The organism is Streptomyces sp. NPDC030165 (assembly GCF_055573595.1).
In genome coordinates, this window is the sequence record NZ_JBVIBD010000003.1 from 326500 (window position 1) to 383074 (window position 56575).

The window sequence follows — 56575 nt, forward strand, 5'->3', positions numbered from 1 at the left end:
CGCGTCCGGCACGGTCTCCAGCGCCAGTACGTCGGGACCGGCCGCGGCCAGCACCTCGAGACGCGGCCGGTGGAAGCGCTCCAGTTCGGCCACCGACAGCCCGTAGGCGCCCCGGTATTCGGAGCCGTCCGCCAGCATCGCGCCGTACGGGCCGGCCGACGCGGCGACGTACAGCGGCCCCGCCGTACCGGCCGCCGTCGCCTGCCGCGCCGCCTCGCGCGCCAGCTCCACACTCCGCCGCAGCAGCCCGGCGGCCTCCGCCGCTCCGACGCCCCGCTCGGCGAACCCCTCGAAGGTCGCCTGGTAGCTGGACGTGATCGCCACCCGCGCGCCCGCCTCGTAGTACGCGCGGTGCGCCGCGACCACGGCATCCGGGTCCTCGGCGAGCAGCCGCGCCGACCACAGCGCGTCGCTGAGATCGTGCCCGGCGGACTCCAGCTGGTTGGACAGCCCGCCGTCCAGGACGAGCGGGCCCGCGGCGAGCGCGGCGGTGAACGAGGGGGCGGCAGCGGTGCTCATGGCGCCCAGCCTCTCACCCGGACCCGCCTGCTCGCCTGTCCGTGACCGACCTCTCGCCGGGCCCGTTCCGCGCCTGTCCCACGCCTGCCCCCGTGCCCGGCCGTCCGGTTCACTGCGCCTGGACGGCCTGGATGTCCAGCTCGATGCGGATGGTGGCGCCGATGGCCGCGATGCCCCGCGCGAGCATCTTGCGCCAGTCCAGGGTGAAGTCCTCCCGGTGCAGCTCGGTCACCGCGGCGCACGCCGTACGCGTCTCCCCGCCCATGCCCGTGCCGAGGCCCAGGTAGCGGGTGTCCAGCTGCACGGACCGGCTGACGCCGTGCAGGTGCAGCACTCCCTGCACGGCCCAGCGGGCCCCGCCCTTGTGCACGAACCGCTCCCCGGTGAACTGCAGGTACGGGTAGCGCGCCACGTCCAGGAACTCCGCCGAGCGCAGATGGTCGTCGCGCATCTTCACGCCCGAGTCGATGCTCGCCGCGTCGATCGTCACCTCCACCCGGGAGTCCCGCATGTCCGGCGCGATCCACAGGCCGCCCTCGAAGTGGTTGAACCGGCCGTGGATCTCGGCCAGCCCGATGTGCCGGGCGGTGAAGCGGATGGACGAGTGGTCGGGGTCCAGCCGCCACTGCCCCGGCGTGGGCAGCTGCGGCGCCGGGGCCGGTTCCAGTTCCAGCGTCCGCGGCGCGGTCCGCTGCCCCTCGGTCACCAGACTGTCGAACCGCTCCGGGCGGAAGCCGTCGCAGGTGACCACCACGTGGTACGCGGCGGGTGCCAGCGTCGCGGTGAACATGCCGTTGGGGTCCGTCTGGCCGCGCGTGATCTCGGTGCCCTCGGCGTTGCGCACCGATATCCCGGCCCGTGCCATCGGCAGCCCGACGGGGTCCTGGACGCTGAGGTCCAGGGCCCCGGCACCGCGCGGGATCGGGGCCGGGGCGGGGGCACTGCGGGCGGAGCGGTCACGAAGGCGGGTGAGGATGGCGAGCGCCATGGCAGGACGGGGCCTCTCGGTCAGTTGTGTCGAAAAAGGTGCATCTCCATCCTGTCATTGGTTTAGACCGCCGAGGACGACAGCTGTCAATACCCGTCGAAACGTGAAATTCATCGCACCGGACACAAGGTGATGGCGAACCGGGTGGGAGTCACCGTCAGCTCGTGCTGCGGCAGCACCCCGGGGCCGCAGGAAGCGCTGCCGATGCCGTGCTGGGCGTGGTCGAGGTGGAGCCAGGTCCAGTCGCCCGGGGTGAGGTCGGTGGTGTGCCGGGCGGCGTCCAACTGCTCGCTCGTCCAGCGGCGCGCGCTGAACCAGAAGAACGGCTCGCCCTCGGCGCGCAGGCCCGAGCCGCCGCTGCGGGACAGCTCCACCCACCGCACGTCCGCGCGCGCCCCGTTCTCCTGCGGACGCACGTACGGCGTCTGCAGCGCGTCCACCGACATGCGCCACAGCCCTGTCCGCGCCGCCGCCTTGGTGTCCGGATACGCCTCGCCCGGGCCGCCGCCGTACCACCGCGCCGTCGAGAGGCTGCCGCACACGCCCAGCCGCACGCCGAGCCGGGGCAGTGGGCAGGGCCAGTCGCCGTACGGGCGGACCGTCACCTCCAGCCGCAGCCGCTCACCGGCGGCGGTCCAGCGGTAGTCCGTGCCGAGGGCGAGGTCCGTGCCGGCCGGCGCGACCCGGGTGCGCACCACCACCGCGTCGCGGTCGTGCTCCACGGACGCCACCCGGTGCCGCATACGGTGCAGACCGATGCGGCGCCACTGCTCGGCGCGGTGCGGGCCCGGCTGCCAGGGCGCACCCTCGTCGTTGTCGGTCGGCGCCCGCCACACGTCCAGCCGGGGGCCCGACAGATGGCAGCCGTCGAAATACCGGAGCACCCCGGTGGTGGCGTCGAAGGCGCCCGGGCCGAGGAGGATGAGGTTGCCCTCGCCGCGCCGGGGAGAGCCCTTCGGGGCGGCCGGGCGGGGCTCGGGGCGCGGCGGTGCGGCGGGCAGCTGTCCCCAGGCGACCTCGTGGCCCGCCGCGGCCCAGGAGGTGTCCTCGGCGAGTAACGCCCGCACCGTCCACAGGGCTTCGCGGCCGCGCCGCCCGGCGGGCTCCGGGGGCAGCGCCACCTCGGCGGACTCACCAGGGGCGAGCGGCGGTACGGCCAGCGGCCCCTCGGCGAGCACTTGGCCCTCGGCCTCGTAGGACCAGCGGAACGCCAGGTGGGCCAAGTCGCTGAAGTCGTGCAGGTTGCCGATCCGGACCGCGCGCGGGCCCTCGCCCTCCTCGTGGTCCTCCGCGCCCGTACCGCCGATCCGTACCGGTTCGACGACCTTCTTGAACTCCACCAGCCCCGGCGACGGCACCCGGTCGGGGAAGACCAGCCCGTCGCAGACGAAGTTGCCGTCGTGCAGCTCCTCGCCGAAGTCGCCCCCGTACGCGTGGAACACCTGGCCGTACGGGGTACGCTGCCGCAGCCCGTGATCGATCCACTCCCACACGAAGCCGCCCTGGCAGCGCTCGTACGTCTCGAAGAGCCGCTGGTACTCGCTCAGCCCGCCGGGCCCGTTGCCCATCGCGTGCGCGTACTCGCACAGGAGGAAGGGCAGGGCGCGGCGCCGGGCGTCCGCCGCCGGATCGGCCAGCGGCTCCTCCTCCCGCCGGCCGATCCGTTCGACCTCGGCGTGGTCCGCGTACATCCGGGAGTAGACGTCGGTGTCGGCGCAGGACGGGTCGCCCTCGTAGTGCAGCGGGCGGGACGGGTCGCGGTCGCGGGCCCAGGCGGCCATCGCGGACAGGCCGCGGCCGGTGCCGCACTCGTTGCCCAGCGACCACATGATCACGCTGGGATGGTTCTTGTCCCGCTCGACGGTCCGGCGCATGCGGTCCAGCAGCGCCGGGGTCCACGCGTCGTCGTCCGCCGGGTTGTCCCGCCAGTCCTGCTGCCCGAAGCCGTGCGTCTCCAGGTCGCACTCCTCGACGACCCACAGGCCCAGCTCGTCGCAGAGGTCGAGGAAGGCGGGGTGCGGCGGGTAGTGGCTCGTACGGACCGCGTTGACGTTGTGCTGCTTCATCAGCAGCAGGTCGCGGCGCATCGCCTCGGGGCCCAGCGAACGGCCGTGACGCGGGTCGAATTCATGCCGGTTGACGCCGCGGAACAGGACGCGGCGGCCGTTGACCTTCAGCAGGCCGTCCTCGACGCGTACGGTACGGAAGCCGATGCGCAGGGGGACGCGCTCGCCGGGTGTGCGCAGTTCACCGTCGTACAGCTGCGGGGTCTCGGCCGTCCACGGCGTGACCGGCACGGTCGCGCTCTCTCCCGTCGCCAGGTCCAGCCCGAGCGCCGGAACGGTGATCCGGCCCGCCGGTGCGCAGTCCACGCGGAGCGTGCCGTGGCCGGTGCGGTGGTCGTACGAAGCGTGCACGAAGTGGTCCAGGACGGCGCCCGCGGGCCGGTGGTGCAGCGTGACATCACGGAAGACGCCGGGCAGCCACCACTGGTCCTGGTCCTCCAGATAGCTGCCCGAGGACCACTGGTGCACGCGGACGGCGAGCACGTTGCGGCGCGCCCGCAGCAGATGTCCCACCTCGAACTCGTGCGGCAGCCGACTGCCTTTGAAATGCCCCAGCTCCCTTCCGTTGAGCCACACCCGTGCACAGGACTCCACACCTTCGAAACGCAGCAGGGCCGGTCCGGGTTCCCACTGTGCCGGGAGGTCGAAGGTGTGCCGGTGGTCGCCCGTCGGGTTCTCGTCGGGCAGCCGCGGCGGATCGACGGGGAACGGGTAGCGGGTGTTGGTGTACGCGGGCGCGCCGTGGCCCATGAGCACCCAGTGGCCCGGTACGCGCAGGCCGGTCCAGTCCGTGTCGTCGAAGTCCGGCCGGGCGAAGGAGGTGTCAGCGGACCGGGCGGTCGGCAGGAGCCGGAAACGCCACGTCCCGTGCAGCGGCATCCGCCGCGCGTCAGAACGGGCGAACCAGGCACGCGGCGGGCGGCACCCCCGGCCGGGCGACACGTCCTCGTAGTACGGGAGGTGCTGTGGGGGGCGGGGGACGGGCGGGGCGGCACCGGGGCGCGGTGCCGGGACGGGGGATGACGCGGGGGTGGTGCGCTTCTCGGGGGCGTGCCCCTCGCGGGCGGCTGTCACGTCTTCGGTGTGCTCGGCGTCGGGTGCGGTACGGGGGCCGACGTGCTCGGCGTCGGGCAGGGGCAAGGGTCCTCCTCGCTGCGGGGACACGGCTGGGGCGTGGGGGATCACGCCAGCGAACCACGCGTGGCGGCGCGCCGCGACCGGATACGAATGATTGACCGCTGAAGCATTCGCTCCGCGTCGTACATGTCCGTGAGCGCCCGCATACGTGCCGGGTCCCGAGGCGGCCCACCTGGCCCCTCGCTCCTCGGAGGCGCGTTTCGGGTCCCCCGGTGAGAATCGGCCGTCCCCGGGCACTCAGGCAGCATGAACGATTCACCGAAGAACCCGGACCCGGTACCGGAGCGCACCGCCGGCCTGGAGCCGGGCGGCGGAGTGCCGCCGGGCGAGACACCGCCCGCCGAAGGCAGCACCCCGGACGCCGGGCCCCAGGAGACCCACAACCCCACCCGCGGTTGGTCCAAAGGACCGGTGCTGGCGCTCGCCGTCGTGGTCGTCCTCGTCGCCGCCTTCTTCATCGCGCGCATCTGGGGCGTGTAGCCCGGCGACAGGCACGCGGGCGGCGCACGGCAGCGGTCAGGAAGGCTTGCGCAACGGTCCCGTGTAGTCACGGAACAGCAGAATCCTGCCGTCCCGGATGCGGAACACCTGCACCGAGCGGCCTTCGAACGCGTCCCCGCGCCCCACACCCTTGGTGAGCGTCTCCGCGACGACGACCTCCGGGTCCTCGGTGCGGTGCACGGCGAGCGTTTGGAGCGTGTCGATGCGCATGGCGGCCATCGCCGCCCGCGCGAACGTACGGATCGTCTCCCGGCCCTCGATACGGTCGGGCACGTCCGGGCCCGCGAAGGGCAGCTCGATCACACCGTCCGGCGCGAACAGGTCCGCGAAGGCGTCCGCGTCCTGCCCCGTGATCGCGGCGCACCGTTGTTCGAGGACGTCCAGGGGGCTCACAGCAGGCACGTTCCCTCCCGATCGGCCGCACGCCGGGCCGGCGGTCCGCGCGTCGGCCTCTGACGCCGAGCAGAGTAGCGCCGCGCCGTACGGGCAGTCAGCACGCGCGGCACGAGAGGCGGCCCGCCGGCCACCGCCCTCCTGTCCGGGAGACGCCTTCCTCCCGGCATGAGGGCCCCGGCCGCCCACCGCCGCCCCGCCCGGCCCCGGCCCTCACCGGTTACCCGTCTGCTTCCCCGCCCCCGCGCACCGCCGCGAGGGCCGCCGCGGGATTCTCGGCCGCCGGTCCCGCGGGTGCCCACTGCCCGCGCTCCTTCAGGTACGGCCACCACCGGCCGTCACGCCCGTACCTGAGCTGGGTGCCGCCGCCGACCACGGTCCAGCGGTTGCGGTCGTGGCGCAGCCGTGGTTGCGCATCGTCGTCTTCCCAGGCGGTGGCGAGCTGGGCCGTGGCCCGGGCGAGCGCTGCCGGCTCCGGTGTCCAGTCCTCCTCCAGGGCCGCGAGGGCCGGTGCGCCGCCGTACTCCCACGCCCGTACGGCCAGGGCCAGCGCCTTGGCCGTACGTCCGGAACCGGACGCCAGCCGCGCCGCGATCCGCGGGTCCGGCCCGGCCGCTGCCAGCCGTACGGCGTCCTGTGCGCAGGTCAACGCCGGCTGTGGCGGCGCGTCGGCACGGCCGGGGGCCAGCGCGTCGGCCAGCAGCCGCTGGGCGCGCGCTGCCGTGTCGCCCACCAGGAACTCCAGCGCCGGCACGTCCACTCCGGGCGCCGGAGCCGTCCCTCCTCCGAGGACCGGCGGGGCACCCGGCTCGTCCACGGCCGGCGGGGGCGCGGGCAGCGGCGGCAGGATGTCGCGCGCCGCGTACGCCTCCGCCGCTGGTATGCCTGCGGCTGCGGCTGGTCCCATCGCGGACTGACTGGACGCGAGTTGCTCAGCGGCTTCCCGCGCGCGCATGGCGGTGCGGGCCTGGAGGTCGTCCAGCAGCTCCTGTTCGCCCCGCCCCCGCATCAGCAGCAGCACGAACGGGTCCTCGTCCAGCAGGCGCGCCGTCTGGTGGCAGAGTGCGGCAGTGTGGGAGCAGTGGTCCCAGGCCCCGCAACCGCACTCCGCCTCCAAATCACCTATACCGGGGAGCAGTTCGATGCCGGCGGCGGCCGCGTCCTCCACCAGGTGCGGCGGCATGTCGTGGTCCAGCAGCGCCGCGATGTGCCCGGCCCGGTCCGCGACCAGGTCCAGGAAGCGGTCCCAGTCCGCCGCACCGAGCTCCTGGAGCAGCACGTCACAGCGGTACGGCGTACCGTCGCGGTCCTGGACGACCGCGGTGATCCGCCCCGGCCGCACGGAGACCGCGCCCACCGCACCCGCCCGCGCGTGCCGGCGGCCCTGCTTGACCTGCTGGCCGTCCAGTGCGCTGTCCGCCAGCGCCTTCAGCCAGGCCAGGCCCCACCAGGACCGCGCGAAACCGTGTCCGCGCGCCGGCGGGAGAGGGGCGAAAGTACGCTCCCGGACCCGATCCGGTGGATACGCGTCCTTCTGGTGCGCCGCACGCGTGTGGTCATGGGTACCGTTCATCGCTCGCTCCCTCGCAGCGCCACCAGGTCCGCCAGCTCGGCGTCGCTCAGTTCGGTCAGCGCGGCCTCACCGGAGCCGAGCACCGCGTCCGCCAGCCGCTGTTTGCGCGCGAGCATGGCGGCGATCCGGTCCTCGACCGTGCCCTCGGTGACCATCCGGTGGACCTGCACCGGCCGGGTCTGGCCGATGCGGTATGCGCGGTCGGTGGCCTGCGCCTCGACCGCCGGGTTCCACCAGCGGTCGAAGTGCACGACGTGGGCGGCCCTGGTCAGATTCAGCCCCGTACCCGCCGCCTTCAGGGACAGCAGGAACACCGGCACCGCGCCCTCCTGGAAGCGGCGCACCATCTCCTCGCGCCGCGCGACCGGCGTGCCGCCGTGCAGCAGCTGCGTGGGCACACCGCGCCCCGCCAGGTGCGTTTCGAGCAGTCGCGCCATCCGCACGTACTGCGTGAACACCAGCACGCCCGCGTCGTCCTCGGCGAGGATCGTCTCCAGCAGCTCGTCCAGCAGCTCCAGTTTCCCGGACCGGCCCGCGATCAGCGGCCGCTCCTCCTTGAGGAACTGCGCCGGGTGGTTGCAGATCTGCTTGAGCGAGGTCAGCAGCTTGACGACCAGGCCGCGGCGCGCGAGGCCGTCCGCCTCCGCGATCTCGCCGAGCCCCTCGCGCACCACCGCCTCGTAGAGCCCGGCCTGCTCATCGGTCAGCGCCACCGCCCGGTCGGTCTCCGTCTTCGGCGGCAGTTCGGGCGCGATGCCCGGGTCGGACTTGCGGCGGCGCAGCAGGAAGGGGCGGACGAGCCGGGCCAGCCGGTCGGCGGCGGCCGGATCCGTACCGCCCTCGACGGCCGTGGCGTAGCGCTCGCGGAAGCGGCCCAGGGGGCCGAGCAGGCCCGGGGTGGTCCAGTCGAGAACGGCCCACAGTTCGGACAGGTTGTTCTCGACCGGCGTGCCGGTGAGTGCCACCCGGGCGCCCGCGGGAAGGGTGCGCAGCGCCTTGGCCGTCGCCGAGAACGGGTTCTTGACGTGCTGCGCCTCGTCCGCGACGACCAGCCCCCAGCGGGTCGCCGCGAGCTTCGCCGCGTCCAGCCGCATCGTGCCGTACGTGGTCAGCACGAACGCGCCGTCCGCCAGACCGGCGAGACTGCGCCGGTCCGCGTGGAAACGGCGCACCGGAGTGCCGGGCGCGAACTTCTCGATCTCGCGCTGCCAGTTGCCCATCAGGGAGGCCGGGCAGACGACGAGCGTGGGCCCGGCGGAGGCGGGGTCGGTCTGCCGGTGCAGGTGCAGGGCGATCAGGGTGATGGTCTTGCCCAGGCCCATGTCGTCGGCGAGACAGCCGCCGAGGCCGAGCGAGGTCATGCGGTGCAGCCAGCCGAGACCGCGCAGCTGGTAGTCGCGGAGGGTGGCGGCGAGGGCCGGTGGCTGGGCTACGGGCGGTTCGGGGGCCGCGGCCGGAGCGTCGGCACCCGGACCGTCGGATGCCGATCCGGACGTACCTGCTACGGACGCGCCCGGTACGGCGGTGTCCGGTGCGGTGAGCCGGTCGCGGAGGCGGGCCAGCCAGCCGGACGCCTGCACCTCCACCCGCTCGCCGTCCTCGGACTCGGCGGTCCCGGTGAGCGCCGCGCCGAGCGCGTCGATGGGCGTCACCTTGCGGTCCTGACGGTCACGGGCCGCCCGTAGAGCCTCCGGATCGACGAGCACCCACTGCTCACGCAGCCGTACGAGCGGACGCCCCGCCTCGGCCAGCCGGTCCAGCTCCGCCCTGCTGATCTCCTGGCCGCCGACGGCGAAACGCCAGCTGAACGAGAGCAGCGCGTCGGCCGAGAGGAAGGACGGCAGGCCGGACGCCGCGCGGTCCTGCTGGGGAGCGTCGTCGTCCCGGTCCTGCTGCGCGTCCCGCGGCGCGCCGTCCCGGCCGGGCGGCCCTACCACGGCCCGGGTGCTGAGCCCGCGTACCAGGTCCCGGGGCCAGTGCACCTGCACGCCGGCGGCGGCCAGCGCGCGAGAGGCCGGACCGAGCAGCTCTGCGATCTCCTCGTCCGCGAGGTCCACCGCGTCCGGTACGGCGGCGGACAGCAGGGGTGTGAGCGGCGCCCAGGCAGCGGCGGCGCGGCGCAGCGTGAGCAGGGTGTCCATCCGGGCCCGCGGGCCGAACGCCTGCCCGGTGGAGGAGGCGCCCGCCCACACCTCGGACGCGTCGGCGACCAGAGCGGGATCCGTGAGGTCGTGCAGCTGGAGAACGGCGGTGAACCGGGCGCGGCCGGCGACGGCGGCCCCGGCCGGGCCGGTCTCCGATCCGGTGTCCGAACCGGGCAGCCCGGCGACCTCGACACGCAGGGAGATCCGTACGCCCGCGTCGTGCCCGGCCGCCACGTCGGCCGCCCAGTCGCGCTGTTCGGGGATGTGCTGCGGTTCGGCCGCGGCGAACGCCGGCCCGCCGGTGGCCAGGGCGGCGGCGGGGGAGCGGGGCAGCCCGTCCGCCACCGCGTCCAGGAAGTCCCGCACCAGGCGCTCCGGTTCCGGCAGCAGTACGGGGCCGGGGCGTGCGGGAGCGGGGCCTACGGGACCGGGGCCGGTGGCGTCGGCGAGCGGGACGGCGTGCGCCTGCGGCGGCAGCGCCGCGGCCAGTTCGCGCAGTCGCTCGACATCGGCGGGGTCGAGCGGCCCCACGCGCCACGCGTCATGACCGGAACGGCTCACTCCGGGCAGCAGCCGCCCACGGGCGACGAGTTGCAGCGCCAGTACGGCGGCGGTGCCCCAGAAGGCCGCGGCCGGGTCGGCGGTACGGGACGTACGGGCGCGGGTGAGGACGGGAAGGGCGTCAGCGACGGGCAGCACGACGGCCGGTACGTCGACGAGTTCGATGCCGTCTCCGTCACCGCTGTCGCTGTCGCTGTCGCTGTCGCTGTCGCCGGGGCCGGGGCCGGGGCCGGGGCCGGGGCCGGGGGCCGGGACGGCGACGGTCAGCGACTGTGTCGGCCACCCTGAGCCGGTTCCGCCGCCTTCGCCGTCCACCGTGCCGTCCGGATGCCGGCCATCCGGACGCCAGAACGCGACCCGTCCCGTACGGGACGGGTCGGCGGGCAGGAAGACCGCGGCGCAGCGCGCGAGCGTGGACGGTGGTGCGGAGGGTGCGGGTGGTGCCGAGGGAAGTGCCACGTGCGGCTAGCTCCTCAAGTTTGACTACTGGCGACCGGAGCGCCCGAGGGTACAGCACAACGGGAGCAAGCGCCGACCGTCGCCGTGGCGACCGGGCAGCCGGTCGTCACGTATGGAACCCATGGGGCCGAAAAGGCGTTCAATGGGGTACAGAGAGCGCGGCAACCGCCGCGGAAGGGACGTGAAGGATGTCCACGAACGCAAAGGTCGCCATCGGCGGCGTGGCACTGGGAGTGATCCTGCTGTGGCTGCTGCCGTTCTGGGCGGCGGTGCTGGTCATGGTCGGTGTGCCGGCCGTGGCGTATCTGACGCTGGACCCCTCGCAGCGGCGCAGGCTGCGCCGCGTGACCCGCAAGGAGGTAGGGCGCTGACCAGGTGGCCGGTGCCCGGGCGTCCGGCGGTGTGAGCCGGGCGGCCGGGCCGCGACGACGTCCCCTCAGCGGACCCGTGGGTGAACGGCTCACGGGTGGGGCGCCGCCACGGCTCCGGGCCGGGCCGTCAGGTCGACCGGGCTGCCACGCCGACCGGATGGTCACGCCGACCGGATCGTCATGTCCGCCGGACTTTCACGCCGGCCGGACCGCCAGCGCATCAAGTGCCTGCAGCAGTCCCGGCAGTTCGGGCCCGCGTCCCACCGGCAGCACTTCCCCCGGCTGCTCGTCCAGGAGGACGAACGCGATGTCGTCGGTACGGGCCACCATGCTCCACCCGGGCCCGTCCACGCGGAGCGTACGGGCCTCACCGGCGGCGAAGGCCGAGCGGACCCGCCCCGGCGGGGGAGGCTCCGCCACGTAACCGCGTGCCCCGGCCAGCGCGCGCCGCACCCCGGCGTGCGGCTGGGCCCCCGGAGCGACGAACGTGACGTCGTCGTCGACCTGTTCGCGCCAGGCCGCCCACTGCAACGCGATCTCGTCCGCGCCGAGCCTGCGCTGTGCCGGTCCCCACTGCGCGGCGTCCGGCGGCCTGAGCACGGCCGGACCGCCCTCCTCCGGTTCGGGGTCGTGCGGCGCCGGCACTCCCGGAGCCGCGACGGCGAGCGCGAGCGGCCAGCCGGGCAGCGCTTCGACCACGCTGTTCTCGTCCGGCGAGAGGTCGTACTCCATCCCGCAGTCCCAGGCCGCGACGGCGCACGCGACGAGCGAGACGTCGTCCGTCACCACCGTCCAGCGCGCGCCCAGCCCGTCCTGGCCGAGGACCAGGCCGTACCCCTGCTCGTACGGTTCGAGGCCGAGCCCGGCGCACACCTCCGGATAGTCGTCGCCGAGCACGCCCGGGAACTGCGCGGGCGTCAGCAGCACCGCCGTCAGCACGAGCAACTGGTCGTCGTCGCCGCTCTCGGGCGTGGCCCCGCCGGCGTTCCCGGCCGTGGACGTACCGGCGCTCTCGGTCGACACCTGGGCCTCCCCATCCGATGCGCTTCGACCCGCCCGGCCCCGGTCCGCCGCAATCGGCCCCGGGGCCGCCCGCGCCGAGCCGAGCCGGCCCGATCGTTCCGATCAGTCGTCTCAGTCGTCGGCGCACCCTAGTTGGCCGGACAGCAGGTTGTCACCAGCCGCACACCGCGGCCCCGGCCGTTTCCGCCGTGTTCCCGGCCACCCGGCGCCCTGACACCGGGCGGTGCCCCACCCTTTCCCACCTGCTCCGCGGCCCTCAGGCCGCCGGCAGGTTCAGCAGGTCACGAGCCACCGTCTGCGGCGACTCCCCGCGCTCCCGGGCGAGCGCGATCACCGCCCGGCAGGCCAGTTCGTTGATGCCGAAGGCGAGCGCTTCGGGGGAGACCCATTCCGCCGCCTCGGCGCTGCGCTCGTCGTCCTCCTCGGCGCACGCCGCCACATGGGCCGCAGCGGCCTCGAAGATGTTGTGCGGCCGCTGTACCCCGGGTGCCCGGGGTTCCTCGTTGCCCGGCCTCTGCGCCACGGTGCGGACGAGGGTGAAGAAGTTCCGAAGGCCGCGGAACAATCCGGAGATCTCGCGTATGAATCCGGTCATCGTGTCCCCCATTCCCGGTACCCGTTCCGGTCGTTCCAGTGTGCCCGGGGCGCTTACGATGGGAACTTCGACGACGAAAGGGTGGGGACGCGGTGCGGCGATATGACTGGCTCAAGGAGATCCAGCGGCTCGACCCGGAGCGGGACTTCCTGCGTATCCACCGCATCGTCACGACGTACGAATTCCCCTGGGACGTCGCACGAGCCCTGGAGCTGGCGCTCTACCGCACCTACGCCGTTCCCAGCATCGGCCGCCTGCTGGCCGAGACCGCCGAGCTGACGGACCGTACGCAAAAGCGCTACGACGACACCGCGCTCCTCCTGGACGCGGTGACCGAGCACGGCTTCGACACCGAGGACGGCCGGACCGCGATCCGCCGCATCAATCAGATGCACCGCAGTTACGACATCACCAACGAAGACATGCGGTATGTCCTGTGCACCTTCGTGGTGGTCCCCAAACGCTGGCTCGACCAGTACGGGTGGCGGCGGCTGAGCGAGCACGAGAAGCACGCCTCGGCCGTCTATTACCGCACCCTCGGGCGCCACATGGGCATCACCGGCATCCCGCGGGACTTCCAGGAGTTCGAACGCTGTCTGGACGACTACGAGCACGCGCACTTCGGCTGGGACGAGGGCGGGCGACGGGTCTCCGACGCCACGCTCGGCCTGATGGCGGGCTGGTACGGCCCGCTGGCCCCGGTGGTGCGCGGCGCGAGCATGGCGCTGCTGGACGACGCCCTGCTGGACGCCTTCCGCTACGAGCGCCCCAAGCCGGCGGTCCGTGCGGCGGTGCGCGGCGCGCTGCGGCTGCGCGCCAAGTCCGTCCGCCTGCTCCCGCCGCGCCGGCGCCCGCACTACGCCCGCCAGAACCCGGAGATCAAGGGCTACCCGAACGGCTACACCATCGCCGGCCTCGGCACCTTCCCCCAGGGCCGTCCCACGGGCGGCTGCCCCGTACCGCACTGAGACACCGGGCGACCGGAACTGTCCTAATCATGATCGTCCCTGACCTTTCCGGCCTCATGCTTTAGCGGTGGCAGACGACGACAGGGATTACGCCCGCCAGTGGCTGGTCGAGCACGGCATCACCCGGACCGGGGAGGTGTGGCGTGACCACCGGTCACCGGGTGAGGCGCTGACACCGAACGAGGTGGCGCACACATGGGCTGACGAGGCGCTGTCCGACAGCGCCCTGGACGCCTCCGCCCGCCTGCGGCTCGCCTTCGGCCTCCTGGACCTGCTGGGCGAGTACTGGGTGACGAGCGAGCTCCGCTTCGCCGTACGCGACGGACAGCATCCGGTCCAGGCCGCCGAGTTCTGGGCCGCCTGCCGCCGGCGCCTGGAAGCGCCTGAGGAGCCCGAAGCGCTCGTCTACTCACTCTGGGTGGACTGGTTCGAGGACCGGGCCACCACGGAGGAGGCGTTCGCCGAGGTGCTCGGCAACGACGTGGCCGGCCTGAACGCCCTGGACCACGCCCCCGGACGGACGCCGGAGCTCATCGCTTCGGGCGGTACGGCACGGGACGCGCTGCTCCGTCGTGCCGCCCGCGTCCTCGGCGTCTCGGGCCCCGTGCCCTGGCCGGTCAAGCACCCCACGTACCGGACCGCCGCGACCGTCCCCGCCCTCCACACCGCCCTGTTCCGCGGCATCCTCAGCAGCTACCACGACCTGTACGGCGACCTCGAACCCCGCGCCGCTCTCACCCTCCTGGACCGGCTGGACCTGCCGGCCGCCACCGAGCACCTGGCTCCGCTGCGCGCGGTCCTCACAGCAGGCCACAAGAACCACTACCGCGACCCGGACGCCTGGTCCCGGGCGCTGGACACGACTCAGGCGCCCTGACGCACAGCCATCGCCAGGTAGCGGGCGTCCTCGTCCACGTAACGCACCAGGTCCCATCCGGAACGCGCCAGCAGCGGCCGCAGATTGGGCTCGGCCCGTACGTCGTCCGGAGTGAGTCGGCGCCCCTTCCGCTCCGCCAGCGCGGCGCGCCCGACCGGGTGGAACAGCGCCAGCCGCCCTCCGGGCCGTACGACCCTGGCGCATTCCGCGAGGCCCGCACCGGGGTCGGCCAGGTGCGACAGCAGCGCGGCGGCGAAGACCGCGTCGAGCGCGCCGTCCGGCAGCGGCAACCGCTGCACGTCGGCGAGCACCAGGGGCGCCAGACGCCCCCGTCCGGCCCGTACGGCCGCCGCGAGCATCTCAGGTGTCAGATCAGCGCCCAGCACCGTACCGCCCGCCCCGACGGCGGCCCGCAGGGCGGGCAGCGCCCGTCCCGTACCGCAGCCCGCGTCCAGCACCCGGTCTCCCGCCCGCAGCTCCATCGCCGCGACGCCCGCCTGGTAGGCGGGACCGTCGTCGGGGAACCGCGCGTCCCAGTCGTGCGCCCGGGAGCCGAAGAACTCCCGCACGTCATGCGCCTGAACGGTGTCCTCGGGGGCCCTGGCGGTGTCGTCGTTCATACGGCAACTCTAGATGCCGCTGATCGTCAGGGAGCCGGTGTCCCGGGACGGCCGGCTCCCTGACGATCAGCGTCGCCGCACCTGTTTCAACTGTTTCCTTTCGACGTCTTACGTTCCCGGCCGCCCGGCGTAATCATGCAGGCATGACGGACACGGGGAAGTGGAATTTCGTCGACCATTTCGGTGCCGATCCGCAGGGCCTCGTCGACGCGGCGGCTCTCCTGCAGAACGCGGTGACCACCATCTGTGACGCCGGCGGCGGAACACTGGTGATTCCGCCCGGGCGTTACCGCATGCACAGCAAGGGAACGGTGGTACCGGATTCCGGGAACCTGACCGTGATCGCGTACGGCGCGCACATTTTCCGCAGCGACACCTCCACCATCGACACGCTCTGGGGCGGCGGTTTCTCCCACGACGGCTACAACGGTGCGTCCGACATCAGCATTCGCGGTGGCCGGTGGGACGGCGGCGCGAACAATCCGCTGCCGCTGGACATGTTCGCCTTCTGCTCCGCCGAGAACATCCTCTACGAGGACCTGGTCGTGGAGAACATTCCGGACTGGCACGCGATCGAGTTCCACGGCGTCCGCAACGGCACGGCGCGCAACTGCGTCTTCCGGCACTTCAAGGCCACCACCCCCACCCGGTTCTTCTCCGAGGCGATCGAGGTCCAGGAGGCGCCGGACGGCACGCACAGCGCCGGCATCGTCGTGGACGGTTGCACGGCCGACGGCTACGGAGCCCTGGTGGGCACGCACACGGCCACCTTTCCCGGCCGTTTCCACGACGGGCTGCGAGTGGTGAACAACAGGATCACCAATGCCAAGAACTACGCCGTACGGGCACACAACTGGCGCCACGCGGTGATCGCGAACAACATCATGGAGGACTGCAACAGCGGAATCCAGGTTCAGGTGGATCCCTCCGCGCAGTATCAGTCGTGGTTCTGGTCCCAGACCGAGGACATCATCATTTCGCACAATGTCCTGACGCACACGGGACTGGAGAAACAGCCGGGCCAAGGCCCTCGTTATGCCACCATCGGCGTGTACGGAATGTCGGACACGCCGATGGAGAACGTCGTCGTGACGGGGAACATCATCCGTGACTGGGCCAGTGCGAACGGCATCGTGCTGCAGTACGTCCACGAGGGCGTGGTCACCGGAAACATCGTGAAATACAGCCGGGGCGGCGACGGCACCGCGATACTGTTCACCTCCTGCTCCGGCGGAACGGCCACGGGAAACAACGTCCGCTATGCCGGTTCGGGCGTCGTCGGCGCCGAGGTCTCCGCCGGAAACAGGATCAGCCTGCGGTGACCGTGGTGCATGTGATCGACGTGGCGGACAGGGGCGGCGGCGCGGCGGATACGCACGACGTGGCGCATGCGGTCAGCCGGTCACCCGGGCCAGCGAGAATCCGTCGTAACCCTTGCTGCCCACGGTCTGCACCGCGGTGGCGGTCAGCCTCGGGTTCTGGGCGATGAGTTCCAGGAACCGGCGGATACCGCGGATCGAGGGATCCGTACTGCCGGCGTCGGCGACGTCCCCGCCCCGTACGACGTTGTCACCGATGATCAGGCTACCGGGGCGGGTCAGTTCGAGGGCCCGCTCCAGATAGTGCGGATTGTTGGGCTTGTCCGCGTCGATGAAGACCAGGTCGAACGGTTCGGCGCGCTCGGCGACCAGCTTCGCGAGACTGTCGAGCGCCGGGGCGACGAGGATCTCGGTACGCTCCGCCAGCCCGGCGCGCGCCAGGTTCGCGCGGGCGACGGCGGCGTGCGCGGCGTTGGACTCCAGGGAGATCAGGTGGCCGTCGGCGGGCAGGGCGCGGGCGAGCCAGATGGTGCTGTAGCCGCCGAGCGTGCCGATCTCCAGGATGCGCCGGGCGCCTTGTATCCGGGCGAGGAGGTGGAGCAGCTTGCCCTGCGTGGGCGTGACGCTGATGTGGGGGAGGCCGGCCGCTTCACTGTCGCGCAATGCGGCGTGCAGTGCATCGTCGTCCGGGGCGAGCAAGGAGTTGAAGTAATCGTCGACCGTGTTCCACTGCTGCTGAGACATGTCCGCCCCTTCGCCTGCCTAGTTAGGTTTGCTAATCAAGCTAGCAGGGGTGGGTACGCCTGTCGGTGTGATGCGGGCAAAAGGTCGCCTTGTCCGGGGCTCCGGTCCCCTCAGGTCCGGTGGCCCCGCTCGTGCAGCGGCGTGAGGTAGTCGCACAGCTCGCACCGCGGCGCGTCGCGGGCGGCCCGGATACCGAGCAGCGGCTCGCCGCAGATGGCGACGAGCGGCCGTACGGGCGACTCCCGCGGATGGCAGATGCGGCAGACGTTGTGCCAGGGACCGGCCTCGTTGTCGCCCGCGGCGGGAACGGCCGCGATGTCCGCGCCGGTACCGGTGGCCTCATGGGTGGACATCATCAGCCTTCTTTCTCGCGCCCCGCCGGTACGCGGACCGGCCGGCGGCGCGGGCTTCCCGCTGGTGGTGCCCGGCCGGACCGTGGCCGGGGCTTTCTCCCGAAGCGTACGAACTTGTCAACTCCGGGCCACGCTGTGTAGCGAAAGGAGTACGGTCCTCGCCATGGTTTTCGAGTCGCACGACGAACCCCACGACGTACCTGTAGCGGATGCCGCCGGGTCCGCAAACACCCCGGACGACAGTGTGATGGCTCTGAAAATCCTGGTGGCGGGCGGCTTCGGGGTCGGCAAGACCACACTGGTCGGTGCCGTGAGCGAAATACGGCCGCTGCGTACGGAGGAACTGCTCAGCGAGGCGGGCACGGCGCTGGACGACGCCCGGGACGTGGTGCGCAAGCCCACGACCACCGTGGCGATGGACTTCGGCCGCATCACCATCAGGGCCGGACTGTCCCTGTACCTCTTCGGGACACCGGGGCAGGACCGGTTCTGGTTCCTGTGGGACGACCTGGCGCAGGGCGCGCTGGGCGCCGTCGTACTGGCCGACACCCGCAGGCTGGAGGACTGCTTCCCCGCCGTGGACTACTTCGAGAACCGCGCGATTCCCTTCCTGGTGGCCGTCAACTGCTTCGCCGAGGCACGCGCTTACGGGGCCGGCGAGGTGGCGCGCGCGCTCGACCTGGACCGGGGCACCCCGGTGGTGCTGTGCGACGCGCGGGACCGCGACTCGGGCAAGGAAGTGCTGATACGGCTGGTCGAGCACGCCGGGCGGGTGCACACCGCCCGGCTGCTCGACTCGGTGGGGTGAGCGCGCGCCCACAGCCGTCACGCTCCGGTGGGCCCCGCCGCCGGAGCGCGGTACGACGGCATCAGCCGGCGAGATCGGCGACAGCGACAACCTTGCCGATCCGGACCCGTACGAGCAGTTCTCCCGGGACGCCGTTGCGGGCCCCGTACTCCTCGGCGCGCCCCTCGCCCATGTAGCGGGCCGCGATACGGGTGGCCCAGGCGCGTACCTCGGACAGTTCGTCGCTGATCTCGGCCCGGCCCTCCACGATCGCGAAGCTGAACGGCGGCCGGTCGTCGTCCACACAGAGCGCGACGCGGCCGTCCCGGGCGAGGTTGCGCCCCTTGACCGTGTCGGCGCCGGTGTTGAAGACGAGGTCGTCGCCGTCCAGCAGGAACCAGACCGGCGCGATGTGCGGGCTGCCGTCGGCCCGTACGGTCGAGAGCTTGCCGGTGCGGGTGCCCTCGGACAGGAAGCCCTGCCACTCGTCCTTGCTCATTTTGCGTGCCATACCGCCATCCTGCGCCATACGGCGCGAACGGGCCGCGCGACCGCACCGGACGCACCGGACCGGCCGGGTTGCTTGCCCGGACGGCACCGGTGGTCCAGGCTTGCACGGCAGTTGCCCACGGGGACACGGGGAGGAAACGGTATGGCACCGAGCAGCGGACTCGACTGGCTGCTGGACGACCTGACCGAACGGATCGACCAGGTGCGGCACGCCCTGGTGCTGTCCAGCGACGGGCTCGTGACGAGCGCGAGCGAGCGGCTGGCGCGGGAGGACGCCGAGCACCTGGCGGCGGTCGCGTCCGGGCTGCACAGCCTCGCCAAGGGCTCCGGAAGGCACTTCGAGGCAGGGCGGGTGCGGCAGACGATGGTCGAGTTCGACGACGGGGCGCTGTTCGTGACGGCGGCGGGGGACGGCAGCTGTCTGTGCGTACTGGCGGGGCCCGAGGCCGACATGGGGCAAATCGCCTACGAAATGGCGCTGTTGGTCAACCGTGTGGGTGAACACCTGGGGGTCGCGGCGCGACAGCCGGAGAGTTGTCCACAGCGCTGAAGCCGGGGGTTGACCGGCTGTCGTACCCCACCGCTATCGTCGTCACTGTCGGTAACGAACCGGCGGGGATCCGGACCGGATCCCTCGACGGAGACCATCACGGGGGAGTGCGACATGACGGTGATGTGCGACGGGCGTCAGGCGTCCGGGACGCTCGCGACGGAACGACCTCTGACCACGGAAGGAACTCTCACGCCAGGGCGCGCTGCCCGCGAACTGGGTCTACGAAGCGGCGAATTCGAACTCGCGGCACAACTCGGAGAAGTCCTGACCCTACCGCCGGACCCCGAAGCCCGGCCCGGCCCGTCCGGCCCGTGGGGGCGGCGCCGGGTGCCGGTGGAAGAGATCCGACGGTTGCGCGCGGAAGTGGGCTTCCCCAGCACACTGCGTGACCGCCTCCGGACGGCCGGCACGGCCGAGGCCGCCGAACTGCTCGGCATCGGCGCGGGACGCTTCCTGCGGCTGGCCCGCGCGGGCTCCTTCGCCCCGGCCCGCTTCTACGTGAACCGCTACGGCACCGTGGTCTGGCTCTACCTCGTGTCGGAGCTGACGGACTTCGCCGCCCGCGAACCGGAGCTGCTGCGCGGCAACCTTCCCGCGGTGCTCCGCGTCATGCTCGACGGCGGACAGGACTGGCGGGGCCGCAAGTGGCGCAGCCGCCGGGTCGCCCGGCTGATGGGCCAGGCGACGGACGGCTGGGAATCGGCGGCAGTGATCGCCGCGGTCCTGCCACCGGAAGAACTGGCCTCGGTCGTCGAAGACCCTCTGGAACGCTCGGTACTACGACGCCTGCGCCCTACCCTGACCCCGCCCGGGACCGGCCCCGCGGCCAGGGAGACGATCGAGCGGGCGACGACGGCGGAGGAGTTCGACGAGGTGCTCTGGTACCGCGTCAACCTCTCCCGCTCCCTGGACCGCGCCCGCCACCACCAGCCGGCAACCAACCGCCTACGCCATCCCCACCCACCCACCACCCCATCGGAACGCAGCGGGTGCGCCCCCTTCCGCATCCCCACGACTCCCGCGCCCCCGACAACCCCCGCCCCGAAGCCGCCCCGCCCACCCATTCCGGCGCACGACCTGGCGCACGATCCGCGGTCGGCCTCACGCGTGCCACGAGCGGCCTCACTGCCCGGCTCGGGCGCTGCTACGGTGCGGCGGTGAACATGCCCGGCGGGGGCGGCAGCAATCTTCCACCGCTCGGACCGGGCGGTGGGACGCGTGACCCTGCTGACCAGTACCTCCGCCACCAGGTGCCGTCCTGGGTGATGCTGCCCCTCTGCTGCTCGCCGCAGCCAGGCCGCGTACCTGGAACAGCCTACGCTCCCGCCCCTTCCCCGTCCCCATACGGACGTTCCAGGCTGTGGTTCTTGGTGTGGGGGCGTAGGAGGCCTTCTTGGACGACGGAGACGAGGAGGTTGCCTGCGCGGTCGTAGATGCGGCCGCGGGCGAGGCCGCGGCCGCCGGTGGCGATGGGGGACTCCTGGTCGTAGAGGAACCACTCGTCCGCGCGGAAGGGACGGTGGAACCACATCGCGTGGTCGAGGGAGGCCATGTCGAAGCCGCGCGGGCCCCAGAGCGGCTCGATCGGGATGCGGACGGCGTCCAGCAGGGTCATGTCGCTGGCGTAGGTCAGTGCGCAGGTGTGGATCAGCGGGTCCTCGCCCAGCGGTCCGACCGCGCGCATCCAGACCGCGCTGCGCGGCTCCGCGCCCTCGATCTCCTCCGGCTTCCACCGCAGGCGGTCGACGTAGCGGATGTCGAAGGGCTGGCGGCGGGCCATCCGCTCCAGCGCTTCGGGCAGTCCGCCCAGGTGCTCGCGCACCTCGTCCGCGACGGTCGGCAGCTCCTCGGGGGCGGGAACCACGCGGCGCATCGGCAATTGGTGTTCGAAGCCCGGTTCGGGCTGATGGAAGGAGGCGGTCAGGTTGAAGATCGTACGTCCCTGCTGGACGGCGACCACGCGGCGCGTGGTGAAGGAGCGGCCGTCCCGTACCCGTTCCACCTGGTACACGATCGGCACCCCGGGCCGGCCCGGGCGCAGGAAGTACGCGTGCAGTGAGTGCACGGGCCGGTCGCCCTCCGTGGTGCGTCCGGCCGCGACCAGCGCCTGTCCGGCCACCTGCCCGCCGAAGACGCGCTGGAGACTTTCCTGCGGGCTGCGGCCGCGGAAGATGTTCACCTCGATCTGCTCCAGGTCCAGCAGATCCACCAGGCGCTCGGCGGGGTTGGTCATGGCCGTACGTCCTCCGTCGGGTGTGTCGACGCCCTTGCTCAGCGGTGCGCCCCGCGAAGGGCGCACCACCCGGTCACAGCTGACCCACGGCGGTGACGCGCACGACCGCGCGCCCCTCCTCGTCGGAGGCCGTCAGGTCCACCTCGGCGGAGATGCCCCAGTCGTGATCGCCGGCGGGGTCGGCGAAAGTCTGCCGCACCTTCCACAGCCCGTGCTCGGGTTCCTCTTGAATCTGCAACAGCTTGGGGCCGCGCGCATCCGGACCGGTGCCCAGCTCGTCGTACTCGTCCCAGTACGCGTCCATCGCCTCGCCCCAGGCGTCCGCGTCCCAGCCGGACTCCGCGTCCATCTCGCCGAGCTCCTCGACCTTGTCCAGCGCCGCCAGCTCGACCCGCCGGAACAGGGCGTTGCGCACCAGCACCCGGAAGGCCCGCGCGTTCGCGGTGACCGGCTTGACCTGGTCCGCCCGCTCGGCGGCCTCCTCGGCCGTCTCCTCCTCCGGGTTGGCCAGCTGCTCCCACTCGTCCAGCAGGCTGGAGTCCACCTGGCGGACCATCTCGCCCAGCCAGGCGATGATGTCCTCGAAATCCTCCGACTTCAGGTCGTCCGGCACGGTGTGATCCAGCGCCTTGTACGCGCTCGCCAGGTAGCGCAGGACGATGCCCTCGGTGCGGGCCAGCTCGTAGAACGAGGTGAATTCGGTGAAGGTCATTGCGCGCTCGTACATGTCGCGGATGACCGACTTCGGCGACAGCGGGTGGTCGCCGACCCACGGGTGGCTCTTGCGGTAGAGGTTGTACGCGTGCGAGAGCAGCTCCTCCAGCGGCTTGGGATACTCGACGTCCATGAGCCGCTCCATGCGGTCCTCGTACTCGACGCCGTCGGCCTTCATCTGGGCCACCGCCTCGCCCTTGGCCTTGTTCTGCTGGGCCGCGAGGATCTGCCGCGGGTCGTCGAGGGTGGACTCCACCACCGAGACCATGTCCAGCGCATAGGAGGGCGACTCCGGGTCCAGCAGGTCGAACGCCGCCAGCGCGAAGGTGGACAGCGGCTGGTTGAGCGCGAAGTCCTGCTGGAGGTCGACGGTCAGGCGGACGATCCGCCCCTCCGCGTCCGGCTCGGCGAGACGCTCGACGATCCCGCCGTCCAGCAGCGAGCGGTAGATCGCGATGGCGCGGCGGATGTGCCGCAGCTGGTTGCGGCGCGGCTCGTGGTTGTCCTCCAGCAGCTTGCGCATCGCCTCGAAGGCGTTGCCGGGCCGCGCGATCACGGACAGCAGCATCGCGTGGGTCACCCGGAAGCGGGAGGTCAGCGGCTCCGGCTCGGAGGCGATCAGCTTTTCGAAGGTGTTCTGGCCCCAGTTGACGAAGCCTTCCGGCGCCTTCTTGCGGACGACCTTGCGGCGCTTCTTGGGGTCGTCGCCGGCCTTGGCGAGCGCCTTCTCGTTCTCCACGACGTGCTCGGGCGCCTGGGCGACCACGAAGCCGGCGGTGTCGAAGCCCGCTCGCCCCGCGCGGCCCGCGATCTGGTGGAACTCCCGCGCCCGCAGCGTGCGGACGCGGGTCCCGTCGTACTTGGTCAGCGCGGTGAACAGCACGGTCCGGATGGGTACGTTGACGCCGACGCCGAGCGTGTCCGTACCGCAGATGACCTTCAGCAGTCCGGCCTGGGCGAGCTTCTCGACCAGCCGACGGTACTTGGGCAGCATGCCGGCGTGGTGCACGCCGATGCCATGTCGGACATAACGGGACAGGTTGCGTCCGAACTTGGTCGTGAAGCGGAAGTTGCCGATGAGCGCCGCGATCTCGTCCTTCTCGGCGCGTGTGCACATGTTGATGCTCATCAGCGCCTGCGCCCGCTCCACGGCCGCGGCCTGTGTGAAGTGCACGATGTAGACCGGGGCCTGCCGCGTCTCCAGCAGCTCGGTCAGGGTCTCCGTCAGCGGGGTCGCCCGGTATTCGTACGACAGCGGCACCGGCCGGGTCGCGGAGCGCACGACCGCCGTCGGCCTGCCGGTGCGCCGGGTCAGGTCCTCCTCGAACCGCGACATGTCACCGAGCGTCGCCGACATCAGCACGAACTGCGCCTGCGGCAGCTCCAGCAGCGGGATCTGCCAGGCCCAGCCGCGGTCCGGCTCGGCATAGAAGTGGAACTCGTCCATGACGACCTGGCCGATGTCGGCGTCCTTGCCGTCCCGCAGCGCTATGGAGGCGAGCACCTCGGCGGTGCAGCAGATGACCGGCGCGTCCGCGTTGACCGAGGCGTCGCCGGTGAGCATCCCCACGTTCTCGGTGCCGAAGAGCTTGCACAGGTCGAAGAACTTCTCCGACACCAGTGCCTTGATCGGCGCGGTGTAGAAGGTCACCTCGTCCCGGGCCAGTGCGCTGAAGTGCGCGCCCGCCGCGACCAGGCTCTTTCCCGATCCGGTGGGGGTGGACACAACGACGTTCGCGCCGGAGACCACCTCGATCAGCGCCTCCTCCTGGGCAGGGTAGAGCGCGATGCCCTGCTGTTCGGCCCAGCTCGAAAAAGCTTCGAAGAGGGCATCGGGGTCGGCGTCGTTCGGGAGATGATCGATGAGGGTCACGCCCCCATACTGCCTTCCCCCGGTCCGGATCGGACAACCGGCGGGTCAGACCTAGATCATCTGACGCTACGCTGTGTTGCCGGCCCGGCGTCAGAAAGCCGGGTCACGAGCTCCGTGTCCCGTCGACGGATTTCGGGCCTCGTGTCCAGATCGATCCGGGATGGGGAACGACCATGATGGGACCGGCGCACTCGCTGTCCGGGGCCGCGGCCTGGCTGGGGGTGGGTGCGGCGACGGCGGCCGCGGGGTATCCGATGCCCTGGCCGGTGCTCGTCGTCGGCGCGCTGATCTGCGCCGGCGCGGCGCTCGCCCCCGACCTGGACCACAAGTCGGCCACGATCTCGCGCGCCTTCGGGCCGCTCTCGCGGGCGGTGTGCGGCGTCGTCGACAACATCTCGCACGCGGTCTACAAAGCCACGAAGATGCGCGGTGACTCGCACCGCAACGGCGGGCACCGCACCCTCACCCATACGTGGGTGTGGGCGGTCCTGGTCGGCGGCGGTATGTCCCTCCTGGCGGTCCAGGGCGGCCGCTGGGCGGTGCTCGGCATCCTCTTCGTCCACATGGTGCTGGCGATCGAAGGACTGCTGTGGCGGGCCGCCCGGGTCTCCAGCGACGTCCTGGTGTGGCTCCTCGGCGCCGCGACGGCCTGGATCCTCGCCGGGGTCCTGGACCAGCCGGGCAACGGCGCGGGCTGGCTGTTCACCGAGCCCGGCCAGGAATACCTGTGGCTGGGCCTGCCGATCGTGCTCGGCGCGCTGGTCCACGACGTCGGCGACGCCCTGACCGTCTCGGGCTGCCCGATCCTGTGGCCCATCCCGATAGGCCGCAAGCGCTGGTATCCGCTCGGCCCCCCGAAGGGCATGCGGTTCCGCGCCGGAAGCTGGGTGGAGCTGAAGGTACTGATGCCCGCGTTCATGCTGCTGGGCGGCATCGGGGGGCTCGGGGCGCTGGGCTACATCTGACGGTCGCCGGGGGCACTGCGGATGCAGCGGGCAAGGCTGCGGATGTGGTCGGACTGCGGATGTGGTCCGGCCGAGGGGGCCGTGGGCGGTGCGGGCATTGCGGGAGGCGTGGGCACCGCGGGGGCGCGGGCGCCGCGAGTAACGGATCTTGGTCGGTGGGGAAGGGGCCGGGGCAGGCATGACGGTTGTCGTGCAGCAGGACGTGTAGGGCGTGGACGGCATGTCCGGTCCGGTGGATCAGGCTTGTCAGGGCGCGGGTCTGCCGGATCGCCTGCCGGGAAGTGACGGGGTCCACGTAGGTCCCGGCTCGGTGTCCCTGATGACGGCCGACAGCTCGATCAGTCAGGCGAGGCCGCGGACCAAGATTGGGACGCCCTCCCCGGGACCGACGAGATCGATGACGCGTACCGGCGTGACCGGGCAGTGCGGTCCGTCCGCACCGCACTGCCCGGTCACAGCCTTCCGTTCGCCCCATGATCACTGCCTACCCGTGCCAGGACCGCCACAACGCCGCATAAGCCCCGTCCGCCGCGACCAGCTCGTGGTGGCTGCCCAGTTCGCTGATCCGGCCCTCTTCGACCACCGCGATCACGTCCGCGTCGTGGGCGGTGTGCAGCCGGTGGGCGATGGCGACGACCGTACGGCCGTCCAGTACCCGGCCCAGGGAGCGTTCCAGGTGGCGGGCGGCGCGTGGGTCGAGGAGTGAGGTCGCTTCGTCGAGGACGAGGGTGTGCGGGTCGGCCAGTACCAGTCGGGCCAACGCGATCTGCTGGGCCTGGGCCGGGGTGAGGGGGTGGCCGCCCGAGCCGACCTCGGTGTCCAGGCCTGCCTCCAGAGCCCGCGCCCAGTCGTCCGCGTCGACCGCGCCGAGCGCGGCCCACAGTTCGGCGTCCCCGGCGTCCGTACGGGCCAGCAGCAGGTTGTCGCGCAGTGAGCCCACGAAGACGTGGTGCTCCTGGTTGACCAGCGCGACGTGCTCGCGTACCCGTTCCGCCGGCATCCGGGACAGCTCGGCGCCGCCGAGCGTGATCTCCCCGGTGCGCGGAGCGTAGATCCCGGCGAGCAGCCGCCCGAGTGTCGACTTGCCCGCGCCGGACGGCCCGACCAGTGCCATCCGCGTCCCCGGGCGGACCCGCAGCGAGACCTCGTGCAGGACGTCGACGCCGGCGCGGTAGCCGAACCGTACGTCGTCGGCCCGCACGTCCCGTCCCGACGGCTCCGTCCGCTCGTCGGCGGCGTCCGGTTCGATCTCCCGTACACCGACCAGCCGCGCGATGGAGACCTGGGCGACCTGGAGCTCGTCGTACCAGCGCAGGATCATCGAGACGGGTTCGCTCATCATCTGCGCGAGCAGCGCCCCCGTCGTCAGCTGGCCGGGCGTGATCCAGCCGCGCAGCACGAACAGGCCGCCGAGCAGCAGCACCGAGGCCAGGATCAGCACGTGCGTGACGTTGACGACCGGGAAGAGCACCGAGCGGAGGTAGAGCGTGTAGCGCTCCCACTGGGTCCACTCGCGGATCCGGCGTTCGGACAGCTTGATGCGGCGTTCGCCGAGCCGGTGCGCCTCGATGGTGCGGCCCGCGTCCACCGATTCGGTCAGCGCCGCCGAGACCGCCGCGTACCCGGCCGCCTCGGAGCGGTAGGCGTGCGGGGCGTGTTTGAAGTACCAGCGGCAGCCGACGAGCAGGACGGGCAGGCCGACGAGGACGGACAGCGCCAGCGGGGGTGCGGTGACGGTCATGCCGCCGAGCAGCAGCGCGATCCAGACCACGCCGATCGACAGCTGCGGCACGGCCTCGCGCATCGCGTTGGACAGCCGGTCGATGTCCGTCGTGATGCGGGACAGCAGGTCACCGGTCCCGGCCCGCTCCAGCACGCCCGGCGGCAGGGCCACCGACCGTACGAGGAAGTCCTCGCGCAGGTCCGCCAGCATCTGTTCGCCGAGCATCGCGCCGCGCAGCCTTACCAGGCGTACGAAGACGGTCTGGACGGCCAGCGCGAGGACGAACAGGCCGACGATCCGCGTCAGGTGGAGGTCGCGGGCCCCGGCGTCCAGGTCCTGCACCAGCCCGCCGAGCAGGTACGGGCCGACCATGGAGGCGACCACGGCGACCGCGTTCACGGCCACCAGCAGGACGAAGGCCCGCCGGTGCCGGCGGATCAGCCCGCCCACGTAGGCGCGTACGGTCGCGGGCGAGCCGACCGGCAGGGTCGTGGCCGTCCGCGGGGCGTCCGGATCGTGCTCCGGTGGCGCCAGGCCGATCATGCGCTCTCCTCGATCCGGTCGGTGCGGTCGGTCTGGTCGGTCTGGTCGGTACGGTCCGTCCGGTCGGTGCCGGTGCCGGTGCCGGTACGGGTGCGGCTACCGGTACGTGTGAATCCTCCGCCGGATGCCGCCGCAGTGCCCACGGACGCCGCCGGAGCAGCCACGGACACGGCCGGTGCGGCCACGGACGCGGCAACCCGTTCGGGATCCTCTTCGGTCTCTTCCTCGGTCTCCCGGGTCACCACGGCCCGGTACTCGGGGTCGCTGTGCAGGAGTTCGCGGTGGGTGCCGGTGCCCGCGACCCCGTCCGGGCCGAGGAAGACCACGCGTTCGGCGCGGTCCAGCAGCAGCGGGCTGGAGGTCAGGACCACGGTCGTGCGGCCCGCGCGCAGGGCGCGCAGCCCGTCCGCGATCCGGGCCTCGGTGTGCGAGTCGACGGCGCTGGTCGGCTCGTCCAGCACCAGTACCTCGGGATCGGTGACCAGTGACCTGGCCAGCGCCAGCCGCTGCCGCTGCCCGCCGGACAGGGACCGGCCGCGCTCGGTGATGTGGCTGCGCATCGGGTCACCGGAGTCGTCGGCCGAGCCCTGCGCCAGTGCGGTCAGCACGTCGCCACACTGCGCCGCCGTCAGCGCGTCCTCGGCCCGTACGGACCCGGAGGACGGGATGTCCAGCAGTTCGCCGAGCGTCCCGGAGAGCAGGATGGGGTCCTTGTCCTGGACGAGGACGGCGGTCCGGGCGGCCTCGCGCGGTACGTCGTCCAGTGCGGTGCCGCCCAGCAGGACCGACGGGGTGCCGTCCGGCGTGTCGGCGGGGTGGCCGCCGAGCCGGTCGGCGAGCCGCCCCGCCGCGTCCGGGTCGCCGCACACCACGGCGGTCAGCTGCCCGCTCGGCGCGCGCAGGCCCGTGACCGGGTCGTACAGGTCGCCGCCGAGCGCCGCGGGCCCGGTGATCCGCCCGTCGGCGGGGCGGCTCAACGCCAGGACGCGTGCGGCGCGTTTGGCCGAGGGCTTGGAGAAGGAGTAGGCCATCGCGATCTCTTCGAAGTGCCGCAGAGGGTAGAGCAGGAAGGTCACCGTGCTGTAGACGGTGACCAGTTCGCCGACCCGTACCCGGCCGTCGAGCGCGAGCCCGGTCCCGTACCAGACCACCGCGATCAGCAGCAGTCCCGGGAGGACGACCTGGACGGCCGAAATCATGGACCACATGCGGGCGCTGCGTACGGCGGCCCGGCGGACGTCCTGGGAGGCGCGCCGGTAGCGGCCGAGGAAGAGTTCCTCGCCGCCGATGCCGCGCAGCACGCGCAGGCCCGCGACGGTGTCGGAGGCCAGCTCGGTCGCCCGGCCCGCCTTCTCGCGCTGTTCGTCGGCGCGGCGGGTCGCGGGCGGCAGCAGCGGCAGGACGGCCAGTGCCAGTACGGGCACGCCGACGGCCACCACCACGCCCAGCGCGGGCTGGTAGACCACCAGGACCACGCAGACGCCGACGGAGGTCAGCGCCGCGGCCCCGAACCGGGAGACGGCCTCGACGAACCAGCCGATCTTCTCCAGGTCGCCGGTGCTCACGGCGACGACCTCACCGGCGGCGACCCGTCGGGTCATCGCGGACCCCAGCTCCGTGGTCTTGCGTGCCAGCAGTTGCTGGAGGCGGGCGACCGACGTGATCCAGTTGGTGATCGCGGCGCGGTGCAGCATCACGTCGCCGACCGCGACCAGGGCGCCGAGCAGCAGCAACAGCCCGCCCGCGAGCAGCAGCCCGGAGCCGGAACGGTCCACCACGGCCTGCACCGCGATCCCCACCGGAATGGGGAAGGAGGCGACACCACCGGTGTGCACCAGCCCCCAGCACAGTGCCTTGGTCTGGCCGCCGAGCTGCTGCCGGTAGAGCCACCGGAGCAGGCGGCCACCGGAACGGACGTCCGGCACTCCTGGATCGGCATGAGGAAGATCGCGAATGTGCATGATGTCCAAAGGTCGGTCGGGCCGGGTGGCGGCGGTTCGGGTCTGCGGACGAACGGACGAACGGACGGGGGCCGTAAGGCCGGGTGTCCGGTGGCCGGAAGGCCCGGCGTCCGGGTCGTGGTAAGGGAGTGCCGGGCGCCGTACGGGCGCGCGGCAAGCAGGAAGGACGCGGCTTCGGGGAGCCATGGAAGACTGGCGCGTCACGGTGCCCCGCTTCAACCGGTTTTCCGCGCGGGGCGCACACAACGGGCCACCGCCTTACGGCCCGTACGCGCCCTCCGGATGCGACCATGGGAGCCATGCGAACTGCGGGCTGCATGGTACGAAGGGCCGCGGTGGCGGCAGTGGGGCTGACCCTGCTGGCGGGCTGCGGCGCAAGCGGCGGATCGACGGACGACGAGGGCAAGGGCCGCGGGGGCCGCACCGGCGAGGCCGCCGGACACACCAAGACCATCCCGGGTGTGGGCGCGAAGCTGCGCTCGCGCATCCCCGGGAACTCCCGGCAGGTCGTGGCCGTTTACGGTAAGGGCGCCGACTCACCCGATGCCACGCTGGCCCTGTACACGAAGGCGGCCGGGGGATGGGAGCGCACCGCGACCTGGCCCGCGCACAACGGCAGGAAGGGGTGGACCACCGACCACCATGAGGACGACCTGCGCAGTCCGGTCGGCGTGTTCGGCCTCTCCGACGCGGGTGGTGTGCTGCCCGACCCGGGTGCGAAGCTGCCGTACACCCACTCGTCGGCCTTCACCCCGCCGCCGTACTGGGAGAAGAAGACCCGGCACGATTTCGACCACGTCATCGCGATCGACTACAACCGCGTCAAGGGCACCACGCCCCTGGACCCGACCCGGCCGCAGGGGCGGGAGAAGGGCGGCGGCATCTGGCTCCACCTGGACCACGGCAGCGGCACGTCCGGCTGCGTGAGCATTTCGAAGGCGGGGCTGGTCTCGCTGCTGCGCACGCTCGACCCACGGTCGCACCCCGTCGTCGTCATGGGGGACACCGCACACCTCAAGGCCTGAGACGCCCGGACGGTCCCGGGGCCGGACGGCGCATCGCCCCCGTCCGGCCCCGCCCCGTCACTCCGTCGGCTTCGGCGAGTCCACGCCCGGCCGCGGCTTGCGCCAAAGGCCCCGGGTGAAGTCGGGGATCTCCTGCGGCTCGCCCTTCGCCTTGATCGAGGCGTGGCTCAGCGGCACCGGCGCGCTCCAGACCGCCGCGTCGTACACGTCGAAGTCCGGTACGAGCCCGAGGTGGAAGCACTGCATGAGCCGGTACAGCATGATGTAGTCCATGCCGCCGTGGCCGCCGGGCGGGTTGGCGTGCTCCTTCCACAGCCAGTGGTCCCACTCCGCGTACTTGCTGAAGTCGCCCCACTGGTCGTCGGTGTGGTCGGGCTCGATGTAGATCCGCTCCGGGTAGTCCTCGAAGACGCCCTTGGTGCCGCCGAGACTGTTGATCCGGCTGTACGGGTGCGGCGTGGACACGTCGTGCTCCAGGCGCAGCACCCGTCCCTTGGCGGTCTGGATGAGGCTGAAGGTGCGGTCGCTCTCGATGTAGGTCTCCCGCCAGCTCGGGTCACCCGGCGGCATGTGCGCCTCGCGGTACTCGGCGAGGCCCAGCGCGGGCGTGCCGAAGCTGGAGATGCGGACGACCCGGTCGCCGCGGTTGACGTCCATGTAGTTGGCGATCGGCCCGAAGCCGTGGGTGGGGTAGAGGTCACCGCGCAGCCGGGTGTGCCACAGCCGCCGCCACGGGCCCTCGTAGTACGTCGGGTCGAACATCAGCTGGCGCAGGTCGTGGTTGTACGCGCCCGCGGCGTGCAGCAGTCTGCCGAAGCGGCCCGCGTGCGCCATCCGCAGGACGCGCATCTCGTTGCGGCCGTAGCAGCAGTTCTCCACCTGCATACAGTGGCGGCGGGTGCGTTCGGAGAGGTCGACCAGGTCCCAGAGTTCGTCCATGCGCATGGCCACCGGGCACTCCACACCGACGTGCTTGCCGCCGAGCAGCGCGGCCTTGGCCATCTCGAAGTGCCAGTCCCACGGGGTGGCTATGTACACGTAGTCGAGGTCGCCGCGCTCGCACAGGTTCTCGAAGTCGTGGTGGCCCTTGGTGTAGACGGCCGGTGCGGGCTGTCCGGCCCCGGTGACCAGCTGTACCGCCTTGGCCGCTTTGTCCTTGACCGGGTCGCAGACCGCCACCACCCGGACGCCCGGGATGGCGAGGTACAGGGGCAGCATGCCCATGCCGCGGTTGCCCAGGCCGATGATGCCGATCCGTACCGTGCTCCGTCTCTCGAACGGCACACCGATCATGGTCTTGTGCCGGCCCTTCGGGGCCGCTGCCGCCTGTCCGGAGGCGGCCGTCGCCGCGGCGGTTCCCTGGCCGGCGTCGGCCGCGGCGGCGCTGCCCGTACCCAGCCCGCCGATTCCGAGGCCGGCTCCCGCCGCTCCGGCGGTCCACAGAACGGAGCGCCTGGTGGGTCCGGCTCCCTCGGGGCCGTGACCCGCCTCGTGGCCGTCGTTCTCGTGGGGCTCGTGGCTCTGTGATGGTGCCTCGTTCATCGGTCCTCCAAAGGAACGGATGGTGCGTGGCGGAAGCGTGAACCTCGCTGAGGACCTTGACGGTTGTGCGGCTGGATGCACAAGAGGGCCGCCAGGACTGATCTTTTGTGCGGGGTCCGGGGGCTGCCTGGTACGGACCGGCGGCGGGAGACCCGTTACATGGACGAGCTCCTTGAACTCTTACGGGAGCTCTCGACGGGTCGGCCGGCGGAACGGCAGGCTCCCTCGGACATTCCCGCCACGGCAGCCCGGTACGCGGCTCCACCACCGAGTACCTGTCGGGCGGACGGTGGTGGACCCAGGGCACGCCGTCGAACGGATCTTGCCCCCGGAGCAGGAACGAACAGCAGGAACGAACAGAGGGAGGGCCGGTACCACGTCGAAGGACCGACTCGGAGCAGCCCGCGGATTGCCGGGGCGGACAGCGCACAGGCCGCGGTGACGAGGTCATCGACCGCCTGCCGCCACACAGCGGCCCGGTCAAGCCCCCGCCGTCATCCGGCCAGACGCGTCGCCCGCTCCAGGGCGAGCAGCACCGAGTAGTACCCCCGGCCGCCGGTCGCGTGGTCCATCCCCACTTCGCACATCCGGTTCGCCGACAGGTGCGCGTCGAAGTGCCGGGACGTCACCTCCGCCGCCTCCTTGGCGGTCGCCGCCTCCGTCAGTTCCTTGTGCAGCATGCCGCGGTCGCCCGCGAAGGCGCAGCAGCCCGCGTCGTCCGGGACGACCACTTCCGTCGCGCACGCCTCGGCGACCGCACGCAGCTGTGCCTCGTCGCCCAGGTGTCGCATGGAGCACGTCGGGTGGAGCACGGCGGAATCGACCGTCCGCACCACCTCCAGGTGCGGCAGCAGTTCTTCGGCAGCCCACACCACCGAGTCGACGACGGTCAGTTCCGCGTGCAGTTCCCGGTTGTCCGGGGTGAGGTACGGCACGACCTCGTGGGCGATGCCCAGCGTGCACGAGGAGGCGTCCACGACCAGCGGCAGCCGCCCGCCCGCGGTCCAGCCCCAGGCGGCCTCGACCATGCGGTTGGACATCACCGCGTTGCCCTCGTCGTACCCCTTGGAGTGCCAGATGGTGGCGCAGCAGGTGCCGGCCACGTCGGCGGGGATCCACACCGGTTTGCCCGCGCGGCCGGACACCGCCACGACCGCCTCGGGCAGTGACGGGCCGTCGAAGCCGTCCGGCTCGCCGAAGATGCGGTTCACGCACGCCGGGTAGTAGACCGCGGCGGCGCCCACCCGCCGGGTGGCGGGCAGCCGACGGGCCGCCGCGCCGGGGATCTGCGGCAGCCATTCCGGTACGAGATCGGGCCGTACGGCCTTGCGTGCCGCGCCCGTCAGGGATTGCAGCAGCCGGTCGGCGCGCCCTTCGCCGATCCGGTCGCCGATCTTCGCGGCGGCGGCCACCGCCAGCCGGGCCGACCGTTCGACCGTCTTGAAGTGGCGGGCGGTCAGCGCGGCGGCCCGTTCCTCTCTGGGGGAGTGGCGCCGGTGCCGGAAATCCTTCATCATCGCGCCGGTGTCGATGCCGACCGGGCAGGCCAGCTTGCAGGTCGAGTCGCCCGCGCAGGTGTCCACCGCGTCATAGCCGTACGCGTCCAGCAGCGCGCCGGTGACCGGCGAGGCCGGGGTCTGGCGCATCATCTCGCGGCGCAGCACGATGCGCTGGCGCGGTGTCGTGGTGAGGTCCTGGCTGGGGCAGGTCGGTTCGCAGAAACCGCACTCGATGCAGGGGTCGGCGACCGCTTCGACCTGCGGGATGGTCTTCAGGCCGCGCAGATGCGCCTTCGGGTCGCGGTCGAGCAGGACGCGCGGGGCCAGGATGCCGTGCGGGTCCACGGTCTGCTTGACGCGCCACATCAACTCCGTGGCGCGCGGGCCCCATTCGAGCTCCAGGAACGGGGCGATGTTGCGGCCGGTGGCGTGCTCGGCCTTCAGGGAGCCGTCGAAGCGCTCGACGGTCAGCGTGCAGAACTCGTCCATGAAGGCGGCGTAGCGCTCCACGTCCGCGGGCCGGGCGGCGTCGAAGGCGAGCAGGAAGTGCAGGTTGCCGTGGGCGGCGTGGCCCGCCACCGCCGCGTCGAAGCCGTGCCGGTCCTGGAGTTCGAGCAGCGCCGTGCACGCCTCGGCGAGCCGGGACGGCGGTACGGCGAAGTCCTCGGTGATCAGCGTCGTACCGGACGGGCGGGAGCCGCCGACCGCGGTGACGAACGCCTTGCGGGCCTTCCAGTACCCGGCGATGACCGCGGCGTCGCGGGTGAATGCATTGGTGACGGACGCGACCGGGGCGACCAGCTCCAGCCCCGCCAGCACCTTCCGCGCGGCCTCTTCCTGGGCCTCCCGCGCCGCCTCGTCGGGTGCGCGGAACTCCACCAGCAGTGCGGTGGTCGTCTTCGGCAGCTCCGCCCAGTCGGCGGGTACGCCGGACACGCTCACCGAGGCGCGCAGTGTGTTGCCGTCCATCAGCTCGACGGCGATCGCGCCCGCCTCGTTGAACAGCGGTACGGCGGCCGCCGCGGCGCTCAGTGTGGGGAAGAACAGCAGGGCGGTGGAGGTGTACCGGTTCAGCGGCAGCGTCTCGAAGACGGTTTCGGCGATGAATCCGAGGGTGCCCTCGGAGCCGACCGCCAGGCCGCGCAGGATCTCGACGGGGGTGGCGCCGTCCAGGAAGGCGTCCAGGCGGTAGCCGTTGGTGTTCTTGATCTCGTACTTGGCGCGGATTCTGGCCACCAGCTCCGGGTCCGCCTCGATCTCCGCCTTCAGCGCCAGCAGCCCGCGGCACAGTTCGGGTTCGGCGTGCGCCAGCTCCTCGTCCGCCGCAGGGTCCCCGGTGTCCACGATCGTCCCGGAGGGCAGCACGAGCGTGACCGAGGCGAGCGTCCGGTAGGAGTTGCGGGTGGTGCCCGCCGTCATGCCGGACGCGTTGTTGGCGACCACGCCGCCGAGGGTGCAGGCGATGGCGCTGGCCGGGTCCGGGCCGAGCAGCCTGCCGTACCGGGCGAGCGCGGCGTTGGCCCGTACGACCGTGGTGCCGGGCCGGATACGGGCCCGGGCGCCGTCGTCCAGCACCTCGACACCCGCCCAGTGCCGGCGTACGTCCACGAGGATGTCCTCGCCCTGCGCCTGCCCGTTGAGCGAGGTGCCGGCGGCCCGGAAGACGACGTTGCGGCCCTTGCCGTGCGCGTACGAGAAGACCGCGGAGATGTCGTCCACGTCCTCGGCCAGCACGACGGCCTGCGGGACGAAGCGGTACGGGCTCGCGTCGGAGGCGTACCGGACCAGGTCGGAGATCTTGTGCAGCACCTTGTCCGGGCCGAGCAGCGCCGTCAGCTCGTCGCGCAGCCGCTCCGGGGAGCCGGACGCCTGCCGGTCGGCCACCCGGTCGTGGTACGGGCCTTCGCCGGCGGCCGGCCGCAGGGTCCCGGGCTTCGGTTCCAGCAGGGGCATGACGACTCTCCTCCGGTCTGCGCGGGCTCGGAGCCTGTGTCTGATCCGACCGGGGCTCAGACCCAGGCTCTCACTCCGGCGGCGCTCCGGCGCCCGGCGCGGCCGCCCGTTTCAGTGTTTCAGCAGCGTGCCGCCGCCCCGTCCACCAGGGTGGACAACAGGCCGCCGAGCACGTCCCGCTGTTCGGCGGTCAGCGGCGCCAGGATGTCCTGTGCCGCGGCCCGGCGCGCGCTGCGCAACGCGCGCAGCGTCGAACGGCCGGTGTCGGTCAGCTCGATCCGTATGACACGGCGGTTGGCGGGGTCGGGCACCCGGCGGACCGCGTCCTTCGCCTCCAGTGCGTCGACCAGTGTGGTCACGGCCCGCGGTACGACTTCCAGGCGGGCGGCCAGGTCGGCCATACGGGGCGGTGTCCCGTCGCGGTAGTGGTCCAGGATGCGCAGCAGCCGGGTCTGCGCGGGGGTCAGTGCGATGTCGAGGGTGTCCAGGTGCCGCTTCTGTGCGCGGTGCATCCGGCGGGTGAGCCGTACCAGCTGCTCCGCCAGGTCGGGGTCGGTGGTGGCCGGGTCGGGGGAGGACATGGCCGGAGGATAGCAGGACCACGCTCATTGTGAGTATAGGTAACGATTGGTTATGCTCGGCGGGATCCGATCCCCGTACCCCTCCGAAGGAGCCCATGCGCCCCGACGAACCCGAGTGGACCCCGCCGCCCCGGGACCCGGCCCAGCCGGCCCAGGTGCGGCGCATCCTCGCCCTCTTCCGCCCCTACCGCGGCCGGCTGGCCACGGTGGGCCTGCTGGTGGCCGCCTCCTCGCTGGTCTCGGTCGCCTCCCCGTTCCTGCTCCGCGCCGTCCTGGACGTGGCGATCCCCCAGGGCCGTACCGGCCTGCTGACCCTGCTCGCCGCCGGCATGATCGTCACCGCCGTGCTGACCAGCGTCTTCGGCGTCCTGCAGACCCTGATATCGACCACCGTCGGCCAGCGCGTCATGCACGACCTGCGCACCGCCGTCTACGCCAAGCTCCAGCGGATGCCACTGGCGTTCTTCACCCGCACCCGCACCGGCGAGGTGCAGTCCCGCATCGCCAACGACATCGGCGGCATGCAGGCCACCGTCACCTCCACCGCGACCTCCCTGGTCTCCAACCTCACCTCGGTGGTCGCCACCGTCGTCGCCATGCTCGCCCTCGACTGGCGGCTGACCCTGGTCTCCCTGCTGCTGCTCCCGCTCTTCGTCTGGATCAGCCGCCGGGTCGGCAACGAACGCAAGCGGATCACCACAGCGCGGCAGAAGCAGATGGCAGCGATGTCCGCGATGGTCACCGAGTCGCTGTCGGTCAGCGGCATCCTGCTCGGCCGCACGATGGGCCGCGCCGACTCCCTCACGGCGAACTTCGCCACCGAGTCCGAGCGGCTGGTCGGCCTGGAGGTCCGCGCCAGCATGGCCGGACGCTGGCGGATGGCCACCATCGGCATCGTCATGGCCGCCATGCCCGCCGTCATCTACTGGTCGGCCGGACTCGTCCTCCAGCTCGGCGGCCCGGCCTTCTCCATCGGCACCCTCGTCGCCTTCGTCACCCTCCAGCAGGGCCTGCTGCGTCCCACCGTCTCGCTGCTGTCCACCGGCGTGCAGATGCAGACCTCCGTCGCGCTCTTCCAGCGGATCTTCGAATACCTCGACCTGCCGGTGACCATCACCGAACCGGAGCACCCGGTACGCCTGGCCGAGCCGCGCGGCGAGGTCCGCTTCGAGCATGTGACGTTCGCGTACGAGGACCCGGAGCGCGAGCCCGGCGACGCGCCCGCCCGGGAGACCCTGCGCGACATCGACCTGACCGTCCCGGCCGGCAGCAGCCTGGCCGTCGTCGGGCCGACCGGCAGCGGTAAGAGCACCCTGAGCTACCTGGTGCCGCGGCTGTACGACGTGACGGCGGGCCGGGTCACCCTGGACGGCACCGACGTCCGTGACCTGGACTTCGACAGCCTGGCCCGCGCCGTCGGCGTGGTCTCCCAGGAGACGTACCTCTTCCACGCCTCCGTCGCCGACAACCTCCGCTTCGCCAAGCCGGACGCCACCGACGAGGAGATCGAACGCGCCGCCCGAGCGGCCCAGATCCACGACCACATCGCGGGCCTCCCGGACGGTTACGACACCCTCGTGGGCGAACGCGGCCACCGTTTCTCCGGCGGCGAGAAGCAGCGCCTGGCCATCGCCCGGACGATCCTGCGCGACCCGCCCGTCCTCGTCCTCGACGAGGCCACCAGCGCGCTGGACACCCGTACCGAACACGCGGTGCAGCAGGCCATCGACGCGCTCTCCAAGGGCCGTACGACGATCACCATCGCGCACCGCCTGTCCACCATCCGCGATGCCGACCAGATCGTCGTGCTCGACGGGGGGCGGATCGCCGAACGCGGCACGCACGGCGAACTCCTCGCAGCCGGTGGCCGTTACGCGTCCCTGGTCAAGCGTGACGCACACCTCGCCCCCGACGGTGATCAGCCCCTGTCCGCCGATCTGACCCACGGGTAAGGTCGGCCCGACCGCACCGGACCGACCTTGGGAGCGCCCCGTGGCAGCCGCCGACCGCACCGCAGACCGTTCCGCCCTGACGATGGCCCGGATGCTCGGCGGCATGGGGGCGCTCCACTTCCTCGCCCCCGAGCCGTTCGACGCGATCGTGCCCCGCGCGCTGCCGGGCTCCCCGCGCGCCTGGACGTACGTCAGCGGCGCCGCGGAACTCGCCGTGGCCGCCGCGGTCGCCCTGCCGCGCACCCGCCGGGCCGGTGCGCTGGCCGCCGCCGGCCTGTTCGCCGCCGTCTTCCCCGCCAACATCAAGATGGCCCGCGACTGGCGCCACCGCTCCGCGCCCCTGAAGGCCATCGCCTACGGCCGCCTGCCGCTCCAACTGCCCATGGTGGCCTGGGCCCTGCACACGGCACGCGCCGCCGGACAGCGGAACGACCGCCCCTGAAAAGCACGGGCACCGCGCATCCCCGCCCCCTTAGAGTGAGCCGTATGCCTGCCCACGAAGACCTGCCGCCCTTCGAGTTCGCCTTCCCCGGCCCCCTGCGGGACCGGCTCGTCGCCGCCGTCCTCTGCGGCGCCAAGACCACCACGACGGGTCTGCTGGCGGACTACGAGCACGAGGGCGACCCGCTGCCGCGCGCCGGTGACCGCTACCAGGTCCCCGACTCCGACGGCCGCCCCGTCGCCGTCATCGAGGTGACGGAGGTACGGGTGCTGCGGCTGGCCGACGTGGACCTGCGGCACGCCGTGGACGAGGGCGAGGGCAACGAGACCGTCGCCGACTGGCGGGCCGACCACGAGACTTTCTGGCACGGCCCGGAGATGTGCGAGGCCCTCGGAGACCCGGAATTCCGCGTCGACGACGACACGCGGGTCGTGGCCGAACGCTTCCGGGTCGTCGAGCGCCTGTAGGCGGGGCGGGCCGCCGCGGCGCTCAGAGGGACGCCAGATCGACCGCCGCCGCCATCGCCCGGTATCCGGCGTCGCCCGGGTGCTTGCGGTCGCCGCTGTCGTACGCGGGCAACAGCGTCTCGGGGTCCGACGGGTCGGCCAGCGCCGCCGCGAAGTCGGCGACCGCGTCGAACGCGCCGGACGTGCGGATCCAGGCGTTGATCTCCTGGCGCTTGGCCTCGGCCTTCGGCGTGTGGTACTCGGAGCCCCGGAACGGAGTGATCGTTGCGCCGACGATCCGCACTCCGGCCGCGTGCGCCTGCGCGATCAGGCCGCGGTAGCCCTCGATGAGCTGCGCGACGGACAGCTTCGGGTTCGGCCGGTACGTCGGGAACTCCGCCTCGTCCGCCTCGCTGAACCCGATGTCGTTCAGGCCGGCCAGCACGATCACCGTCCGTACGCCGGGCTTGTCCAGAACGTCCCGCCGGAAGCGCCCGGCGGCCCGTTCGCCGTACCAGGGGGCGTCATTGAGCAGCAGGTTTCCGCCGATGCCGGAGTTGAGCACCGGACGGGCCAGGCCCGCGGCGGCCAGTCGTTCGGCGAGCGCGTCCGGGTAGCGGCGGTCCGCGTCGGTGGTCGAGGCGAAGCCGTCGGTGATCGAGTCGCCGAACGCCGCCACGGTGTCCTGCCGGGCCGGGCCGCCCGCCAGCTCGACGTCGGCGAGGAAGTACCAGGACACCGACGTCTCGGTGAAGACCGCCGGATCGGCGGCGGCCACCTGGTCGCCCGCGGCGCGGTAGGCGGTGGTGAACGCCTGGGCGTGGAAGGTCGCGGGGCCGGTCGGCCGTGCGAAGTACAGGCTCACCGTCAGCCGGTCGAAGGGCGCCACGGACAGCTCGGCCGCGTCGCTCCAGACCTCGCCGCCCGCCGGGATCCGGACGGACTCGGCGCCCGCGAAGGTCAGCCGGCGTGTCGTCCCCTCCTGGACGGCGGCGCCCTGCTCCGTACGGGCGAGGGTGGAGCCGCCGACCTCCAGGGGAGCGCTGCCGAAGCGGTTGGAGAGGCGGACGCGGGCCGCCGTGCCGGAGCCGGTGACCCGGACGATCTGACGTACCGTCTGGTCCGCGAAACCCTCCTCGGCCCAGTTCTTGTCGAAGCCGGTGCTGGGGCGCTGTACGGCGGTGCTCCAGCCGGCGTTCCACACGGTGGTGTCGTTCATGGTGATCACTCGCTCTGCTGTCGTCGTCGTTGCGGTGATCATGAGTCTGCCGAGGGGGCGGAGGGGCACCCAGTCCTCTGGGATGCGTACGCATCCGGTGCCTACCAACGGGAGGGTCAGCTTGAGGTCGCCTCAGCCCGTCCGGCGGTCGACGTTGGCGCAATCTTGATCGTGAGGGGTCACAAGCGTGCCGAGTGGAGTTTCAGCCGGTCGGAGTCGGCAAGGCGAACGGCACACACCCCACCGGACATGCCCCTGACACCCCTGGACCCGTGAAACCCCCGGCACCCCCTACGAACACACGGAGGCGACGTGCTCCACAGCGCACCCGGTCCGGCCCGCCGCAGCGCCCTGGCCGCCACCGCCGCGGCCGGCCTCGGCCTCCTCACCGCCTGCGCCGGAGCGGCGGACAGCGGCACGACGCCGCCCCGAGCGGCACCGCCCCGCACCTCCGGCACCCCCGGCGGCCGGTCGGACAGCCCCTCACCCCAGCCGCCCAGGAAGCGGCCCCAGCTGCCGCGCGGCGGCCGCGAACTGTTCCCCCGCCACCAGCTCGCGGGCTACTGCGGCCTGCCCGGAGCCGCCGCACTCGGCCGCCTCGGCACCGGAGACCTGGACCAGCGCGCCCGCGAGATCGAGAAGCTCGCGCAGACCTACGCCACCGACCGCGAACCGCTGCCCGTACTGGAACTGCTGGCGGTGGTCGCCAACTCCGGCGCGGGCCCCGACGGGACCTACCGCTCCCGCACCTCCGCCGACACCGTCCGCCGCTTCCACGAGGCGGCACGCAAGCACCGCGCGCTGCTGCTCCTGAACATCCAGCCGGGCCGCGCCTCGGCCCTCGGCGAGGTCAAGGCGCTGCGCGAGTGGCTGGTGCACCCGGACGTGGGCGTCGCCCTGGACCCCGAATGGGAGATGGGCCCGGGCGAGAAACCGGGCGACACCTACGGGAGCACCGACGGCAGCGAACTCACCGAGATCGCCCGCTACCTCTCCGGCCTGGTCCGGGAGCACGACCTGCCCGAGAAGGCGTTCGTCTTCCACCAGGTGGCGACCTCGGTGGTCGAGGACCAGGACGCGTTCCGGCCGCAGCCCGGCGTCGCCGCGATCAAGTGCGCCGACGGGATCGGCTCGCCGGGGCTCAAGCGCGGCACCTGGAACCAGCTGATCAGAAACCTGCCCAAGGGCATGCACACCGGCTTCAAGCTCTTCTACGACGAGGACACCGATGGCAGCCGCCTGATGACCCACCAGGAGGTCCTGGCGCTGCGGCCGCGGCCGGAGTACGTCATGTACGAGTGACGGCGCGCCGGCCCTGGTGCCCCCGCTCCGCGACCGACGCCCGGAGCGGGGACACCGGTCTCACGCCGGCCGCAGCCGGTACGCGTAGCGGTAGGCCCGGTCGGCGCGCAGCAGGTACTTCTCCAGCGGCGGCGCGCCCCACGAGTCGTTCCCGCCGACGCCCGTCTGCCGGTGGTTGACGCCGAGGACCGTCTCGGGGCGCCGCTTCAGCTCGTACGGATGCTCGTGCCGCTCGCTCTCCAGGTCGGACGGCGCGTGGTGCAGGGCGCTCAGTTCCAGCAGCGGCGCGCCGTCGCCGGGTTCCGCGCGTACGGTCAGCCCCGTACCGTCGCGGCCGGTGAGCGAGGCGCTGCGTACGTCGGTCACATTGCCGGTCTGCTGCGGCCGGACGTAGTTGCCCAACTGGGCATCGACACTGCTGCGATAGCGGCCGACGAACGCCGCCGTGCGCCGGTCCCAGTAGTTCTCGTGCGGCCCGCGCCCGTACCAGCTGAACGTCTCCAGCCCGGCCGGTACGGTCAGCAGCGCGCCCACCATGGGCAGGTCGGGCAGCCCGGCGCCCGGTGTCAGAGTGTGCCGTACCCGCACTTCACCGTCGCCGCGCACGGTGAAGACGGTGTCCCACCGGGAGGCGGCGGGTGTGGTGGGCAGGGTGGCCGAGACCTCGATGGTCACCTCGGAGGCGGACGGCTGCGCGGCCTTCACCCGCGTCACGGTGCGTTCGGCGCCCGCCCCGCGCCAGGTGCGCAGCGAGTTCTGCGCGCCCCGGCCGATGTCGTTGTCCGTGGGCCCGCGCCAGAAGTTGGGCACCGGTCCGGCGGTCAGCAGTGCCCGGCCTCGGTGACGGTAGGCGGACAGGGTGCCGCTCGCCTTGTCGAGGACGAGTTCGAGGTCGCGCCCGCCGACGGTGACGGCGCGGTCGGACTCGGTGAGGCGCAGGGGCGGCAGTCCGGCGGGGGAGGGCTCGGCGGGCGCGGGGGCGTGCCAGGGCAGCGCGAGCTGTTCGGCGGCGACGCTGTGGCCGGCGTCGGCCCAGGAGGTGGCGTGCCGCAGTACGAAGGAGAGGTTCAGCCAGTACTCGGCGCCGGGCGCGGGCCGTTCGGGCCGCCGGAAGGGAATCCGTACGGTCGTGTCCTGGCCCGGCGCGGCCTGCGGTGCGGGGAGGCTGCCGTGCTGGACGCGTTCGCCGTCCCGGGTGACCTCCCAGCGCAGCTCGTAGGCGTCCAGGCCGAGGAAGAGCTGCCGGTTGGTGATCCGTACCGTGCCCGCTGCGAGGTCGGCGGCGGTCGTCCGGACGGCCTGGTAGACCTTCTTGACCTCGTGGACGGCCGGGTGCGGTTCGCGGTCGGCGGCGACGATGCCGTTGCAGCTGAAATTCCAGTCGGTGGGGTAACCGGGGTGCCAGTCGCCGCCGTAGGACAGGTACGTGCGCTTCGGGTCGCCGGGGACGGGCAGGCGGATGGCCTGGTCGACGAAGTCCCAGATGAAGCCGCCGTGCAGATTGGGGTAGCGCTCGAAGACGTCCCAGTACTCCTGGAGATTGCCCGTGCTGTTGCCCATGGAGTGCGCGTATTCGCACAGGATGAAGGGCTTGGGGTGGCCCGACTTGCCGTACCGCTCCACCTCGTCCGGCTTGCTGTACATCCGGCTCTCGATGTCGGCGACCGCGTTCATGCCCTCGTAGTGCAGCGGCCGGGACGGGTCGCGGCGGCGCGTCCAGCCCGCCATCGCCACGAAGTTGAGCCCCTGGCCCGCCTCGTTGCCCAGGGACCACACCACGACGGACGGGTGGTTCTTGTCCCGCTCGACCATCGAGCGCATCCGGTCCAGACAGGCGTCGGTCCACTGCGGCAGGCTGCCCGGCAGCCAGTCGCGCACCCCGTGCGACTCCAGGTTGGCCTCACCGATGACGTACAGGCCGTACGTGTCGCACAGCTCCAGCCAGCGCTGGTCCGCGGGGTAGTGCGAGGTGCGGACGGCGTTGATGTTGTGCTGCTTCATGATGCGGATGTCCTGGAGCATCCGCTCCTCGGGCACGGCCTGCCCGTGATCGGGGTCGGTCTCGTGCCGGTTGACACCGCGGAAGACGACGGGCTGCCCGTTGACGGTGAGCTTGCCGGGCCCGTACGCGACGGAGCGGAAGCCGACGCGGGTGCTCTGCACGTCGACGGTGCGGCCCGCCGGGTCGGTGAGGGTCAGGACGAGCGTGTAGAGGTGCGGGGTCTCGGCGGACCACAGGTCCGGGGCCCGGACGGTGGCCTTCGGGGCGACCGTGGCGTCCCGCCCGCCGGTGAAGCGGACCGTGGCGGCGAGCGGCGCCGGCAGCACCGGCCGTCCCTGCCCGTCGTACAGCTCCGCTCTCAGCCGGTGCTCGCCTGCCGCTGCCGCGCCCCGGTTGCGTACGGTCGCGGAGACGGTCAGTTCCGCGTCGCGGTGGGCGGCGTCCAGATCGGTGCGTACGTGCAGGTCCTGGAGGTGCACCGGGGCGATGGAGTACAGGTACACGTCACGGAAGATCCCGGACAGGTCGATCATGTCCTGGTCCTCCAGCCAGCTGCCGTCGGACCACCGGTAGACCTCGACGGCCAGCACGTTCGTGCCGGGGCGCAGCCGCTCGGTGATGTCGAACTCGGCCGGCGTGTAGCTGTCCTCGCTGTAGCCGACCCGCTCGCCGTTGACCCACACGAAGAACGCCGACTTCACGCCCTGGAAGGAGAGCAGGGTGCGACGGCCGTCCCAGCCGCCGGGCACGGTGAAGGTGCGCCGGTAGGAGCCGACGGGGTTGAAGCCGTGCGGGACGTGCGGTGGCCGCGGGTCCTCGTAACCGGTCCACGGGTACTTGACGTTGAGGTAGATCGGCTCCGGGTAGCCCTCGATCTCCCAGTTGGAGGGCACGGTGATGCGGTCCCAGCCGCTGTCGTCGTACTGGGGCGCGAAGAAGTCGCGGGGGCGCTCGTCGGGGTTCTTCGACCAGTGGAAGCGCCAGCTGCCGTTGAGCGAGCGGTGGTACGGGGAGGTGGTGAACTTCCCTTCCAGCGCCGCCCGGGCATCCGCGTACGGGATGAGGCGGGCGCGGGCCGGTTCGCGGTCGACCTGGAAGACCTGCGGTGCGGCGTCCCACTCGGTGCCGGCGGTGGGCGCGGCGGTGGCGGCGAAGGACCGTTTCTGTGCGGCGAACGCCGCCCACCCGGCCAGCGCGGCACCGGTGGTGAGGAACGACCGGCGGTTGATGCGGCGTACGTTCATGCGACAGCTCCGAACGTAAGGCAACAGGAAGCGCCAGGGTCGAACAGTTGCCATGCCCAGGACAAGACGTCCGCACGCCACTTCCCGCAGCCACGTTCCGCCCGCCGCGTCCCGCACCCGTTGCCGGACCTCGGCGGCCCCCTTCCCTGCCCCTCATTCCGACAGCAGCACCACCTCCAGCTTCCGAGGCCCGTGCACCCCTTCGACCCGGTCCAGCTCGATGTCGCTGGTCGCCGACGGACCCGAGATCCACGTCAGCGGCCGGGCCGGGTCCAGCCGTTCGAGTGCCTGCGGCACCGAGTCGACGACCTGGTCCGGGACGCGGACCACACAGATGTGATGGTCGGGAATGAGCGAGATCCGGCGGCGCCCCTGGTCGGGCGAGCCGTCCAGCACGATGGTGCCGGTCTCGGCGACCGCCACCGCGCAGCCGGTGACGACACTGTCCACCGCGTCCAGTTGCCGTGCGGTGCTCGCCGCCCGGTCGTGGACGCGGGTCGGATCGGCGGCGGCCGTCCACCACGGGTCCAGCCCCGGCGGTACGAGTACGGATCGCGCGCCGTGCTCGTCGAGCAAGCGCGCGATCAGCATCGCCAGGTCGTCCGCGACGCAAAGATGCACCACCGCCCGGTACTCCGCGAGATTCTCCGCCAGCAGCGCCACCCGCTCCTCCGCCGTGCGGTCGCCGTGGACGCGCAGGTAGTCGCGCGGGACCGGCGGATCCTCGTACCCCTCGCCGCGCGGTACGTCCGCCAGCGCCCGGCGCACCCGCGCCAGCACCACATCCCGGCTGCTCACTTCGCCCGCTCCTCTCCACGCGTACGCCGCCACCAGTCCCGGAAGGACTCGGCCGGCACCGGCGGCAGGTCCCGGGTGTCCGTCCAGGCGCGCCCCGGCCCCGGCAGCCGCCGCGGATGCAGCCGCCGGGTACGGGCCGCCAGCCGCTGCCCCGTACGCAGCACCCCCGGGTGGTCGAACGCGAACCCCGCCGCGCGCATCGCGGCCCGCTCCGCGGCATGGCCCTTGGCCGGCTTGACGACGGTCTTCACACCACGCCGCGTAACCCGGCCGCCCTGCACCACCCGCTCCCGCAGATGCACCAGCACCTCCGGGATGTCGATGGCCACCGGGCACACCTCGTAGCAGGCGCCGCACAGCGACGACGCGTACGGCAGCGACGCGTCCAGCTCGCTCGCCGTACCGCGCAGCTGCGGGGTGAGGATCGCGCCGATCGGCCCCGGGTACGCCGAGCCGTACGCGTGCCCGCCGGCCCGCTCGTACACCGGGCACACGTTCAGGCAGGCCGAGCAGCGGATGCAGCGCAGCGCCTGGCGGCCGACCGTGTCGGCGAGGGTGTCGGTGCGCCCGTTGTCGAGCAGCACGAGGTGGAAGACGCGCGGGCCGTCGCCGTCGGTCGTCCCGGTCCACATCGAGGTGTACGGGTTCATCCGCTCGGCCGTCGAGGAGCGCGGCAGCAACTGGAGGAAGATCTCCAGGTCCTGCCAGGTCGGCACCACCTTCTCGATGCCGACGACGGAGATCAGCGTCTCCGGCAGGGTCAGGCACATCCGGCCGTTGCCCTCTGACTCCACGACCACCAGCGTGCCGGTCTGCGCCACCATGAAATTGGCGCCGGAGACGCCGACCTTCGCGTTCAGGAACTTCTCGCGCAGGTGCAGCCGCGCCGCCTCCGCCAGCTCGGCCGGCGCGTCCGAGAGGCCGTCCGGCGCCGGACGGCCCCAGCGGCCCATCTGCTCGCGGAAGATGTCCCGGATCTCGCCCCGGTTGCGGTGGATCGCGGGCACCAGGATGTGCGACGGCAGGTCGTCGCCGAGCTGCACGATCAGCTCCGCCAGATCCGTCTCGTACGCGCTGATGCCCGCCTCGGCCAGCGCCCGGTTCAGCCCGGTCTCCTGCGTCGCCATCGACTTGACCTTGACGACCTCACGCTCGCCGGTCTCCCGCACCAGCCGGGCGACGATGGCGTTGGCCTCGGCGGCGTCCGCCGCCCAGTGCACCTGCCCGCCGGCCGCCGTCACCGACTCCTCCAGCTGCTCCAGGTAGTGGTCGAGGTGGCGCAGGGTACGGTCCTTGACGGCGGCGCCCGCGGCCCGCAGCCGCGCCCAGTCGTCCAGCTCCGCCACCGCCTTGGCCCGCTTGTCGCGGATGGTGTGGGTGGCGTGGCGCAGATTGCCGCGCAGCCGGGCGTCCTGTGTGGAGGACGCGGCGGCCGCGGGGAACGCGGGCATGCCGAGATACGTACCGCTCACCGCGGGCTCCCTTCCGTCGCGGAGGCGCGGACCGGTTCCCGCGCGCCGGCCTCCGTGGCGGCGAGGATCTCCGCGATGTGCACGGGCCGGGCCGCCGCGCCCTGCCGCCGGAGTGTGCCGCCGATGTGCATCAGGCAGGAGTTGTCGACCGTGCAGACCGCCTCCGCGCCCGTCTCCCGGACCGCCTGCGCCTTGTCGGCGCCCATCGCGGCCGACACCGCCGGATTCTTCACCGCGAAGGTGCCGCCGAAGCCGCAGCACTCCTCGGCGCCCGGCAGCTCCCGCAGCTCCAGCCCCCGTACGTGCTCCAGCAGCCGGCGCGGCCGGTCGCCCAGGCCCAGCATCCGCAGGCCGTGGCAGGTGGGGTGGTAGGTGACGGTGTGCGGGTAGTACGCGCCCACGTCCGTCACGTCCAGCACGTCGACCAGGAACTCGGTCAGCTCGTACGTCTTCGGTACCGCGCTCGCCGCGGCCCGCGCCAGCTCCCGGTCGCCGCGCCCCTCGTCCACGGCCCGCGCCGCGATCCGCGGAAAGTTGTCCCGCACCATCGCCGCGCACGACCCGGAGGGGGTGACCACGTAGTCGTAATCGGCGAAGGCCCGCTCGAAGCGGCGCACCAGCGGCTCCGTCAGATGCCGGTAACCGGTGTTGAACTGCGGCTGGCCGCAGCAACTCTGCTGCTCCGGGAATCCCACCTCCACCCCGAGGCGTTCCAGCAGCGTGATCACTGCCCGGCCGGTGTCCGGGTAGAGCGTGTCGTTGATGCAGGTGACGAACAGTGCTACACGCACGTTGCCATCTCCTTTCGGCCGCCGAGACCGCTGGCGGCGGGCCGTCTCACCGGTACATGATCACCTGTCGGCTCATCCTGCCCCAGCGGCGGGCGAAGGAGAAGGACCCCGAGCGGAGGACCATGACACGTGCGGAGCAGGCCGAGGACGTGACGGAGGAGGAGGCGGCGCCGGACGGCGCGCCGCGGGAGGTGTCGCAGGTGCGGCAGCTGGCCGCGGCGTCGGTCGGCAACGCCGTGGAGTGGTACGACTGGTACGCGTACTCCTTCCTGGCCGTCTACATCGCCGACCGGGTCTTCCCCAAGGGCACCGGCAACTCGCTGGTGCCGCTGCTGTCCACCTTCGCGGTGTTCGCGGTGGGCTTCTTCATGCGCCCGGTCGGCGGACTGCTGATGGGCGCGGTCGCCGACCGCCGGGGCCGCCGGGCCGCGCTGACCCTGACGATCCTGCTGATGGGCGGCGGCAGCCTGCTCGTCGCCGTCACCCCCACCTACGCGGACACCGGCGTGTTCGCGCCGATCGTGCTGGTCGTCGCCCGGCTGGTGCAGGGGCTCTCCGTGGGCGGCGAGTTCGCCGCCTCCACGACCTTCCTCGTCGAGTCGGCCGGGCCCGGCCGACGCGGTCTGTTCTCCAGCTTCCAGTACGTCTCCACCACCGCCGGCCAGCTGCTGGCGTCCGGCACCGCCGCCCTGCTGGCGGGCGTGCTGACCGACGGCCAGATGGGGGAGTGGGGCTGGCGCCTGGTCTTCCTGATCGGCGCGGTGTTCAGCCTGCTCGGTCTGTGGATCCGCAGCGGGGCGCGCGAGACGCGCAGCGCTGAGCAGCGGGCCGCCGCCCGCCCGGGCCTCTTCGAGGCGCTGCGCCGCTACCCGCGCCAGTCCCTGCTGATCTGCGGCATCACCGCGGGCGGCACCCTCGCGTACTACACCTGGACCACCTATCTGCCCACCTACGCGCAGGTCAACGTGGGCTTCGACAAGGGCGAGGCGCTCACCGTCGGCACCCTGTCGCTGCTGTTCTTCGCCCTGCTCCAGCCGCTCGGCGGCCTGCTCTCGGACCGCATCGGCCGCAAGCCGCTGCTGCTCGGCTTCGCGCTGGGCTTCGCGGTGCTCGGCGTACCGTTGCTGCACCTGGTGACCGACGCGTTCTGGTCGCTGCTGCTGGTGCAGTGCGCGGGCATGGTGCTGCTGACCGGGTATACCGCGGTGGCCGCCGCCGTGAACGCCGAGGTCTTCCCGGCCCGCGTACGCGCCGCCGGAATCGGCTTCCCGTACTCGCTGACCGTGGCCCTCTTCGGAGGCACCGCGCCGTACGTGGGCACCTGGTTCAAGCAGGCCGGCCACGCGGACCTGTTCCCCTGGTACGTGTCCGTGCTCTGCCTGGTCTCCTTCGTCGTCTACCTGACCCTGCCGGAGACCGCCAAGCAGAAGCTGGACACCTGAGAGCCGGTGTCCGGACCGCGCCGTGCGCACGGGCCGTCCGCGGTCCGTGCGCACACCGCGAACGGCCCGCACGCCGCGTCACGACGGGAGCGTCACTTGCGGGCGACGATCGCCGCGTTGGCGCCGGGCGCCTCGAACGGCACCTTGCGGACCTCCGTGAACCCGGCGTCGATCAGCCAGGAGCCGTACTCCGCCGCCGTGTAGTTACGGCCGCCCTCGGTCTCGATGAGCATGTTCAGGCTCATCAGGGCGGCCGGGGCGGGCCCGGTCAGATCGTCGTCGACCATCAGCTCGCTGATCACCAGCGTGCCGCCGGGCGGCAGCGCGGCGCAGCACTTGTCCAGCAGCATGCGGTTGGTGTCCTCGTCCCAGTCGTGCAGGATCATCGACAGCACGATGACGTCGTGTCCGCCGGGCAGGTCGGGCTCGGCGAGGAAGTCGCCGGGGTGGGCGCCGATCCGGTCGTCGAGCCCGGCGTCGGCGATGTTGCGTTCCGCGACCGGGCACACCTTCGGCAAGTCGTACACCGTCGCCTTCAGCCCCGGGTGCCGCCGGCACAGCTCGATGGCGTACGCGCCGGAGCCGCCGCCCACGTCCAGCAGCCGGGTCCCGGTGGACAGGTCCACCACCTCGCCGAGCCGCCGCGCGGTCCACGACGACAGCGCGTGCATCGCCTCCCAGAAGACGGACAGCAGCCCCGGGTCCTCGGTGTCGAACAGGTGGGGCTGCTTGTCCGGGTCCCAGGTGGTGGGCCGGTTGGTGCGCACGGCCTCGCCGAGCCGGCCCCAGCCGGGATACAGCCGCTGGTCCAGCATCCGCAGCCAGCCGCTGAAGTCGTACGGACGGCCCGGCACCAGGTAGGCGTCGGTCAGCGGCGAGTTGACGAAGCGGCCGTCCCCGCGGCGCTCCAGCAGGTCCAGTGCCGCGCAGCCGGTCAGCAGCATCCCCGCCGGCCGTATACCGATCTCCAGCTCCTCGGCGCACTCCTCGACCGTGCCGCCGCCCAGCCGGTCGAGCACCCCGAACAGGCCCAGCTCGTCGGCGGTGGCCAGTGTCTTGAACGCCCAGAACCCGGTGGCTAACTGCATCAGCGGCAGCGGGGACGCGGTCGGCGCGACGGGGTGCGGGGATGCCATGAGATGCCTCCAGCAATCGATACGGGGGTGGTTCGGGGATCGCGCGGAAGTTTACGGACGCGAACATACGTCCGCGCCCGTGATCACTACCACCGCCGGGAGGCTGTCACACACGGAAAATGGGCACCGGAGCCGGTGCCCGGGACGAAGCGGAAGGGCGCCGTCCCGCCCTGGCGCGGGCGGGACGGCGCTGTCCTGGTCCGGACACCGGCTCTCAGGGGGAATGGCCGTGCCCGGCACCCGACTCGACAGAGCCGCCCAGACGGTCCCGCAGCGGCAGCAGTGCGCTCCGGGAAGGGCCGGTGACCGACCAGCGGGTGCCGACGAGGTAGGTGCCGCCGTACGCCTGGGCTTCGGTGAGCCAGGCGCGCTTCTTGGCGTCGCTGCTGAAGGTGAGGATGCGGAAGACGCCGGCGCCGGTGGTGCAGCCGCCTTCCCGCAGTTCCTGGGCGTCGATGATGACGTCGGCGTGGCAGCCCAGGGCGGCGGCGATCCGCGCCATGGATGCCGGCGGGCCGGGGGTGCCCGCCGGGCCGGTTGTTCCGGTCGTGGCGGGGGAGGGGGCGGTGTGCGTGGCGTGCCGGGCGGGCGGTGCGGCCGGGGCTGGGCCGCCGTTCGTGAACCCGGCGGTCACGACGATCGCACAGGACAGACCGCCTGCCGCGAGGAGGGGAAGCGCCGGGCCCGACGGGAACCTCATGGCTGAATTCCCTTCTCTCAACGGCAGTCGCGGCCGGAATTGATGCAGTCCACGGCCGTACGCATCAGACGCTGCGGCATCACATTGATGAAGTCACCGTGATCCGTCACCGGGTTGTGCAGCTGGTCGGGGAAACTGTCCACCGCGTAGAGCGTGTCCGGTGGAATGGTGTAGGTCAGCCGCTGCACCAGCCGGGGAATGGCCCGGAACCCGTTACGGCACTGCCCGTTCCCGTCCGGGAAGACCACGTGCGTACGGTGGTTGGCGCTGTCGATGTTGCGCCCGTCCCAGCAGCTGGGAAACACCAGCGACCGTACGACATCGCTGCCCTGGGGGCAGACCGGGTACTTGTTCCTGAGCTGCCGGTCCTCGAAGCCGGTGCAGCTCCACGAGGCCTTCGCCTGGGCCGGCCCGTTCGTCAGCGCTTTCGCGTCGCCGGTGAGGTTGCGCAGGAACGGCGGCATGGCGGTCACCTTTTGTGCCCCGCTTCTCTCAAAGGTCAGGGACACCTCGGAGGGGCGCAGGATCGTGCCCACATTGCCGTCCTGTCCGCCACCGGGCGCGTCGGCGTCCCGTTCCCGCCCGTTGTCCCGCAGGCGCAGCACCGGCCAGTAATACGTGGACCGGTCCCCGTTGCCGCAGGTCGTACCGGCTTCGGCCAGTTTCCGGTCGGAGGAGGACGCGTCCGTGTCCAGGTTTCCGACGTAATCGTGCATATGGTGGGCGCCGTTGCGCACACCAGGCGCCACGATCAGATTGTCCGGGTTATTGTGCCCGTTCTCGTTGCGCCCGCATTCCGGCCGGAAGGAGCCGCCCTGCCCGCCCCGGTCTCCCCCGTCCCGGGCGTTCGGCCGTACGGTGGTGATGTCGACGAAGTCGTTACGGAATGGGCCGTTGTCCGCGCTGTTTCCGTCCCGCGAACCCCGGGGACCGTTCTGTACGTTCTGTGCGGCGGCGCTTTTCTCCGTCGTCCGGCACGCGCTCAGCCGGTCGAGCGCGTCAGGCCGCCCGCCGGCCTGGCGCAGGGCCTCCGTGATGCGCCCGATGGTGGCCCTGCGGTCCCGCTCCAGCGCGCTCAGCACCCGGCCCTGGTCGCCGGGACCGGCCGACCACCGCTGGAACGCCTGGGCGACCTGGGCCTCCAGCCGGCCGAGTTCCCGGTTGACTTCGGGGGCCGCTTCCGGCGGGAGGCTGCGCAGTCGCTGCCCCACGTCCGGACAGCTGATCGTGCGGCCGGCCGCCGCGTCCGGGGGCCCGCCCGCCGCGTCGGCCGCACCACCGGTCCCGGTCCCGCCGGTGCCCGCCAGTGCCTGCGCGGCGATCACCGCCGTGCCGCCGCACGCGGCCAGTGCCGTGACGATCAGCGCTCCGCTCCGCTTCGACAGGCGCGTCCTCTTGTGCGGGCGTGCCGTCCGCGCCGGTATCCGTTGCTGCCGTTTCATGTCATCACTTCGCTTCACTTCGCGGGTGGCGGCGCCACCGTAGCTGTGCCGGACCCGCCGGACGGCTGTCCGTCGGCGAGTGCGCCGAAGTCGACCAGTCCGGTCTGTTCCAGGGCCGTGATGTGATCGAGGACGACGGTGTTGGCATGGGTGGCCAGGTCCCGGATCACGGAATTGCGGGTGTTCGCCCGCACTTGGGCGACAAGGGAGAACACCTTGCCGTGGGCGCGGCGTGCCAGATTCGCGAACAGCCGCTCGTACGTGTCACCTTCGGCCGCGTCGAGCTGGACGAGCCAGCCCCGCTGCTCGGGAGTGGGCTCTCCGGGAAGAGTGATCGCCAACGTGCGGGCCGCGTCGGCAGCGCGCTCATTGAGGTCGGTGTGCCCCTCCGTCAAATGCCGGCCAGCGTGCTGCACGGCCTGCCGCTTTCCGCGTTGCAGTGCCTGCCGGCCCGCGGGAAGTTCCCACAGTCCGGCCTGGCGTACCTTCCTGACGAATTCCCGGTCGAGCGGTGACAGGGGACCCGACGGCGTGTTCCGCATACCGAGCCCGTCGTCCTGCGCGGCGGGAACGGAACTGTCCGCGGCACTGCCACTGCTCGCGAACAACTGCACCGGCAGCAGAATGGCCACGGCGGTCAGGGAAAGTCCGGCGACGACCAGCCCGGTCCCCACCGAGAACCGCGACCGGACACCGCCGATCACCGAACGCCGCCGTCCGACGCTTCGCACAGTGCCCTCCTTCTCCGGGTGACGGGAAAGAGGACGCTAATGCGGTACCGGGCCGCCGCCGCTTTCTTGGCGCCGACCGGACAAAGAACCGCCACAGCGCGTTCCTCTTGCTAGGGTGCCGGGCTGCGCCGGCCGGGCAGGGGGTGCCGGTTCCTACCCCCTTACGCTTTCCCGGCCCGCGAAGCCTGGGACGACACACCGGAAATTGTCCGGCAAACGGGTGATTTCGTGTATGGAGCGTCACCACCGGCAGCGGAGCGTCAATACCTTCAGCAAACACAGCAACGCTGCCGGTCAGCCGCGGCCGACCGCAGCCGTACATGAAGGAGACGTCCCCATGTCCGCACCGCGCCGCCTGCTGACCACGGCCTGTGTGACCGCGCTCGCCCTCACCGTGCCACTGGGCGGCAGCCTCTCGGCGGCCGCCGCCCCGCAGGGCCCGCGCCCGGTGCCCGCGCCCCAGGGGGACCAGACCCGGGTGGGCAAGGGCAGCGGCGATTTCTGCCTGGCTCCGGGAGCCGCCCGCGCCCTCGCCAAGGCGCACGTACGGCTGAACGCCGTCCGCCCGGCCCGGCTGACCGGCACCCATGAGCGGCGGTGCGTCACCGCGCCGATCACCGGCGGTTCGTTCAACCGCGGCCTGTCCAAGGGCGAACTGCGCTTCGACGGCGGCTTCGAGTTCACCCGCGGCGGCCGCTACCTGCGGGTCAACCACCTGATGGCGGACTTCGCCACCGGACGGGTCTCCGGGGACGTACGGGGCGCCCGGCCCGCCAGGGCGCCCTTCCTGGCGTTCACCCTGGACCGTAAGAACGTCCGCGTCTCCTCCGGCAAGGTCACGGCGCGCATCAGCTTCACCCTCACCAGCCAGGGCGCCGCGAACTTCAAGAGCGCCTTCGGCGCCACCCCCGTCAAGGCGGGCGACCGCCTCTTCGAGGGCACCGGCACGGCGGACGTCCGCTCGCCGCACCCGACCAATACCCTCCGCCCGGCCCGGACGACGCTCGACGTCCAGCAGTGACGCACCGAGTGCGCTGAAAGCCGGCCGGGGCGGGTCCCGCGCCCGCAGAGCACGCGTACGGCCCGCCCCGGCCCGGCGTCCACCGGCGTCAGTGGACGATGGACACGATCCGGCAGGCCGCCTCGGCCAGTCGCCGGTCGCCGTCGATACGGGCGCGGGCCGTCGCGGCGTCCGGCCGGATGCCGCGGGTGCACAGACGCCAGGCGGTGTCCGCGTCCAGGCGTACGAGCGCGGCGACGTGCCCGGTGCCGGGCACGGCCAGGGACCAGCGCGTCCCGGTGGCGGTGGCCGTCCAGGCGCCGCCGGCCGGACCGTCGATCCGTACCTGGACCTGCGTGCCGACCGGCGCCTCGACCGTGCGCAGCGTGTGCGGCAGGGCCCGCAGGAAGGTGTCCAGGACCACGGACAGCACCCTCGGGTCGGGATCGGTGTCCCGGCCGGTGGCGTGCCGGATCTGCTGGCGGTGGGTCCAGAACTCGGTGAGGTCACGGGCGCTGTCCAGCCACATCGGCGCCGGATCGGCACCGGCCCAGGAGACGCCCAGTGCCGGCGAGCCGGGGTCGGCCGTCTCGAAGAACCGGACGACCTGCCCGCCGACCAGCTCCAGGGTGTCGGTGAGCGCGGCCGGGCTGATCCGGCGGCAGGCCTCCACCCATACCTGGTTGCTCCGGTGGATGAACGCCTCCAGGGTCTCGCCCGGCGCGAAACCGGGCCCCTCCCGGTGGCCGTCGCGGTCGCGGGCGAGGCGTCCGTAGAAATCGCCCAGGACGTGGGCGGCCATATCGCGCACGGTCCAGCCCGGCACCGCCTGCGCACGCCAGTCGGCGGGCGCCAGGCCACGCAGTGTGGCGACCAACGCGGCCTGTTCGGGGGCGAAGAACGGGCGGGCGTCGATCGGGGGACCGAGCCAGGACCGGTCGAGCGGGTCATCGAGTCGGGAGGTCATTTCGCGAGCCTGCCGGTCGGACGCCCGGTCGGCCACCGGATATCCGGTTCCGGCCGGTCGCGGTGGCGCTCACCGTCCGGGGGCCGTGGTGCTGTCGGTGATCAGGAGGCGTCCGGCGACGCTTCGCACGCGTCTGCCGGTGAACCGCACGCGTCCGGCGACGAACCGGACGCGTCCGCCGACGGCCCGGCGCAGCTACCGGCATGGGTCGCACGCGTGCGGCAGAATTCCGGTATGCATGTCGTGATCTTGTGTGGTGGAGAGAGTTCGGAGCGGGATGTCTCGCTGGCGTCGGGCTGGGCGGCCGCCCGGGCCCTGCTGGAGCGCGAGCACGAGGTGGTGCTGGTCGACCCGGCCGCCGCGGTGCCGGTCCTGGCCGGGCCGCTGCGGCCCGGTGACACGGTCGACGGTGCCGCGGTCGGCAAGGAGCCGCCGTCCCGCTCGGACCGTGACCGGCTGCGTTCGCACATGCACGCCGCCCTGACCGGCGGCCCGGTCCTGGAGCTGCTGCGCGGCGCCGACCTGGTGTTCCTGGCGCTGCACGGCGGTTGGGGCGAGGACGGGCACGTCCAGGCACTGCTGGAGATGGCCGGTGTGCCGTTCACCGGGGCGGACAGCGCGGCCTGCGCGGCGGCGTGGCACAAGGGGCGGACGCAGGCGGTGCTGGGCGCGGCAGGTCTGCGGGTGGCCGATCGGGCCCTGTGGCGGCCCACAGTGTCCGAGGTGCCGCAGGACGTGCGACGGCTGGTGGCGTCCGGCCCGGTGGTGGCCAAGCCGGTCGCGGACGGTTCGAGCGTGGCCGTCCACCGCGTCGACTCGCTGTCGCAGCTGGAGCAGATCGCCGCGGAACTGCGTTCCGATGATGTGGAGCTGCTGGTCGAACCGTTCCTGCCGGGGCGGGAGTTCACCGTGGCCGTGGTCGGCGACCAGGTGCTCCCTGTGGTCGAGATCGAGCTGACGACGCCGGTGTTCGACTACGCGGCCAAGTACCAGCCGGGGGCTGCCAGCGAGGTGTGCCCGGCGCGCATCCCGGACGCCCTGGCGTCCCGGTTGCAGGAGTCGGCCCTGCGCGCGCACCGCGCCCTGGGTTTCGGCGGCGACGCGTACTCCCGTACCGACTTCCGCTGTGACGCCACCGGCGAGCCGATGTGTCTCGAAGTGAACGCCCTCCCGGGCCTGACGGCGACGAGCCTGGTGCCGCTCGCGGCGACCGGGGCCGGCTGGACCTACCCCGACCTGATCCAGCGCATCGTGGACCTCGCGATGCGCTGAGCCCGTACGGCATCCACGGCCCGGCGCGTGAACGCGCCGGGCCCGCTCATGAAGAGCGGAGAGCGGGAACGCGGCCCGGGCGAGTGAGCGCGACGCCGATCGCACCCGTACACCTTCTCGCGCACCTGAGGCGTGACCGGTCATCCCGGTCGGTGCTGCCCCGCCACCACCGAACGCCCGCCCCCTCGCGGCTACTTCTCCTGATGTCGGCTGCGCCATCTCATCCCATGACCCGACATCAGCCGAAGAGATCGATAAACCTATGACAATGGCATTTGTCGGGGTAGTGTGGCACGCGCGTCACACATTTTGCCCCCCGGTTGAACGCATTGCGGCCACCGCCCGTACCTCTTCGTGCGTACGTGACTTGGTCACCCTCCACCCACCCGGAAGGACAGGCATGACTGCTGAACCCGGCTTACCTGCCCGGTCCCCGATATCGGCGGTCACCGCCCGCCCCCGGCGCACCGCCGTCCAGCCGCTCGGTCCGGAAGCGGTCGCGTGGCGGATCGGTGGTGACCGCCGTCTGCTTCTGCTCTCCGGC

General features: G+C 72.3%; 47 protein-coding genes (2 of these 47 running past the window's edge). 18 read left to right on the top strand and 29 right to left on the bottom strand.

Going from position 1 to position 56575, the window contains the following annotated elements; genetic code table 11:
* The 3 genes from mmuM to ACZ4Z1_RS07855 form a co-directional block, all read right to left on the bottom strand.
* Positions 1-519: the 5' portion of a homocysteine S-methyltransferase gene (mmuM, locus tag ACZ4Z1_RS07845; protein WP_468485689.1), read on the bottom strand. The gene continues 405 nt to the left of window position 1, outside the view; 519 of the gene's 924 nt are visible here — the first part of the coding sequence; it begins with the start codon at positions 517-519; the stop codon falls past the left edge of the window.
* Between the two features lie 109 nt (positions 520-628).
* The gene (locus ACZ4Z1_RS07850) at positions 629-1507 is read right to left on the bottom strand and encodes a YceI family protein (protein WP_468485690.1); all 879 of its coding nucleotides are present in this window, start codon (positions 1505-1507) and stop codon (positions 629-631) included.
* Positions 1508-1617: 110 nt separating this feature from the next.
* Positions 1618-4713 carry a glycoside hydrolase family 2 TIM barrel-domain containing protein gene (locus ACZ4Z1_RS07855; RefSeq protein ID WP_468485691.1) on the bottom strand — a complete coding sequence of 1032 codons (3096 nt, stop codon included), beginning with the start codon at positions 4711-4713 and terminating at the stop codon, positions 1618-1620.
* A 243-nt stretch (positions 4714-4956) separates the two neighbouring features.
* On the opposite strand from ACZ4Z1_RS07855, the gene ACZ4Z1_RS07860 reads away from it, so the two are divergent.
* Positions 4957-5190 (top strand): DUF6480 family protein, encoded by a 234-nt coding sequence (locus tag ACZ4Z1_RS07860; protein ID WP_468485692.1) that lies wholly within the window; start codon positions 4957-4959, stop codon positions 5188-5190.
* A 36-nt stretch (positions 5191-5226) separates the two neighbouring features.
* On the opposite strand, the gene ACZ4Z1_RS07865 is transcribed toward ACZ4Z1_RS07860, so the two are convergent.
* From ACZ4Z1_RS07865 to ACZ4Z1_RS07875, 3 genes are all read right to left on the bottom strand, one after another.
* Complete coding sequence (locus ACZ4Z1_RS07865; protein ID WP_468485693.1) at positions 5227-5613, bottom strand: nuclear transport factor 2 family protein; 387 nt, start codon at positions 5611-5613, stop codon at positions 5227-5229.
* Positions 5614-5824: 211 nt separating this feature from the next.
* Positions 5825-7177, bottom strand: a complete 1353-nt coding sequence (locus ACZ4Z1_RS07870) for an SWIM zinc finger family protein (protein WP_468485694.1) — start codon at positions 7175-7177, stop codon at positions 5825-5827.
* Positions 7174-10341: a DEAD/DEAH box helicase gene (locus ACZ4Z1_RS07875; protein WP_468485695.1), complete on the bottom strand. Its 3168-nt coding sequence runs from the start codon at positions 10339-10341 to the stop codon at positions 7174-7176. The genes ACZ4Z1_RS07870 and ACZ4Z1_RS07875 overlap by 4 nt, the downstream gene beginning before the upstream one ends.
* A gap of 188 nt (positions 10342-10529) precedes the next feature.
* Between ACZ4Z1_RS07875 and ACZ4Z1_RS07880 the strand changes: the two genes are divergently transcribed.
* Complete coding sequence (locus ACZ4Z1_RS07880; RefSeq protein ID WP_468485696.1) at positions 10530-10712, top strand: hypothetical protein; 183 nt, start codon at positions 10530-10532, stop codon at positions 10710-10712.
* Between the two features lie 195 nt (positions 10713-10907).
* Here the strand turns inward: ACZ4Z1_RS07880 and ACZ4Z1_RS07885 are convergent, their stop codons facing one another.
* A complete protein-coding gene (locus tag ACZ4Z1_RS07885; protein ID WP_468485697.1) occupies positions 10908-11735 on the bottom strand; it encodes a hypothetical protein in 828 nt (275 codons plus the stop codon).
* Between the two features lie 256 nt (positions 11736-11991).
* A complete protein-coding gene (locus tag ACZ4Z1_RS07890; protein ID WP_468485698.1) occupies positions 11992-12330 on the bottom strand; it encodes a hypothetical protein in 339 nt (112 codons plus the stop codon).
* Positions 12331-12422: 92 nt separating this feature from the next.
* On the opposite strand from ACZ4Z1_RS07890, the gene ACZ4Z1_RS07895 reads away from it, so the two are divergent.
* On the top strand, positions 12423-13298 hold the full coding sequence (locus tag ACZ4Z1_RS07895) for an oxygenase MpaB family protein (RefSeq protein ID WP_468485699.1): 876 nt from the start codon (positions 12423-12425) through the stop codon (positions 13296-13298).
* Positions 13299-13365: 67 nt separating this feature from the next.
* A complete protein-coding gene (locus ACZ4Z1_RS07900; protein ID WP_468485700.1) occupies positions 13366-14175 on the top strand; it encodes a hypothetical protein in 810 nt (269 codons plus the stop codon).
* Here ACZ4Z1_RS07900 and ACZ4Z1_RS07905 read toward each other — a convergent pair.
* Positions 14163-14795 (bottom strand): class I SAM-dependent methyltransferase, encoded by a 633-nt coding sequence (locus ACZ4Z1_RS07905; protein ID WP_468485701.1) that lies wholly within the window; start codon positions 14793-14795, stop codon positions 14163-14165. The two genes, ACZ4Z1_RS07900 and ACZ4Z1_RS07905, sit on opposite strands and share 13 nt — an antisense overlap.
* A 143-nt stretch (positions 14796-14938) precedes the next feature.
* Here ACZ4Z1_RS07905 and ACZ4Z1_RS07910 point away from each other — a divergent pair, with 143 nt between their 5' ends.
* Complete coding sequence (locus ACZ4Z1_RS07910) at positions 14939-16117, top strand: right-handed parallel beta-helix repeat-containing protein (RefSeq protein WP_468485702.1); 1179 nt, start codon at positions 14939-14941, stop codon at positions 16115-16117.
* 72 nt (positions 16118-16189) lie between these two features.
* Here the strand turns inward: ACZ4Z1_RS07910 and ACZ4Z1_RS07915 are convergent, their stop codons facing one another.
* The gene (locus ACZ4Z1_RS07915) at positions 16190-16858 is read right to left on the bottom strand and encodes an O-methyltransferase (RefSeq protein WP_468485703.1); all 669 of its coding nucleotides are present in this window, start codon (positions 16856-16858) and stop codon (positions 16190-16192) included.
* Between the two features lie 110 nt (positions 16859-16968).
* On the bottom strand, positions 16969-17214 hold the full coding sequence (locus ACZ4Z1_RS07920; RefSeq protein ID WP_468485704.1) for a hypothetical protein: 246 nt from the start codon (positions 17212-17214) through the stop codon (positions 16969-16971).
* 244 nt (positions 17215-17458) lie between these two features.
* On the opposite strand from ACZ4Z1_RS07920, the gene ACZ4Z1_RS07925 reads away from it, so the two are divergent.
* Positions 17459-18019, top strand: coding sequence for a GTP-binding protein (locus ACZ4Z1_RS07925; protein WP_468485882.1), 561 nt, complete (start codon positions 17459-17461; stop codon positions 18017-18019).
* Between the two features lie 61 nt (positions 18020-18080).
* Here the strand turns inward: ACZ4Z1_RS07925 and ACZ4Z1_RS07930 are convergent, their stop codons facing one another.
* Positions 18081-18509 carry a PPOX class F420-dependent oxidoreductase gene (locus ACZ4Z1_RS07930; protein WP_468485705.1) on the bottom strand — a complete coding sequence of 143 codons (429 nt, stop codon included), beginning with the start codon at positions 18507-18509 and terminating at the stop codon, positions 18081-18083.
* A 141-nt stretch (positions 18510-18650) separates the two neighbouring features.
* Here ACZ4Z1_RS07930 and ACZ4Z1_RS07935 point away from each other — a divergent pair, with 141 nt between their 5' ends.
* Positions 18651-19058, top strand: a complete 408-nt coding sequence (locus ACZ4Z1_RS07935; RefSeq protein ID WP_468485706.1) for a roadblock/LC7 domain-containing protein — start codon at positions 18651-18653, stop codon at positions 19056-19058.
* A gap of 171 nt (positions 19059-19229) precedes the next feature.
* Positions 19230-20222, top strand: a complete 993-nt coding sequence (locus tag ACZ4Z1_RS07940; RefSeq protein ID WP_468485883.1) for a DUF6397 family protein — start codon at positions 19230-19232, stop codon at positions 20220-20222.
* Positions 20223-20376: 154 nt separating this feature from the next.
* Here ACZ4Z1_RS07940 and ACZ4Z1_RS07945 read toward each other — a convergent pair whose 3' ends face one another.
* Together ACZ4Z1_RS07945 and ACZ4Z1_RS07950 are read right to left on the bottom strand one after the other, a co-directional pair.
* Complete coding sequence (locus ACZ4Z1_RS07945; RefSeq protein WP_468485707.1) at positions 20377-21294, bottom strand: acyl-CoA thioesterase; 918 nt, start codon at positions 21292-21294, stop codon at positions 20377-20379.
* 73 nt (positions 21295-21367) lie between these two features.
* Entirely contained in the window at positions 21368-23881 is a 2514-nt protein-coding gene (locus ACZ4Z1_RS07950) for a DEAD/DEAH box helicase (protein ID WP_468485708.1), read from the bottom strand.
* Between the two features lie 173 nt (positions 23882-24054).
* Here ACZ4Z1_RS07950 and ACZ4Z1_RS07955 point away from each other — a divergent pair, with 173 nt between their 5' ends.
* The gene (locus tag ACZ4Z1_RS07955) at positions 24055-24846 is read left to right on the top strand and encodes a metal-dependent hydrolase (protein ID WP_468485709.1); all 792 of its coding nucleotides are present in this window, start codon (positions 24055-24057) and stop codon (positions 24844-24846) included.
* Positions 24847-25330: 484 nt separating this feature from the next.
* Here the strand turns inward: ACZ4Z1_RS07955 and ACZ4Z1_RS07960 are convergent, their stop codons facing one another.
* Together ACZ4Z1_RS07960 and ACZ4Z1_RS07965 are read right to left on the bottom strand one after the other, a co-directional pair.
* Positions 25331-27112: an ABC transporter ATP-binding protein gene (locus ACZ4Z1_RS07960; protein WP_468485710.1), complete on the bottom strand. Its 1782-nt coding sequence runs from the start codon at positions 27110-27112 to the stop codon at positions 25331-25333.
* Complete coding sequence (locus ACZ4Z1_RS07965; protein WP_468485711.1) at positions 27109-29073, bottom strand: ABC transporter transmembrane domain-containing protein; 1965 nt, start codon at positions 29071-29073, stop codon at positions 27109-27111. The genes ACZ4Z1_RS07960 and ACZ4Z1_RS07965 overlap by 4 nt, the downstream gene beginning before the upstream one ends.
* 290 nt (positions 29074-29363) lie before the next feature.
* Between ACZ4Z1_RS07965 and ACZ4Z1_RS07970 the strand changes: the two genes are divergently transcribed.
* Complete coding sequence (locus tag ACZ4Z1_RS07970; protein ID WP_468485712.1) at positions 29364-30098, top strand: hypothetical protein; 735 nt, start codon at positions 29364-29366, stop codon at positions 30096-30098.
* 57 nt (positions 30099-30155) lie between these two features.
* Here the strand turns inward: ACZ4Z1_RS07970 and ACZ4Z1_RS07975 are convergent, their stop codons facing one another.
* From ACZ4Z1_RS07975 to ACZ4Z1_RS07985, 3 genes are all read right to left on the bottom strand, one after another.
* Positions 30156-31640 (bottom strand): Gfo/Idh/MocA family protein, encoded by a 1485-nt coding sequence (locus ACZ4Z1_RS07975; protein WP_468485713.1) that lies wholly within the window; start codon positions 31638-31640, stop codon positions 30156-30158.
* A 494-nt stretch (positions 31641-32134) separates the two neighbouring features.
* On the bottom strand, positions 32135-35092 hold the full coding sequence (locus ACZ4Z1_RS07980) for an FAD-binding and (Fe-S)-binding domain-containing protein (protein ID WP_468485714.1): 2958 nt from the start codon (positions 35090-35092) through the stop codon (positions 32135-32137).
* 119 nt (positions 35093-35211) lie between these two features.
* The gene (locus ACZ4Z1_RS07985; protein WP_468485715.1) at positions 35212-35673 is read right to left on the bottom strand and encodes a MarR family winged helix-turn-helix transcriptional regulator; all 462 of its coding nucleotides are present in this window, start codon (positions 35671-35673) and stop codon (positions 35212-35214) included.
* A gap of 95 nt (positions 35674-35768) precedes the next feature.
* On the opposite strand from ACZ4Z1_RS07985, the gene ACZ4Z1_RS07990 reads away from it, so the two are divergent.
* The 3 genes from ACZ4Z1_RS07990 (at position 35769) to ACZ4Z1_RS08000 (ending at position 38534) form a co-directional block, all read left to right on the top strand.
* On the top strand, positions 35769-37625 hold the full coding sequence (locus tag ACZ4Z1_RS07990; RefSeq protein ID WP_468485716.1) for an ABC transporter ATP-binding protein: 1857 nt from the start codon (positions 35769-35771) through the stop codon (positions 37623-37625).
* An 82-nt stretch (positions 37626-37707) separates the two neighbouring features.
* A complete protein-coding gene (locus ACZ4Z1_RS07995) occupies positions 37708-38067 on the top strand; it encodes a DoxX family protein (protein WP_468485884.1) in 360 nt (119 codons plus the stop codon).
* A gap of 44 nt (positions 38068-38111) precedes the next feature.
* On the top strand, positions 38112-38534 hold the full coding sequence (locus ACZ4Z1_RS08000) for an ASCH domain-containing protein (RefSeq protein WP_468485717.1): 423 nt from the start codon (positions 38112-38114) through the stop codon (positions 38532-38534).
* A gap of 22 nt (positions 38535-38556) precedes the next feature.
* Here ACZ4Z1_RS08000 and ACZ4Z1_RS08005 read toward each other — a convergent pair whose 3' ends face one another.
* A complete protein-coding gene (locus tag ACZ4Z1_RS08005; protein WP_468485718.1) occupies positions 38557-39732 on the bottom strand; it encodes an SGNH/GDSL hydrolase family protein in 1176 nt (391 codons plus the stop codon).
* 312 nt (positions 39733-40044) lie between these two features.
* On the opposite strand from ACZ4Z1_RS08005, the gene ACZ4Z1_RS08010 reads away from it, so the two are divergent.
* Positions 40045-41034 carry a hypothetical protein gene (locus tag ACZ4Z1_RS08010; RefSeq protein WP_468485719.1) on the top strand — a complete coding sequence of 330 codons (990 nt, stop codon included), beginning with the start codon at positions 40045-40047 and terminating at the stop codon, positions 41032-41034.
* A gap of 60 nt (positions 41035-41094) precedes the next feature.
* On the opposite strand, the gene lacZ is transcribed toward ACZ4Z1_RS08010, so the two are convergent.
* From lacZ to ACZ4Z1_RS08030, 4 genes are all read right to left on the bottom strand, one after another.
* A complete protein-coding gene (lacZ, locus tag ACZ4Z1_RS08015; RefSeq protein WP_468485720.1) occupies positions 41095-44280 on the bottom strand; it encodes a beta-galactosidase, LacZ type in 3186 nt (1061 codons plus the stop codon).
* Positions 44281-44433: 153 nt separating this feature from the next.
* On the bottom strand, positions 44434-45078 hold the full coding sequence (locus tag ACZ4Z1_RS08020; protein ID WP_468485721.1) for a LutC/YkgG family protein: 645 nt from the start codon (positions 45076-45078) through the stop codon (positions 44434-44436).
* Positions 45075-46550: a lactate utilization protein B gene (locus ACZ4Z1_RS08025; protein WP_468485722.1), complete on the bottom strand. Its 1476-nt coding sequence runs from the start codon at positions 46548-46550 to the stop codon at positions 45075-45077. Before ACZ4Z1_RS08025 ends, ACZ4Z1_RS08020 begins: the two co-directional genes overlap by 4 nt.
* The gene (locus ACZ4Z1_RS08030; protein WP_468485723.1) at positions 46547-47341 is read right to left on the bottom strand and encodes a (Fe-S)-binding protein; all 795 of its coding nucleotides are present in this window, start codon (positions 47339-47341) and stop codon (positions 46547-46549) included. Before ACZ4Z1_RS08030 ends, ACZ4Z1_RS08025 begins: the two co-directional genes overlap by 4 nt.
* A gap of 122 nt (positions 47342-47463) precedes the next feature.
* On the opposite strand from ACZ4Z1_RS08030, the gene ACZ4Z1_RS08035 reads away from it, so the two are divergent.
* Positions 47464-48783 carry an MFS transporter gene (locus ACZ4Z1_RS08035; RefSeq protein WP_468485724.1) on the top strand — a complete coding sequence of 440 codons (1320 nt, stop codon included), beginning with the start codon at positions 47464-47466 and terminating at the stop codon, positions 48781-48783.
* Positions 48784-48875: 92 nt separating this feature from the next.
* Here the strand turns inward: ACZ4Z1_RS08035 and ACZ4Z1_RS08040 are convergent, their stop codons facing one another.
* The 4 genes from ACZ4Z1_RS08040 to ACZ4Z1_RS08055 all read right to left on the bottom strand — a co-directional run bounded on the left by ACZ4Z1_RS08040 (position 48876) and on the right by ACZ4Z1_RS08055 (position 52792).
* A complete protein-coding gene (locus ACZ4Z1_RS08040) occupies positions 48876-49919 on the bottom strand; it encodes a methyltransferase (protein ID WP_468485725.1) in 1044 nt (347 codons plus the stop codon).
* A 214-nt stretch (positions 49920-50133) separates the two neighbouring features.
* Entirely contained in the window at positions 50134-50619 is a 486-nt protein-coding gene (locus tag ACZ4Z1_RS08045; protein WP_468485726.1) for a hypothetical protein, read from the bottom strand.
* Positions 50620-50636: 17 nt separating this feature from the next.
* Complete coding sequence (locus ACZ4Z1_RS08050; protein ID WP_468485727.1) at positions 50637-52061, bottom strand: DUF1996 domain-containing protein; 1425 nt, start codon at positions 52059-52061, stop codon at positions 50637-50639.
* Positions 52062-52075: 14 nt separating this feature from the next.
* Positions 52076-52792 (bottom strand): DUF4142 domain-containing protein, encoded by a 717-nt coding sequence (locus ACZ4Z1_RS08055; RefSeq protein ID WP_468485728.1) that lies wholly within the window; start codon positions 52790-52792, stop codon positions 52076-52078.
* Positions 52793-53129: 337 nt separating this feature from the next.
* Between ACZ4Z1_RS08055 and ACZ4Z1_RS08060 the strand changes: the two genes are divergently transcribed.
* The gene (locus tag ACZ4Z1_RS08060; protein ID WP_468485729.1) at positions 53130-53813 is read left to right on the top strand and encodes a hypothetical protein; all 684 of its coding nucleotides are present in this window, start codon (positions 53130-53132) and stop codon (positions 53811-53813) included.
* 88 nt (positions 53814-53901) lie between these two features.
* On the opposite strand, the gene ACZ4Z1_RS08065 is transcribed toward ACZ4Z1_RS08060, so the two are convergent.
* Positions 53902-54759 (bottom strand): maleylpyruvate isomerase family mycothiol-dependent enzyme, encoded by an 858-nt coding sequence (locus tag ACZ4Z1_RS08065; RefSeq protein ID WP_468485730.1) that lies wholly within the window; start codon positions 54757-54759, stop codon positions 53902-53904.
* Between the two features lie 234 nt (positions 54760-54993).
* On the opposite strand from ACZ4Z1_RS08065, the gene ACZ4Z1_RS08070 reads away from it, so the two are divergent.
* On the top strand, positions 54994-56031 hold the full coding sequence (locus ACZ4Z1_RS08070) for a D-alanine--D-alanine ligase family protein (RefSeq protein WP_468485731.1): 1038 nt from the start codon (positions 54994-54996) through the stop codon (positions 56029-56031).
* Positions 56032-56431: 400 nt separating this feature from the next.
* Positions 56432-56575: the start of an oxygenase MpaB family protein gene (locus ACZ4Z1_RS08075; RefSeq protein WP_468485732.1), read on the top strand. It continues 753 nt past the right edge of the window; the window shows 144 of its 897 coding nt (coding positions 1-144); its start codon is at positions 56432-56434; its stop codon lies off the right edge, out of view.

Excerpts from the sequence above, each read along its gene's own strand:
- ACZ4Z1_RS07860 (WP_468485692.1), top strand. The coding sequence starts at position 4,957 with ATGAACGATTCACCGAAGAACCCGGACCCGGTACCGGAGCGCACCGCC.
- ACZ4Z1_RS07960 (WP_468485710.1), bottom strand. The coding sequence starts at position 27,112 with ATGATCGGCCTGGCGCCACCGGAGCACGATCCGGACGCCCCGCGGACG.
- ACZ4Z1_RS08000 (WP_468485717.1), top strand. The coding sequence starts at position 38,112 with ATGCCTGCCCACGAAGACCTGCCGCCCTTCGAGTTCGCCTTCCCCGGC.
- ACZ4Z1_RS07920 (WP_468485704.1), bottom strand. The coding sequence starts at position 17,214 with ATGATGTCCACCCATGAGGCCACCGGTACCGGCGCGGACATCGCGGCC.
- ACZ4Z1_RS08035 (WP_468485724.1), top strand. The coding sequence starts at position 47,464 with ATGACACGTGCGGAGCAGGCCGAGGACGTGACGGAGGAGGAGGCGGCG.
- ACZ4Z1_RS07925 (WP_468485882.1), top strand. The coding sequence starts at position 17,459 with ATGGCTCTGAAAATCCTGGTGGCGGGCGGCTTCGGGGTCGGCAAGACC.
- ACZ4Z1_RS07955 (WP_468485709.1), top strand. The coding sequence starts at position 24,055 with ATGATGGGACCGGCGCACTCGCTGTCCGGGGCCGCGGCCTGGCTGGGG.
- ACZ4Z1_RS07985 (WP_468485715.1), bottom strand. The coding sequence starts at position 35,673 with ATGTCCTCCCCCGACCCGGCCACCACCGACCCCGACCTGGCGGAGCAG.
- ACZ4Z1_RS07980 (WP_468485714.1), bottom strand. The coding sequence starts at position 35,092 with ATGCCCCTGCTGGAACCGAAGCCCGGGACCCTGCGGCCGGCCGCCGGC.
- ACZ4Z1_RS07970 (WP_468485712.1), top strand. The coding sequence starts at position 29,364 with ATGGGAGCCATGCGAACTGCGGGCTGCATGGTACGAAGGGCCGCGGTG.
- lacZ (WP_468485720.1), bottom strand. The coding sequence starts at position 44,280 with ATGAACGTACGCCGCATCAACCGCCGGTCGTTCCTCACCACCGGTGCC.
- ACZ4Z1_RS07975 (WP_468485713.1), bottom strand. The coding sequence starts at position 31,640 with ATGAACGAGGCACCATCACAGAGCCACGAGCCCCACGAGAACGACGGC.
- ACZ4Z1_RS08040 (WP_468485725.1), bottom strand. The coding sequence starts at position 49,919 with ATGGCATCCCCGCACCCCGTCGCGCCGACCGCGTCCCCGCTGCCGCTG.
- ACZ4Z1_RS08060 (WP_468485729.1), top strand. The coding sequence starts at position 53,130 with ATGTCCGCACCGCGCCGCCTGCTGACCACGGCCTGTGTGACCGCGCTC.
- ACZ4Z1_RS08065 (WP_468485730.1), bottom strand. The coding sequence starts at position 54,759 with ATGACCTCCCGACTCGATGACCCGCTCGACCGGTCCTGGCTCGGTCCC.
- ACZ4Z1_RS07880 (WP_468485696.1), top strand. The coding sequence starts at position 10,530 with ATGTCCACGAACGCAAAGGTCGCCATCGGCGGCGTGGCACTGGGAGTG.
- ACZ4Z1_RS07890 (WP_468485698.1), bottom strand. The coding sequence starts at position 12,330 with ATGACCGGATTCATACGCGAGATCTCCGGATTGTTCCGCGGCCTTCGG.
- ACZ4Z1_RS07915 (WP_468485703.1), bottom strand. The coding sequence starts at position 16,858 with ATGTCTCAGCAGCAGTGGAACACGGTCGACGATTACTTCAACTCCTTG.
- ACZ4Z1_RS08005 (WP_468485718.1), bottom strand. The coding sequence starts at position 39,732 with ATGAACGACACCACCGTGTGGAACGCCGGCTGGAGCACCGCCGTACAG.
- ACZ4Z1_RS07850 (WP_468485690.1), bottom strand. The coding sequence starts at position 1,507 with ATGGCGCTCGCCATCCTCACCCGCCTTCGTGACCGCTCCGCCCGCAGT.
- ACZ4Z1_RS07945 (WP_468485707.1), bottom strand. The coding sequence starts at position 21,294 with ATGACCAACCCCGCCGAGCGCCTGGTGGATCTGCTGGACCTGGAGCAG.
- ACZ4Z1_RS07935 (WP_468485706.1), top strand. The coding sequence starts at position 18,651 with ATGGCACCGAGCAGCGGACTCGACTGGCTGCTGGACGACCTGACCGAA.
- ACZ4Z1_RS07870 (WP_468485694.1), bottom strand. The coding sequence starts at position 7,177 with ATGAACGGTACCCATGACCACACGCGTGCGGCGCACCAGAAGGACGCG.
- ACZ4Z1_RS07930 (WP_468485705.1), bottom strand. The coding sequence starts at position 18,509 with ATGGCACGCAAAATGAGCAAGGACGAGTGGCAGGGCTTCCTGTCCGAG.
- ACZ4Z1_RS07905 (WP_468485701.1), bottom strand. The coding sequence starts at position 14,795 with ATGAACGACGACACCGCCAGGGCCCCCGAGGACACCGTTCAGGCGCAT.
- ACZ4Z1_RS07965 (WP_468485711.1), bottom strand. The coding sequence starts at position 29,073 with ATGCACATTCGCGATCTTCCTCATGCCGATCCAGGAGTGCCGGACGTC.
- ACZ4Z1_RS08070 (WP_468485731.1), top strand. The coding sequence starts at position 54,994 with ATGCATGTCGTGATCTTGTGTGGTGGAGAGAGTTCGGAGCGGGATGTC.
- ACZ4Z1_RS08050 (WP_468485727.1), bottom strand. The coding sequence starts at position 52,061 with ATGAAACGGCAGCAACGGATACCGGCGCGGACGGCACGCCCGCACAAG.
- ACZ4Z1_RS08045 (WP_468485726.1), bottom strand. The coding sequence starts at position 50,619 with ATGAGGTTCCCGTCGGGCCCGGCGCTTCCCCTCCTCGCGGCAGGCGGT.
- ACZ4Z1_RS07995 (WP_468485884.1), top strand. The coding sequence starts at position 37,708 with ATGGCCCGGATGCTCGGCGGCATGGGGGCGCTCCACTTCCTCGCCCCC.
- ACZ4Z1_RS07910 (WP_468485702.1), top strand. The coding sequence starts at position 14,939 with ATGACGGACACGGGGAAGTGGAATTTCGTCGACCATTTCGGTGCCGAT.
- ACZ4Z1_RS07990 (WP_468485716.1), top strand. The coding sequence starts at position 35,769 with ATGCGCCCCGACGAACCCGAGTGGACCCCGCCGCCCCGGGACCCGGCC.